At 63.8% G+C, this 56344-nt stretch carries 55 protein-coding genes and 1 pseudogene (1 of these 56 cut by a window edge); 23 read left to right on the top strand and 33 right to left on the bottom strand.

The genetic code is table 11. From position 1 onward, the window contains the following. The first annotated feature begins 5 nt into the window (after positions 1-5). The 7 genes and pseudogenes from rsmI to UP10_RS05875 all read left to right on the top strand — a co-directional run bounded on the left by rsmI (position 6) and on the right by UP10_RS05875 (position 8033). Positions 6-959 carry a 16S rRNA (cytidine(1402)-2'-O)-methyltransferase gene (gene rsmI / locus UP10_RS05845; RefSeq protein WP_044586405.1) on the top strand — a complete coding sequence of 318 codons (954 nt, stop codon included), beginning with the start codon at positions 6-8 and terminating at the stop codon, positions 957-959. After that, entirely contained in the window at positions 946-1329 is a 384-nt protein-coding gene (locus UP10_RS05850) for a YraN family protein (protein ID WP_044586406.1), read from the top strand. The genes rsmI and UP10_RS05850 overlap by 14 nt, the downstream gene beginning before the upstream one ends. A gap of 33 nt (positions 1330-1362) precedes the next feature. Further along, positions 1363-2310, top strand: a complete 948-nt coding sequence (gene gshB / locus UP10_RS05855; RefSeq protein WP_044586407.1) for a glutathione synthase — start codon at positions 1363-1365, stop codon at positions 2308-2310. 181 nt (positions 2311-2491) lie between these two features. Beyond that, a complete protein-coding gene (locus UP10_RS05860; protein WP_044586408.1) occupies positions 2492-3463 on the top strand; it encodes an MBL fold metallo-hydrolase in 972 nt (323 codons plus the stop codon). A 106-nt stretch (positions 3464-3569) separates the two neighbouring features. Next, positions 3570-5084: pseudogene (locus UP10_RS05865) on the top strand (YifB family Mg chelatase-like AAA ATPase). 117 nt (positions 5085-5201) lie between these two features. Beyond that, positions 5202-5669 carry a hypothetical protein gene (locus UP10_RS05870; RefSeq protein WP_044586409.1) on the top strand — a complete coding sequence of 156 codons (468 nt, stop codon included), beginning with the start codon at positions 5202-5204 and terminating at the stop codon, positions 5667-5669. Between the two features lie 114 nt (positions 5670-5783). Next, positions 5784-8033, top strand: a complete 2250-nt coding sequence (locus UP10_RS05875) for a response regulator (RefSeq protein ID WP_044586410.1) — start codon at positions 5784-5786, stop codon at positions 8031-8033. 119 nt (positions 8034-8152) lie between these two features. On the opposite strand, the gene coaA is transcribed toward UP10_RS05875, so the two are convergent. From coaA to hisB, 7 genes are all read right to left on the bottom strand, one after another. Continuing rightward, positions 8153-9109 carry a type I pantothenate kinase gene (gene coaA / locus UP10_RS05880; RefSeq protein WP_044586411.1) on the bottom strand — a complete coding sequence of 319 codons (957 nt, stop codon included), beginning with the start codon at positions 9107-9109 and terminating at the stop codon, positions 8153-8155. A gap of 41 nt (positions 9110-9150) precedes the next feature. Continuing rightward, positions 9151-9474, bottom strand: coding sequence for a phosphoribosyl-ATP diphosphatase (locus UP10_RS05885; protein ID WP_044586412.1), 324 nt, complete (start codon positions 9472-9474; stop codon positions 9151-9153). A 145-nt stretch (positions 9475-9619) separates the two neighbouring features. Next, positions 9620-10396 carry an imidazole glycerol phosphate synthase subunit HisF gene (gene hisF / locus UP10_RS05890; RefSeq protein ID WP_044586413.1) on the bottom strand — a complete coding sequence of 259 codons (777 nt, stop codon included), beginning with the start codon at positions 10394-10396 and terminating at the stop codon, positions 9620-9622. A gap of 9 nt (positions 10397-10405) precedes the next feature. After that, a complete protein-coding gene (gene hisA / locus UP10_RS05895; protein WP_044586513.1) occupies positions 10406-11137 on the bottom strand; it encodes a 1-(5-phosphoribosyl)-5-[(5-phosphoribosylamino)methylideneamino]imidazole-4-carboxamide isomerase in 732 nt (243 codons plus the stop codon). Next, positions 11134-11784 carry an imidazole glycerol phosphate synthase subunit HisH gene (hisH, locus tag UP10_RS05900; RefSeq protein ID WP_044586414.1) on the bottom strand — a complete coding sequence of 217 codons (651 nt, stop codon included), beginning with the start codon at positions 11782-11784 and terminating at the stop codon, positions 11134-11136. The genes hisA and hisH overlap by 4 nt, the downstream gene beginning before the upstream one ends. After that, a complete protein-coding gene (locus tag UP10_RS05905) occupies positions 11781-12311 on the bottom strand; it encodes a DUF2628 domain-containing protein (RefSeq protein WP_044586415.1) in 531 nt (176 codons plus the stop codon). Before UP10_RS05905 ends, hisH begins: the two co-directional genes overlap by 4 nt. Before the next feature lie 27 nt (positions 12312-12338). Continuing rightward, positions 12339-12932 carry an imidazoleglycerol-phosphate dehydratase HisB gene (gene hisB, locus UP10_RS05910; protein WP_044586416.1) on the bottom strand — a complete coding sequence of 198 codons (594 nt, stop codon included), beginning with the start codon at positions 12930-12932 and terminating at the stop codon, positions 12339-12341. 242 nt (positions 12933-13174) lie between these two features. On the opposite strand from hisB, the gene hslV reads away from it, so the two are divergent. The 4 genes from hslV to UP10_RS05930 all read left to right on the top strand — a co-directional run bounded on the left by hslV (position 13175) and on the right by UP10_RS05930 (position 16881). Further along, on the top strand, positions 13175-13732 hold the full coding sequence (gene hslV, locus UP10_RS05915) for an ATP-dependent protease subunit HslV (RefSeq protein ID WP_044586417.1): 558 nt from the start codon (positions 13175-13177) through the stop codon (positions 13730-13732). A 2-nt stretch (positions 13733-13734) separates the two neighbouring features. Beyond that, positions 13735-14220, top strand: a complete 486-nt coding sequence (locus tag UP10_RS05920) for a GNAT family N-acetyltransferase (RefSeq protein ID WP_044586418.1) — start codon at positions 13735-13737, stop codon at positions 14218-14220. Positions 14221-14297: 77 nt separating this feature from the next. Then, positions 14298-15602: an ATP-dependent protease ATPase subunit HslU gene (gene hslU / locus UP10_RS05925; RefSeq protein WP_044586419.1), complete on the top strand. Its 1305-nt coding sequence runs from the start codon at positions 14298-14300 to the stop codon at positions 15600-15602. Positions 15603-15756: 154 nt separating this feature from the next. Beyond that, the gene (locus tag UP10_RS05930; protein WP_044586514.1) at positions 15757-16881 is read left to right on the top strand and encodes a hypothetical protein; all 1125 of its coding nucleotides are present in this window, start codon (positions 15757-15759) and stop codon (positions 16879-16881) included. A 65-nt stretch (positions 16882-16946) separates the two neighbouring features. Here the strand turns inward: UP10_RS05930 and UP10_RS05935 are convergent, their stop codons facing one another. From UP10_RS05935 to UP10_RS05945, 3 genes are read right to left on the bottom strand one after another with little or no spacing between them, the layout of a single operon-like run. Beyond that, positions 16947-17555 (bottom strand): Smr/MutS family protein, encoded by a 609-nt coding sequence (locus tag UP10_RS05935; protein WP_044586420.1) that lies wholly within the window; start codon positions 17553-17555, stop codon positions 16947-16949. Next, positions 17552-19144, bottom strand: coding sequence for a murein transglycosylase A (mltA, locus tag UP10_RS05940; RefSeq protein WP_502692167.1), 1593 nt, complete (start codon positions 19142-19144; stop codon positions 17552-17554). Before mltA ends, UP10_RS05935 begins: the two co-directional genes overlap by 4 nt. Further along, positions 19122-19826, bottom strand: coding sequence for a Tim44/TimA family putative adaptor protein (locus UP10_RS05945; RefSeq protein WP_044586421.1), 705 nt, complete (start codon positions 19824-19826; stop codon positions 19122-19124). Before UP10_RS05945 ends, mltA begins: the two co-directional genes overlap by 23 nt. Before the next feature lie 397 nt (positions 19827-20223). On the opposite strand from UP10_RS05945, the gene secB reads away from it, so the two are divergent. Continuing rightward, the gene (gene secB / locus UP10_RS05950) at positions 20224-20712 is read left to right on the top strand and encodes a protein-export chaperone SecB (protein WP_044538003.1); all 489 of its coding nucleotides are present in this window, start codon (positions 20224-20226) and stop codon (positions 20710-20712) included. A 208-nt stretch (positions 20713-20920) separates the two neighbouring features. Here the strand turns inward: secB and dnaQ are convergent, their stop codons facing one another. The 4 genes from dnaQ to UP10_RS05970 form a co-directional block, all read right to left on the bottom strand. Continuing rightward, on the bottom strand, positions 20921-21640 hold the full coding sequence (gene dnaQ / locus UP10_RS05955; RefSeq protein ID WP_044586422.1) for a DNA polymerase III subunit epsilon: 720 nt from the start codon (positions 21638-21640) through the stop codon (positions 20921-20923). Positions 21641-21667: 27 nt separating this feature from the next. Continuing rightward, positions 21668-22267 (bottom strand): dephospho-CoA kinase, encoded by a 600-nt coding sequence (coaE, locus tag UP10_RS05960; RefSeq protein WP_044586423.1) that lies wholly within the window; start codon positions 22265-22267, stop codon positions 21668-21670. A gap of 71 nt (positions 22268-22338) precedes the next feature. Next, positions 22339-22947, bottom strand: coding sequence for a Maf family protein (locus tag UP10_RS05965; protein WP_044586516.1), 609 nt, complete (start codon positions 22945-22947; stop codon positions 22339-22341). A gap of 7 nt (positions 22948-22954) precedes the next feature. Next, entirely contained in the window at positions 22955-23791 is an 837-nt protein-coding gene (locus UP10_RS05970; protein ID WP_044586424.1) for a pyruvate, water dikinase regulatory protein, read from the bottom strand. A 446-nt stretch (positions 23792-24237) separates the two neighbouring features. On the opposite strand from UP10_RS05970, the gene hemJ reads away from it, so the two are divergent. From hemJ to UP10_RS06010, 7 genes are all read left to right on the top strand, one after another. Next, positions 24238-24660 (top strand): protoporphyrinogen oxidase HemJ, encoded by a 423-nt coding sequence (gene hemJ, locus UP10_RS05975; protein ID WP_044586425.1) that lies wholly within the window; start codon positions 24238-24240, stop codon positions 24658-24660. Positions 24661-24915: 255 nt separating this feature from the next. Next, complete coding sequence (gene rho, locus UP10_RS05980) at positions 24916-26181, top strand: transcription termination factor Rho (RefSeq protein ID WP_044538007.1); 1266 nt, start codon at positions 24916-24918, stop codon at positions 26179-26181. 307 nt (positions 26182-26488) lie between these two features. Next, positions 26489-27823 carry a tRNA uridine-5-carboxymethylaminomethyl(34) synthesis GTPase MnmE gene (gene mnmE / locus UP10_RS05990; protein WP_044586426.1) on the top strand — a complete coding sequence of 445 codons (1335 nt, stop codon included), beginning with the start codon at positions 26489-26491 and terminating at the stop codon, positions 27821-27823. A gap of 241 nt (positions 27824-28064) precedes the next feature. Next, positions 28065-29948, top strand: coding sequence for a tRNA uridine-5-carboxymethylaminomethyl(34) synthesis enzyme MnmG (gene mnmG / locus UP10_RS05995; RefSeq protein ID WP_044586427.1), 1884 nt, complete (start codon positions 28065-28067; stop codon positions 29946-29948). A gap of 65 nt (positions 29949-30013) precedes the next feature. After that, on the top strand, positions 30014-30670 hold the full coding sequence (gene rsmG / locus UP10_RS06000) for a 16S rRNA (guanine(527)-N(7))-methyltransferase RsmG (protein WP_044586428.1): 657 nt from the start codon (positions 30014-30016) through the stop codon (positions 30668-30670). A gap of 31 nt (positions 30671-30701) precedes the next feature. After that, positions 30702-31553, top strand: a complete 852-nt coding sequence (locus UP10_RS06005) for a ParA family protein (protein WP_044586429.1) — start codon at positions 30702-30704, stop codon at positions 31551-31553. Between the two features lie 165 nt (positions 31554-31718). After that, positions 31719-32603 carry a ParB/RepB/Spo0J family partition protein gene (locus tag UP10_RS06010; protein WP_044539286.1) on the top strand — a complete coding sequence of 295 codons (885 nt, stop codon included), beginning with the start codon at positions 31719-31721 and terminating at the stop codon, positions 32601-32603. Between the two features lie 107 nt (positions 32604-32710). Here UP10_RS06010 and holA read toward each other — a convergent pair whose 3' ends face one another. The 4 genes from holA to UP10_RS06030 form a co-directional block, all read right to left on the bottom strand. Continuing rightward, positions 32711-33739 carry a DNA polymerase III subunit delta gene (gene holA, locus UP10_RS06015; RefSeq protein WP_044586430.1) on the bottom strand — a complete coding sequence of 343 codons (1029 nt, stop codon included), beginning with the start codon at positions 33737-33739 and terminating at the stop codon, positions 32711-32713. A gap of 113 nt (positions 33740-33852) precedes the next feature. Then, on the bottom strand, positions 33853-34404 hold the full coding sequence (lptE, locus tag UP10_RS06020; RefSeq protein ID WP_044586431.1) for an LPS assembly lipoprotein LptE: 552 nt from the start codon (positions 34402-34404) through the stop codon (positions 33853-33855). Beyond that, entirely contained in the window at positions 34391-37027 is a 2637-nt protein-coding gene (gene leuS / locus UP10_RS06025) for a leucine--tRNA ligase (protein ID WP_044586432.1), read from the bottom strand. Before leuS ends, lptE begins: the two co-directional genes overlap by 14 nt. Positions 37028-37324: 297 nt before the next feature. Continuing rightward, a complete protein-coding gene (locus tag UP10_RS06030) occupies positions 37325-39016 on the bottom strand; it encodes a diguanylate cyclase domain-containing protein (RefSeq protein ID WP_044586433.1) in 1692 nt (563 codons plus the stop codon). A 110-nt stretch (positions 39017-39126) separates the two neighbouring features. Between UP10_RS06030 and UP10_RS06035 the strand changes: the two genes are divergently transcribed. Further along, positions 39127-39816: a YggS family pyridoxal phosphate-dependent enzyme gene (locus UP10_RS06035; protein WP_044586434.1), complete on the top strand. Its 690-nt coding sequence runs from the start codon at positions 39127-39129 to the stop codon at positions 39814-39816. Positions 39817-39987: 171 nt separating this feature from the next. Here the strand turns inward: UP10_RS06035 and UP10_RS06040 are convergent, their stop codons facing one another. Further along, positions 39988-40773, bottom strand: coding sequence for a 2-keto-4-pentenoate hydratase (locus tag UP10_RS06040; RefSeq protein ID WP_044586435.1), 786 nt, complete (start codon positions 40771-40773; stop codon positions 39988-39990). A 17-nt stretch (positions 40774-40790) separates the two neighbouring features. Continuing rightward, positions 40791-41330, bottom strand: coding sequence for a L,D-transpeptidase family protein (locus UP10_RS06045; RefSeq protein WP_044586436.1), 540 nt, complete (start codon positions 41328-41330; stop codon positions 40791-40793). A gap of 243 nt (positions 41331-41573) precedes the next feature. Between UP10_RS06045 and UP10_RS06050 the strand changes: the two genes are divergently transcribed. Next, positions 41574-42260: a response regulator transcription factor gene (locus UP10_RS06050; protein ID WP_044539278.1), complete on the top strand. Its 687-nt coding sequence runs from the start codon at positions 41574-41576 to the stop codon at positions 42258-42260. 56 nt (positions 42261-42316) lie between these two features. Beyond that, positions 42317-42757, top strand: a complete 441-nt coding sequence (locus tag UP10_RS06055) for a cyclic nucleotide-binding domain-containing protein (protein ID WP_044586437.1) — start codon at positions 42317-42319, stop codon at positions 42755-42757. A gap of 122 nt (positions 42758-42879) precedes the next feature. Here the strand turns inward: UP10_RS06055 and UP10_RS06060 are convergent, their stop codons facing one another. The 12 genes from UP10_RS06060 to UP10_RS06115 all read right to left on the bottom strand — a co-directional run bounded on the left by UP10_RS06060 (position 42880) and on the right by UP10_RS06115 (position 54581). Next, a complete protein-coding gene (locus tag UP10_RS06060; RefSeq protein WP_044586438.1) occupies positions 42880-43695 on the bottom strand; it encodes an exodeoxyribonuclease III in 816 nt (271 codons plus the stop codon). Between the two features lie 66 nt (positions 43696-43761). Continuing rightward, positions 43762-44586: an outer membrane lipoprotein carrier protein LolA gene (locus UP10_RS06065; RefSeq protein WP_044586517.1), complete on the bottom strand. Its 825-nt coding sequence runs from the start codon at positions 44584-44586 to the stop codon at positions 43762-43764. Positions 44587-44682: 96 nt separating this feature from the next. Next, on the bottom strand, positions 44683-47157 hold the full coding sequence (locus UP10_RS06070) for a DNA translocase FtsK (RefSeq protein WP_044539273.1): 2475 nt from the start codon (positions 47155-47157) through the stop codon (positions 44683-44685). Between the two features lie 16 nt (positions 47158-47173). Continuing rightward, positions 47174-48400, bottom strand: a complete 1227-nt coding sequence (locus UP10_RS06075; protein ID WP_044586439.1) for an aminotransferase class I/II-fold pyridoxal phosphate-dependent enzyme — start codon at positions 48398-48400, stop codon at positions 47174-47176. Between the two features lie 284 nt (positions 48401-48684). Continuing rightward, positions 48685-49089 (bottom strand): GFA family protein, encoded by a 405-nt coding sequence (locus UP10_RS06080; RefSeq protein ID WP_044539271.1) that lies wholly within the window; start codon positions 49087-49089, stop codon positions 48685-48687. A gap of 210 nt (positions 49090-49299) precedes the next feature. Next, positions 49300-50748, bottom strand: coding sequence for an ammonium transporter (locus UP10_RS06085; protein ID WP_044586440.1), 1449 nt, complete (start codon positions 50746-50748; stop codon positions 49300-49302). 39 nt (positions 50749-50787) lie between these two features. Continuing rightward, positions 50788-51126 (bottom strand): P-II family nitrogen regulator, encoded by a 339-nt coding sequence (locus UP10_RS06090; protein ID WP_044539269.1) that lies wholly within the window; start codon positions 51124-51126, stop codon positions 50788-50790. Positions 51127-51473: 347 nt separating this feature from the next. Further along, entirely contained in the window at positions 51474-52076 is a 603-nt protein-coding gene (locus tag UP10_RS06095) for an ATP-dependent Clp protease proteolytic subunit (protein WP_044586441.1), read from the bottom strand. A 37-nt stretch (positions 52077-52113) separates the two neighbouring features. After that, a complete protein-coding gene (locus UP10_RS06100; RefSeq protein WP_044586442.1) occupies positions 52114-52470 on the bottom strand; it encodes an SRPBCC family protein in 357 nt (118 codons plus the stop codon). Continuing rightward, on the bottom strand, positions 52467-52781 hold the full coding sequence (locus UP10_RS06105; RefSeq protein WP_044586443.1) for an ArsR/SmtB family transcription factor: 315 nt from the start codon (positions 52779-52781) through the stop codon (positions 52467-52469). Before UP10_RS06105 ends, UP10_RS06100 begins: the two co-directional genes overlap by 4 nt. A gap of 53 nt (positions 52782-52834) precedes the next feature. Beyond that, positions 52835-54169, bottom strand: a complete 1335-nt coding sequence (locus UP10_RS06110; protein WP_502692169.1) for an ammonium transporter — start codon at positions 54167-54169, stop codon at positions 52835-52837. A gap of 73 nt (positions 54170-54242) precedes the next feature. Then, positions 54243-54581, bottom strand: a complete 339-nt coding sequence (locus UP10_RS06115) for a P-II family nitrogen regulator (RefSeq protein ID WP_044586444.1) — start codon at positions 54579-54581, stop codon at positions 54243-54245. Positions 54582-54851: 270 nt separating this feature from the next. On the opposite strand from UP10_RS06115, the gene UP10_RS06120 reads away from it, so the two are divergent. Beyond that, complete coding sequence (locus tag UP10_RS06120; protein ID WP_044586445.1) at positions 54852-55733, top strand: DUF4339 domain-containing protein; 882 nt, start codon at positions 54852-54854, stop codon at positions 55731-55733. Between the two features lie 15 nt (positions 55734-55748). On the opposite strand, the gene tesB is transcribed toward UP10_RS06120, so the two are convergent. Beyond that, positions 55749-56344: the 3' portion of an acyl-CoA thioesterase II gene (gene tesB / locus UP10_RS06125; RefSeq protein ID WP_044586446.1), read on the bottom strand. Its footprint extends 265 nt past the window's final position; only the last 596 of its 861 coding nucleotides appear in the window; the start codon falls outside the window, past its right edge — the gene reads right to left on this strand; the stop codon is at positions 55749-55751.

Here is a 56344-nt window from a genome sequence, read left to right on the forward strand (position 1 = left end):
GTATTATGCGCGCAAAAACCAGCACCCTCCACAGCTCCGATGCCACGACCCCGCCTGCGGACCGAACCTTTTCCGTGGCCGGCCAGGTGCTGACGGCCCCAAAGGCGACACCTGGACTGCATCTGGTGGCAACACCGATCGGCAATCTCGGCGATATCACCCTGCGCGCCCTGGAGACGCTGGCCGGCGTCGACGTCATCGCCTGCGAGGATACAAGGATCACCCGCCGCCTGACCGAGCGCTATGCAATCACGGCCGAGCTGAAGCCCTATCACGAACACAACGCTGCGCAGGCGCGGCCAAAAATCCTGGAACGGCTGGCGCAGGGCGCCTCGGTCGCGCTCGTCTCGGATGCCGGCACGCCGCTGATATCGGACCCCGGCTTCAAGCTGGTGCGCGAGGTCTGCGCCGCCGGGCATCAGGTGATCGCGCTGCCCGGACCGTCATCGGTCCTGACCGCGCTGTCGGTTGCGGCGCTGCCGACCGACCGGTTCTTCTTCGAAGGGTTCTTGCCGTCAAGGGAGCATGCGCGGCGCGCGCGGCTCACCGAGCTCGCCAGGATCGATGCGACGCTCGTGATGTTCGAATCCGGCAATCGCGTGCAGGACAGCTTACGCGATCTCGCCGCGATCATGGGCACGCGCGATGCCGCGATCTGCCGCGAGCTGACCAAGCTGCACGAGGAGGTCCAGCGCGCGCCGGTCGCCGAACTTGCGGCAAACGCAGATGCGCTGGAGACACGCGGCGAGTTCGTGCTCGTCGTCGGGCCGCCTGCGGACGATGCCGGAATGATGGGTGAGGCAGCGCTGGACGATCTGTTGCGCGCATCGCTGGTGCACGGCAGCGTCAAGGATGCGGTGGCGCATGCCGTCGAACTGTCGGGCCGGCCGCGCCGCGAGGTCTATGCCCGCGCGCTCGAGATCGCCAAGGACGTCCGGGGCGACGATGGCGAAGACTGACAACGCCTCCCCCGAACGCGTCGCGGCATTTCGCACCGGCCTCTCCGCCGAGATCCGCGCCGCCGCCTATTTGATGGCCAAGGGCTATCGCATCCTGGCCAAGCGCTTCCGCACGCCGTATGGCGAGATCGACCTGGTGGCGCGCCGGCGCAATCTGATCGCGTTCATCGAGGTCAAGGCCCGCGCCAGCCTCGATGACGCCGCCTATGCGGTGACGCCGCGCCAGCAGCAGCGCATCATCAATGCCGCCCAGGTCTGGCTGATGACGCATCCCGAGCATGCGGAATTTGATCTCAGATTCGACGCCGTTCTGATTGCGCCGCGCAGCCTGCCGCGCCATCTGTTAGCGGCATTCGACGCAAGCACTTAAAGATACCCCTCCAGACCTCGCGGGACACGCCCCATGAAATTGAACGTCGCCGTCCAGATGGACCCCATCGCGCGCATCAACATCCGCGGCGATTCGACTTTTGCGTTGCTGCTCGAGGCGCAGAAGCGCGGCCACGGCATTTCCTATTACACGCCGGACAAGCTATCACTGCGCGGCGAGGAGCTGGTGGCGCCACTGCAGCATCTCACCGTGCGCGACGAGGTCGGCAATCATTTCACGCTGGGTGAGCCGAAGCGCGAACCGCTCAATGCCTTCGACGTCGTGCTGCTGCGGCAGGACCCGCCCTTCGATCTCGCCTACATCACCTCGACGCATCTCCTCGAACGTATCCATCCGAAGACCCTGGTCGTCAACGACCCGGCCAGCGTGCGCAACGCGCCCGAAAAGCTGTTCGTGATGAATTTCCCGCAGCTGATGCCGCCGACGCTGATCTCGCGCGACCTCGACGAGATCAACGCGTTCCGCGATCAGCATGGCGCCGTTGTCATGAAACCATTGCACGGCCATGGCGGCGCCGCGGTGTTCCGCGTCATGCCGCAGGACATGAATTTCGGCTCGCTGTTCGACATGTTCTCGGTCACCTTCAAGGAGCAGTGGGTGATCCAGCGCTTCCTTCCCGAGGTCAAGCATGGCGACAAGCGCATCATCCTGGTCGACGGCGAATTCGCCGGTGCCGTCAATCGCGTGCCGGCTCCGGATGATTTGCGCTCCAACATGGTGCGCGGCGGCGCCGCGAAGGCGACCGAACTGTCCGACCGCGAGCGCGAGATTTGCGCAACGCTCGGCCCGGCGCTGCGCGAGCGCGGGCTGCTGTTCGTCGGCATCGACGTGATCGACGGCAATCTTACCGAGATCAACGTCACCTCGCCCACCGGCATCCGCGCGATTCAGCGGCTCAATGGCCCGGATGTCGCAGCGATGATCTGGGATACCATCGAGGCCAAGCGCACTGCAAAATAAGCGTTCCTTATGCGGTACGCATCGCGGTTGCAGTCAATCTAGAATTCTACCGCGCGCTCTTTAGACCGGATTCTCCTTGCCAGCTTTCGCGGGCGAGCGCAGCATTCTACTGCCCGCGTCCGGTCATAGCGGCCGATTGTCGCAGGCGGCAAAAATCATAAAGATCAGTGGAGGAAGACGTATGACGCTCAATGTCTCACGACGATCCTTGCTTGCGCTCGGTGCCGGTCTCGGCGCCAGCACCATGCTCGGCGGCACCGCCGTCGCACGCGCCCCGAAACTCGGCACGCAAACACCCTATTGGCACCGCTTCATTCTCGGCGATGCTGAGGTGACCGTGGTGTCCGACGGTCCGCTGCCGCTAGGTCCGCCCAAGGGCACCTTCGTCGGCATACCCGATGAAGATGTGCGGAAGATGCTCTCCGATAACTTCCTCAATCCCGACAATGTCGTACTCGAGCAGAACTCCCCGATCGTGAACACCGGCGACAAGCTAATCCTGTTCGATACCGGCATGGGAACCTCGAAGGCGTTTGGACCAACTACGGGCCGGCAGCAGAAGAGCATGACGGAAGCCGGCATCAAGCCGGATGACATCGACGCCGTGGTGCTGTCGCATGCGCATATCGACCACATCGGCGGCATTGTCGACGCCGGCGACAAGCCGCTGTTCCCGAACGCGCAATACTACATTGCCCAAAGCGATTTCGATTTCTGGACCGACGAAGGCAAGCTTGGTAGCCCGCTGAAGGATTTCGTGGTTCACGCCCGCAAAAACCTGCTGCCGGTGCGCGACCGCCTGGTGTTCTTCAAGGACGGCCAGGAATTCCTGCCCGGCGTGCAGGCGATGGCGGCCCCCGGCCACACCGTAGGCCACCACATGTTCATGGTGACGTCGGCCGGCAAGTCCTTCGCCTTCCTCGGCGACCTCACCCATCACGCGGTGCTGCTGCTCGAAAAGCCGCTGATGGAATTCTCCTACGACACCGATCCGAAGCAGGCGGCGCAGTCGCGGGTGAAGATGCTGACCATGCTGGCGGCCAACAAGACGCCGATCATGTCCTACCACTTCGCCTGGCCCGGCTACGGCCACGTCGCCAAGACCGGCGAGGGATTCCACTACTATCCCGAACCGATGCAGATGCTGCTGTAGAAGAGGCGAGTTCGGGGGCGGCGTTCGTCGTCCCCGACTGTTCCCGTAATGTTCTTGCGTTCCGGACCCGGTTCCGCTACCTTCTGACGCGGAAGATAGGGGCAGCATGGTCCAGCGCGTTTCCACCGTCGCTTTCGAGGGGATTGAGGCCCGCGCGGTCGATGTGCAGGTGCAGGTCGCGCCCGGATTGCCGGCCTTTGCCATCGTCGGACTGCCCGACAAGGCGGTGTCGGCGGCCCGAGAGCGGGTTCGTTCGGCGCTGATCGCCTCGGGGCTGGCGCTGCCCGCCAGCCGGATCATCGTCAATCTGGCCCGGCCGACCTGCCCAAGGAGGGCAGTCATTACGACCTGCCGATCGCGCTCGGGCTGATGGCCGCGATCGGAGCAATCCCGCCGGATGCCCTCAGCGGCTTCACTGTGCTTGGCGAGCTCGGGCGCGACGGCTCGATCGCGCCGGTCGCGGGCGTGCTGCCGGCGGCGATCGGTGCCAATTCGCGTGACGAGGGGCTGATCTGCCCGGCGGCCTGCGGCTCGGAGGCCGCGTGGGCCAGCCCCGACATCCAGATCATCGCGGCGCAGTCGCTGATCCAGATCGCCAATCACTTCAAGGGCACGCAGGTTCTGTCGCGCCCCTCACCTAAGGTGCATGAGCGCGAAGAGACGCTCTTGGACCTCCGCGACATCAAGGGCCAGGAGAGTGCAAAACGCGCGCTCGAGATCGCGGCCGCCGGCGGACATCGGCGCTGGCAAGTCGATGCTGGCGGCACGGCTGCCCTCGATCCTGCCGCCGCTGTCGCCGTCGGAATTGCTCGAGGTCTCGATGATCGCCTCCGTCGCCGGCGAAATCCGCGACGGCGCGTTGACCGCGCGGCGCCCGTTCCGCAGCCCGCATCATTCCGCCAGCATGGCCGCGCTGACCGGCGGCGGCATGCGCGCCAAGCCCGGCGAGATCTCGCTGGCCCATCAGGGCGTGCTGTTCCTCGACGAGTTGCCGGAGTTCGATCCGCGGGTGCTGGACTCGCTGCGCCAGCCGCTGGAGAACGGCGAGGTCGCGGTGAGCAGAGCCAACCATCGCGTCACCTATCCGGCGCGCTTCACGCTGATCGCGGCGATGAACCCGTGCCGCTGCGGCCGTGCCTATGAGCCCGGCTATTCCTGCAAGCGCGGACCGATCGACCGCTGCACCGGCGACTATCAGATGCGGATCTCGGGCCCGCTGATGGACCGGATCGATCTGCGGATCGAGGTACCCGCGGTGACCGCGGCGGATCTGATCCTGCCGCCGCCGTCGGAAGGATCGGCCGAGGTTGCAGCCCGCGTCGCGGCCACGCGCGACATCCAGCTCGCGCGCTATGCAGCCGCCGGCATGCCGCATATCCGCACCAATGCGGAAGCGCCGAGCGCGCTGCTCGAAACCATCGCGCAGCCGGATGCTCAGGGGCAAAAGCTGTTGCGTGAAGCTGCCGAGAGCATGCATCTCACCGCGCGCGGCTATCATCGCGTCCTGCGGGTCGCGCGCACGCTGGCCGATCTGGACGGCACGGAGAAAATCGGGCGATTGCACCTGGCCGAGGCGCTGTCCTATCGCGCGCTGGCGGATGATCTGCGGCGAGCGGCGTGACCTGTCTCGTTTCGCTTCAGCAACGCCCCGTGTCAACGCGACGGTAACGAGTTTTGTTTACGCTCCGCAAACCATAAACCCGGCGATGCGCGGGGCTTGGGTTGAGCGAGTAGCGTCATGTTGCGTTTCAAGATTCTGGCCTCGGTGGTCCCTCTCGCCGTGGCCGCGGTATTTGCCCGCGCCGAGTTCCTGCCCGGCCCCCGGCCGTGCATTGAGGTCGGCGGCGCAGCGATGCAGATCGCATCGATCCCGTGGCTGGCTCAGCTTCACGTCGGTTTCACCGACGATCCCCGCCTTGCCACCGTCCGGGTGCAGGTGACCGACAGCGCCGAGGCCGCCGACTTCACCGTGATCGACGATGTCGACGACAACGAGGCTGGCGCCTGCGAGAGCAACGCTGTGCCACAATTGATCGCAATTTCCAGCGCTCCGTCGGCAACCGATCCCGTGATCTATCTTTCGCATGACGGTCCGTTCGACTACCGCGTCTTCGTGCAGTCGAAGACGTTCTCGGCGCGCGACGCCGCGGCCCTGATCGTCAGCGCCCGTGGCGGACATCGCCGCCTCGAAGCGGCGATGCTTTAACCGTTCGCTAACCCTGTTCTCAGCGCCGCGCCAAACGGTCATCAACCTCAAGCACTTTGCAAGGTGGACGACGCATCGTCGTCGGCAGATCAAGCTATCTCAGGGCCACCATTGATGGGGCGTTTCTTCCGGATCAAGTTGCGCTTTCGTCGTTTGCTGCGGCGCCATCCCTGGATCACGTTGATCATCCGATCTTTCATGATTTTCTCCGCCGCGTTCGGCGGCGCCTTTGGATTCATTACAGGCGCTCTTTCGCAGAGAAATCAGTACGACCCCAATCTCTTTGCGATCGGGGTCAGTTTCCTGTTCGCGCTCGCCTGTCTCTGGATCGTGACATTGGGCATCCGCTTGCGGCTGATGCGCACGAAGCTGCGCACGATCGCCACGCACAATGAAGCGATGGCGGACCGCAACTGGGAACTGCAGGAGGCGGAGCAGCGTGTCCGTAACCTGTTCGAAGCGCAGGGCGACCTGATCGTGCTGCGCGACGCCGAGGGCCGCATCACCTATGCCAACGACGCCTATTGCGAGCTGGCGCAGGTTCCATGCGACGATCTGATCGGTAGCAACGCCGTGCTGAAGGTCCTCGAACAAGGCGACACCGCGCTCGACGCCAACGGCATGCGCATCCACGACCAGAAGATCGAGGGGCCGCAAGGGCCGCGCTGGATCGCCTGGCGCGAGGGGCTCGTCCGCAACGACGCTGGCGGCCCGGCCGAGATGCAGAGCGTCGGCCACGACGTCACCGACCGCACCGAGAGCGAGCGCGCGGTGGCCGAAGCGCGCGATCAGGCCGACGCCGCCAACCGCGCCAAGTCGCGCTTCCTGGCGATGGCCAGCCACGAAATCCGCACGCCGCTGAACGGCATCATCGGCATGAGCGGACTGTTGACGGATACATCGCTGACGCCCGAGCAGGCGACTTACGTCAAGGCGGTCAAGACATCCGGCGACGCACTGCTGTCGCTGATCGAGGAACTGCTCGACTATTCCAAGATCGAGGCCGGCAAGATCGACCTCGAGCACCGCGCCTTCGCGCTGTCCGGCCTGATCGAGGACATCACCGAACTGCTGGCGCCCCGCGCGCAGGCCAAGGGCATCGAGATCGCCGCCTATGTCGACGAACGGTTGCCGATGCAACTGGCCGGCGACGCTGCGCGGCTGCGGCAGGTGCTGCTCAATCTCGCCGGCAATGCCATCAAGTTCACCGCGACCGGCGGCGTTGCGCTGATCGTCGAGCCCAGCATCTGGCCGAACGAAATCAGCTTCCTGGTCCGAGACACCGGGATCGGCATCGCGCCGGAAGCCCAGCAGCGGATTTTCCGCGAGTTCGAGCAGGCCGACGAGCGCATCGCACGCAGCTATGGCGGCACCGGCCTCGGTCTCTCGATCAGCGATCGCATCGTCAAACGGATGGGCGGGCGGATCGCGCTCGCGAGCACGCCGGGCTCAGGTTCGACCTTCGAGGTCTCGATCCCGCTCACCGCCGCCGAGACCGGCAACGCCAACAGCTTCACCGCGCCCGACCTCTCCGGCCAGTCGATCATGCTGGTCGCGCCGCAGAGCATCGAGACCTCGCTGATCTCGCGTCGGCTGCAGCGCTGGGGCGCGCAGACCTGCATAGTGGCGGACGCCGAGGTGGCCAAGGCGTTGCTGCCGGAGCGGACGTGGCACGCGGTCCTGATCGACCATGCGCTCGGCACGTCGGCGATGGAGGCGCTGGCCAACGCCGCCCGCACCCACGCGACCCACCGGATCGTGATGTTCACGCCGGCGACGCGGCAAGACCTCCTGGCGTCCGAAACGCCGACCTTCACCGGATATCTGGTCAAGCCGCTACGGGCGTCCTCGCTTGCCGCGCGTCTGACCGCGGCGCCCGAAATCGCGGCACCAAGTCTCGCGATCGAGGCGCTCGCCGAGCCTGCGCCCGCAGCACCTGAAGCCACGCCGAAGAACAAGGCGCTCTCGATCCTGGTCGCCGAAGACAATGAGATCAATGCGCTCCTGATGCGCTCACTGCTCGCGCGGCTGGGTCATCATGCAGTCATCACGACCAACGGTGAACAGGCCATGGAGTCCTGGCAGTCGGCGAAGTCCGCCGGTGCTCCCTATGATCTCGTGCTGATGGACATCCAGATGCCCCGGCTCAACGGCATCGAAACCACCAAGCAGATCCGCGCGCTCGAGGCCGGCCAGTCCGGCCGTCAGACGCCGATCCTCGCGCTGACCGCCAACACCCTGGTGGAGGACCGATATGCCTGCTTCGAAGCCGGTATGGACGGCTTCCTGATCAAGCCGCTCGATCGCGAAAAGCTGGAAGAAGCGCTCGCGGGCCTGGCCGCATCGCGGCACATCGCGGCGTAGGCGCGAGTCAGAAATTGTAGGGTGGGCAAAGCGCAAGCGTGCCCACCATCCCGAGTCCGCCGAAAATGGTGGGCGCGGCGCAAGTGCGCCTTTGCCCACCCTACGAAGTCGCACGCGAACTACAGCCGCCGCAGCGCGACCGATTGCACCACGTGATCGGCGCCCTTTTTTAGGATCAACGTCGCGCGCGGCCGGGTCGGCAGGATGTTGTCCTCGAGATTGGCGAGGTTGGTGCGTTCCCAGATCGCGATCGCGGTCGCAGTCGCTTCCTCGTCCGACAGCAGCGCATAGCGATGGAAATAGGACCTGGGATCGGTGAACGCGGTGTCGCGCAACGCCAGGAAGCGCTTGATGTACCACTGCCGCAACGCGGATTCGTCGGCGTCGATGTAGACCGAGCAGTCGAAGAAGTCGGAGACGAACGGGACCGCCTTGCCGTCGCGCGGCAGCCGTCCGGTCTGCAGCACATTGACGCCTTCGACGATCAGGATGTCGGGCTGGTCGATCTCGACCCATTTGTTCGGCACGATGTCGTAGGTCAGATGCGAATAGACCGGCGCGCGCACACGACGCCGTCCGGCCTTGATGTCGCTGAGGAACGACAGCAGCGTCGGCAGATCGTAGCTTTCCGGAAAGCCCTTCTTCTGCATGATGCCCTGCCGCTCGAGCACGGCATTCGGAAATAGGAAGCCGTCCGTCGTGATCAGGTCGACCTTCGGCCGCGGCGACCAGCGGGCCAGCAGAGCCTGCAGCACGCGCGCGGTGGTGGATTTGCCGACGGCGACCGAACCGGCGACGCCGATGATGTAGGGCATCTTGCGGTCGCGGATCGCGAGGAACTGGCGTTGCGCGTAGTAGAGCCGCTGGGTCGAATCGACATAGATCGACAACAGCCGCGACAGCGGCAGATAGATGTCCTCGACCTCCTGCAAGTCGAGGCGGTCGTGCATCGAACGCAGGCGGTCGAACTCGCCCGGCTCCAGCGTCATCGGCGTGTCGTCGCGCAGATGCGACCATTGCTGGCGCGTGAAGACGCGGTAGGGGTTGTATTGCTGATCTGGTGCCCGGATGTCCATGAGGCGGCCCTCTCAATGCGCTCGATCATGTGCGCTAGTTGCTAGTTACCCTTGCGCGATGCCTTCTCTTCCAGTCCGGACATCGACGTGCGCTTCTCCAGCGCCGCCTCGACGTCTTCCAGCTTCACGTCACGTGACTTCAACAGAACCAGCAGGTGAAACACCAGATCGGCGCTCTCGGCGATGAGGTGATCGCGGTCGTTCTCGACCGCGGCGATCACGGTTTCGACCGCTTCCTCGCCCAGCTTCTTGGCGCAGTGCTCCGCGCCTTTGTCGAGCAGCTTCCGGGTATAGGACGCCTCCCCGCCCGCGGCAGCGCGGGCATCGATGGTGGCGGCCAGATCGTGAATCGTGAAACGCGACATCAACTCAACTCAAGCACATGCGCCGGCACCGCCCGGGTGCCATCCCCAAGATGGGGCTTAGCATTTTTGTGACAAGGAGTCCCAGATCTCCTTGTTTGAGCGTGATCTTCTCGGAAAACCGGCTTCCACTTTTCCGGATCACGCTTTAGGGATCGAGGCGCATCGGCAGCCCGGCGCGCACCATGTGATCCTTGGCTTGGCGGATGGTAAATTCCCCGAAGTGGAAGATCGAGGCGGCCAGCACACCCGTGGCGTGGCCCTCGCGGACGCCGTCGACCAGGTGATCCAGATTGCCGACGCCGCCGGACGCAATGACCGGTACGGGAACACTATCAGCGATGGCCCGGGTCAGCGGCAGGTCAAAGCCTTGCCGGGTGCCGTCCCGGTCCATCGAAGTCAGCAAGATTTCGCCGGCGCCGAGCGCGACCACTTCCTGGGCATATTCGATAGCATCGATCCCGGTCGAATTGCGGCCGCCATGGGTGAATATCTCCCAGCGCTCCCCGCCGCCGGCACGCTTGACCCGCTTGGCATCGATCGCGACCACGATGCACTGCTCACCGAACTTCTCGGCCGCTTCCTTGACGAATTCGCGCCGGCTGACGGCCGCCGAATTGATCGAGACCTTGTCGGCGCCGGAGCGCAGCAGGGTCTTGATGTCGTCGACGGTGCGAACGCCGCCGCCGACGGTCAGCGGCATGAAGCAGGCCTCCGCCGTCCGCCGCACCACGTCGAGCATGATGCCGCGGTTTTCATGTGTGGCGGTGATGTCGAGGAAGGTGAGTTCGTCGGCGCCGGCAGCGTCATAGGCAATCGCCGCCTCGACCGGATCGCCGGCATCGCGCAGGTCGACGAAATTGACGCCCTTGACCACGCGCCCGTCTTTGACGTCGAGACAGGGGATCACGCGAACCTTGAACATACTCGTCTCCTAGGCTGCGTTGCGGATCAGTTGAAGGGCGGCGGCGGGATCAAGCCTACCGTCATAGAGCGCGCGGCCGACGATAGCGCCCGCGAGCTTCTTGGCGCGCGGCTCGAGCAGCGCCTTGACGTCATCGATCGAGGCAAAGCCGCCGGAGGCAATCACCGGGATGGAGATCCGATCGGCGAGCGCAATCGTCGCATCGAGGTTGAGGCCCTTGAGCAGGCCGTCGCGGGCGATGTCGGTAAAGATGATCGCTGCGACGCCGGCATCCTCGAAGCGCTGCGCGATGTCGAGCGCGGTGACTTGCGACGTCTCGGCCCAGCCTTCGACCGCGACCTTGCCGTCGCGCGCATCGAGGCCCACAGCCACACGACCGGGGAACTGCTTCGCCGCGCCCTTCACGAGCTCGGGATCGCGCACCGCCGCGGTGCCGATGATCACGCGCGTGATGCCCTTGCCGAGCCAGGCTTCGATCATCTTGAGATCGCGGATGCCGCCGCCGAGCTGCACCGGTATGGTGACGGCCTTCAGCATCGCCTCCACCGCCTGCGCGTTCATCGGCTTGCCGGCGAACGCACCGTCGAGGTCGACGACGTGGAGATATTCGAATCCCTGCGCGGCGAAGGCACGGGCCTGCGCCGCCGGATCGAGATTGAACACGGTGGCGCGCGCCATGTCGCCCTGCTCCAGGCGCACGCACTGGCCGTTCTTCAGGTCTACCGCGGGAAAGAGAATCACGGCTTCCACTTCAAGAAGTTCGAGATCAGGGCCAATCCAAAACGCTGGCTCTTCTCGGGGTGAAACTGGGTGCCGATCGCGGTGTCCTTGCCGACGATCGCGGTCACCGATCCGCCATAGTCGGCGGTTGCCAGCACGTCGGCCTCGTTGGCGGCATTGAGGTGATAGGAGTGCACGAAATAGGCGTGGCGGCCCTTCGGCCCAAGCGGCAGCCGCTCCAGCACCGGGTGCTCGCGAACCATATCGAGCGTGTTCCAGCCCATATGGGGCACCTTCAGGTTTTCTTCACGCGGCTCGATCTTCTCGACGTCGCCGGCGATCCAGTTGAACCCTTCGGTCGTGACGTGCTCCTTGCCGCGCGTCGCCATCAGCTGCATGCCGACGCAGATGCCCAGGAACGGCCGGGCCTTGACCCGCACCGCCTCGGTGAGCGCCTCCAGCAGGCCATCGACCGCGTCGACACCACGGCGGCAATCGGCGAAAGCGCCGACGCCGGGCAGCACGATGCGATCGGCGCGATACACCGTGTCGGGATCGCGCGTCACGATGATCTTCTGCGGATCGTCCATGCCGCGCGTGGCGCGCTCGAAGGCCTTTGCCGCCGAATGCAGATTGCCGGAGCCGTAGTCGATGATGGCAACGCTCATCGCGATCCTCCTGGCTCTGGAAACAATCCGATAATGCCGCCTTGCGGCAGCGGCGGGGCTTTTGAGAACGGCTGGCCCGGAACATTTCGCGTCGGGGGCGGCGCGCCGCGATCGATCGATCGCTGGTCATTGACGATGCCGCGATGACGCGCCGTCCAGCGTTCGAAAAAGCGGCGCTCGGCAGCCTCCTCATCGGCGGCCACGACGACGTCGAGCTGGCGCCATTTGCGTCGCGACAGCGTCCAGCGTTGCAAGCTGGCGGCCTCGAACCCCATCAGCAGCGCCAGCACCAGGTCGACGAAAAAGATCGCGCCCGCCCCGACGCCGAGCTTGGCCAGTCCGAAGTCGACGACAAAGGTCAGGACGATCCAGCCGATCAGCGCAAGCCAGAGCCGATGCCAGGCAAGCCAGATCACGCTCGCGACCGCGGCCCAGAAATGGAAGCCGTCGCGCACGAAGGTGAACTTGTCCGTCGCCGCAAGATCGGCGCTATCGGCCACGGGGGCATGCACTGTGTAGACCGGCATTGGAAGCTCCGCCGAAAAGAAGAAAGGTCAGCCGCCGAGCTGGCCTTTGGTCGAGGGCACCTCGCCCGCGTTGCGCGGATCGATCGCGATCGCCGTGCGGAGCGCCCTCGCCAAACCCTTGAAACAGGATTCGGCGATATGATGGCTGTTATCGCCATATAGGGTCTCTACGTGGAGAGTCACGCCTGCGTTCATCGCGAACGCGTTGAACCATTCGCGCACCAGTTCGGTGTCGAATTCGCCGATCTTGTCGCGCGGGAATTCGACCTTGAACACCAGCACCGACCGGCCCGAGATGTCGATCACGACGCGCGACAGCGTCTCGTCCATCGGCATGTGGATCGAGGCGTAGCGGGTGATGCCGGCCATATTGCCGAGCGCCTGTTTCACGGCTTGTCCGAGCGCGATCCCGACGTCTTCGGTGGTGTGGTGGTAATCGACATGGAGATCGCCATCCGCTTTCACCGTGATGTCGATGCGCGAATGCCGGGCCAGGAGGTCGAGCATATGGTCGAAGAAGCCGATCCCGGTCGAAACCGTGGATACGCCTGCTCCGTCGAGGTTGACCGTCACCTCGATGTCGGTCTCCTTGGTCTTGCGCTTGATGGTTGCGGTGCGCATGAAGATTAAGCTTTCCCGTGCCGAAAACGTGGGCCTTTTAACAGGCTGATGTCACCTTCGCTACTGCGGGATGACGCCGAAATGCCCCAACTTCGGGCCATGGTGACCGGAATTCGTGCCCATTTCCTCAAGAGGCGCTTTCTTCCCCATCCCGGATCAAGTGCTGGACCGAAAACGCTTCGAATGGCCCGATTGTAACCCCCTGCCTGACCGCCTAAATCAGCCCGGAAGAGAGGTCATCTATGCAAGCATCCCAAAATGAGCTCCCGGTCTGGCATGGCACCACGATTTGCACGGTCCGCAAGGGCGGCAGGGTGGTGATCGGCGGCGACGGACAGGTCTCGATCGGCCAGACCGTGATCAAATCCAACGCCAAGAAGGTCCGCCGGATCGGCAAGGGCGACGTGATCGGCGGCTTTGCCGGCGCCACCGCCGACGCCTTCACCCTGTTCGAGCGTCTCGAAAGCAAGCTGGAGCAATATCCGGGGCAGTTGACCCGGGCGGCCGTCGAGCTCGCCAAGGATTGGCGCACCGACCGCTATCTGCGGCGGCTGGAGGCGATGATGATCGTCGCCGACAAGGACGTCTCCCTGGTGCTGACCGGCACCGGCGACGTGCTGGAGCCTGAGTCCGGCGTGATCGCGATCGGCTCGGGCGGCAATTATGCGCTCGCGGCTGCCCGCGCGCTGATCGATACCGACAAGGACGCCGAAACCATCGTACGCCGGGCGCTCGATATCGCGGCCGACATCTGTGTCTACACCAACCGGAACGTCACGATCGAATCGCTGGGCGGCTGAATATGGCCGGCCCCTACCGCTTCCGCCCGATGACGGCCGCCGACCTGCCGCAGATCAGGCGGTGGCTGGCGCTGCCGCATGTCCGGGAGTGGTGGGGCGATCCGGCCGAGCAATACGCGCTCGTCAGCGGCGACCTCGATGCGCCGGCGATAGACCAGTTCATCGTCGCGACCCCGGGTGGCGATTTCGGCTACATACAGTGCTATGACGTGACCGCGTGGGATTCAGGCTTCGGCGGCCAACCAGAGGGTACGCGCGGCATCGATCTGTTCATCGGCGAACCCGGCATGATCGCGCATGGCCACGGCGCAGCGCTGATCCGCACCTTCGTCGACGAGCGGCTGGCCCAGGCCACGCCGCGCGTCATCACCGACCCCGATCCCGCCAATGCACGGGCGGTGCGCGCCTATGAGAAAGCGGGCTTCCGGAAGGCGCACATGGTCGACACGCCTGACGGAGCGGCACTGCTGATGATCCGCGAGACCTGACCCCCGAGACCTGACCGCAACGTCGCAGGCGCGGAACAGCGCTTGTCGATCGAGTTCCTTCAACCTAGCTAGAGCCAATGACCGACTTCTCCCCCCGTGAAATTGTTTCCGAACTCGACCGCTTCATCGTCGGCCAGGCCGATGCGAAGCGCGCCGTATCGATCGCGCTTCGCAACCGCTGGCGACGGCTGCAGCTCGCCGGTTCCCTGCGCGAGGAGGTTCTGCCCAAGAACATCCTGATGATCGGGCCGACCGGCGTCGGCAAGACCGAGATCGCACGGCGGCTGGCCAAGCTTGCGGCCGCCCCCTTCCTCAAGGTCGAAGCCACCAAATTCACCGAGGTCGGCTATGTCGGCCGCGACGTCGAGCAGATCATCCGCGATCTCGTCGAGGTCGCGATCGCACAAGTGCGCGAGCGCAAGCGCAAGGACGTGCAGGCCCGCGCCCAGCTCGCCGCCGAGGAGCGCGTGCTGGATGCGCTGGTCGGCGCGAGCTCCAGCGCCGCGACGCGCGACTCGTTCCGCAAGAAGCTGCGCGCCGGCGAGCTCAACGACAAGGAAATCGAAATCGAGACCCAATCGTCCGGCGGCGGCTTCCCGATGTTCGAAATTCCCGGGATGCCCGGCGCCCAGATGGGTGCAGTCTCGCTCGGCGATATCTTCGGCAAGATGGGTGGGCGCAGCAAGACCCGCCGCCTGACCGTCGAAAGCTCGCACGAGATCCTCATCAACGAGGAATCTGACAAGATGCTCGACACCGAGCAGCTGGTGCAGGAGGCGATCAGCGCGGTCGAGAACAACGGCATCGTGTTCCTCGACGAGATCGACAAGATCTGCGTCCGCGAGAACCGCCAGGGCGGCGACGTCTCGCGCGAAGGCGTGCAGCGCGATTTGCTGCCACTGATCGAGGGCACCACCGTCTCCACCAAGCACGGCGCCGTCAAAACCGACCACATCCTGTTCATCGCCTCGGGCGCGTTCCATATCGCAAAGCCGTCGGACCTGCTGCCCGAGCTGCAGGGCCGGCTGCCGATCCGCGTCGAGCTGCAGGCGCTCACCCGCGACGACATGCGCCGGATCCTGACCGAGCCCGAGGCGTCGCTGATCAAGCAGTATGTCGCGCTGCTGCAGACCGAGGGCGTGACCCTCGACATCACCGACGGCGCGATCGACGCACTGGCCGACGTCGCGGTCGCCGTCAATTCAACGGTCGAGAACATCGGCGCGCGGCGGCTGCAGACCGTGATGGAGCGCGTGCTGGACGAGATCTCCTTCACGGCTCCCGACCGCAATGGCGAAACCATCCAGGTCGATGCCGACTATGTGACCAAGCATGTCGGCGATCTCGCCAAGAACGCGGATTTGAGCCGGTTTATTTTGTAGGCGTTATAGCTAAGATTGTCGTCCCTGCGAAAGCAGGGACCCATAACCACCGGCGACCATTGTTGAAGCAAGTAGCAGCCCCAGCCTTCGCCAAACGGAAGCCGGTGGTTATGGGTCACGGCTCGCGCTTCGCTTGGCCGGGACGACGATGAACTTGAATTCGCGATTCTGGCGAAACCCCTGGCGCTTGATGCTTGTCATCAATGCCGCCGTGCTCGTCGGGGTGTTCCTCGTCAAGATCAGGCTGCCGCCCTACGTTCCCTACATCCACCTGCTGGTCGATTATCACTACGGCTTCACCAAGCGCGCGCTGATCGGCGCGATCGTCTCGCTGTTCACCGACACAGTGCCGGTGTGGCTGGTGTTTGCGCTCGCCGGCACGGTCTGGCTGATCACGCTCGGTCTGTTCATCAGACTCTTCCGCCGCACATTCGGATTCGACGACGCGCATTGGCCGCTGTTCGTCTTCGTTGCGGGATCGCCGTTCTTCCTGAAGAATTTTATGCACACGCTCGGCCATTTCGACATCTATGGCTGCGCGCTGGCGATCGTGCTGCTGCTGATCCCGGCACGCTCGATCGCCTATGTGCTGATGGCGGCACTGTTCTCGATCGCGCTGATCCTCATCCACCACATCTTTGTCCTGATGTACGTGCCGACCATTGCGGCCATCGTCGTGCTGCGGTTCTACCTGGTGCAAGGCTTAACGCCGCGGAATGCGGTGGCCGGAATCGCGGCGCTTGCCGCGGTCGGCCTCCTCTTCCTGGTCGCGCAATTCGCGGGCACGGTGGATGTGCCCTATGACGAATTCCTTCGTCACCTGCAGAGCCGGATGGCCGATCCGTCGCGAACCGATCTGCTTCAGTTCGGCTACATCTGGTACCAGCCGCTGTCGAAGGAGATCACCGACACCTGGGCCCGCATGCCCTCCAACATCCTGGGCATCCCGGTGTTCGCGCTGCTGATCTGGCTGCACACGCCGCTCTGGCGCTATTTCGCACGGCTGATCGGCGCGCTCGCGATCGAGCCGCACCGCCGGATCATGATCGCTGCGATCGTCATGATCAGCGCCGGCTATCTCGTCATGTTCGCGATCGTGTTCGACTATTCGCGCTGGATTTCGAACTGGGCAGTCTGCATGTTCCTGATGCTGCACGCGGTGAAGATGCTGCCGGCGTCGAAGGATGTCGCGCTGATACCGTCGGATGATGGTAAGACGATAATATCAGGCTGGATCATCACATTGATCCCGCGCGTCGGGATCGTGCGGCCGTTTTAGACTCTTGTTTTGACGCGTTTTCTTCACGCGAACCGGTACCCACTTCGCTCGAAAACGCTCTGATCTCATGCTCGAACGCGCCGGACCCGCACATAGAGCGCGCCCTCGCCGCCATGGCCGATATGGGCCTGCTCGAAGCCTACGACCAGCGAGCGGAATTCCGGCAGGCTGAGCCATTCCGGCACCTGGCGGCGCAACACGCCGCGCTCGGACTCCGGACCGGCAACTTTGCCCTTACCGGTGATGACAAGCACAAAGGTCAGTCCGTCGCTATGGGCGCGTTGCAGGAAGGTGAACAGCACCCGATGCGCGCGTATTTGCGTCATGCCGTGCAGATCGAGCCGCGCATCGATCTCCTGCTTTCCGCGCGACAGTTTGGCGCGGTCGCGGCGGCCGATCGGCGCCAACGGTGGCATTTGCGGCCGCGGTGCCGGCGCTGCCTTCATAGGCGCTGCCGGCTTGATTGGAACAGACTTGATTGGAACAGACTTGGCCGCAATGTGAGGCGTGCCCGGATCGTGAGCGGTCGCGTGGGCTTTCGCCGGCGCCGGCTTCTTGCGCAGCGGCTTGACCTGTTTCGCGACGCTTTCCCACAGCGCCCGCTCCTCCTCGCTCAGCGCGCGCTTGCGCCGCGACGGTGCGGTGAGATCTGGAAGCGGCGCGGGGCGTTTCATTTGTAGCGGTGATGCCGATAGCGCCGGGTGCGCCGCTGCTCCGGTGGTTGCGGGATGTTGGGCCGGGCCTCCGGCAACGGCACCGCTTGTGCCACAGGCGCGGCTTGCGCGACAGGGGCCGTCGCAGCAGGCGCTGAGGACGTGGCCGGCGCGGTGTCCTGTGCGGCACTCTTGGCAGCACTCTTGGCCGACGGCGTGACAGGCACATCAGCCGGCTTCGCCGTCGGCTGCGGATCAGTCTGTGGAAATAGCTTTGCGATTTTGGCCGACGGCCGCTCGTCCGGCACCGGCAGCTTGCGGCCGCGGGCAACCGGATCGAGGCCCTTCGGCACCAGCATGACGAACTGCATATTGTGCCGCAGCCGGCCCGACACCTTTCCGGCGTCCGCGCCGGCGCCGAAATAGAGATCGGCGCGTGCCGGGCCAACGATCGCAGAGCCGGTGTCCTGTGCGATCATCAGCCGGTGGAACGGCGTCTTCGACTGCTCGGATTCGATCGGCAGCTCACCCTCGATGAAGAACGGCGTGCCATAGACATGCAGCGCCTTGTCGACGGCGATCGAGCGCCCCGGCGTCAGCGGCACGCCCTGCGCGCCGACGGCTTCGTCCTTGTCGGATAGCGGGACTTCGCGGAAGAAAACGTAGGAGCGGTTCTGCCGCCGCAGCTCCTTCGCGCCATCAGGGTTCTGGTCCATCCACTCCCTGATCTTCTGCATCGACATCTGGTCCTTCGGGATGATGCCGCGATCGATCAGGACACGTCCGACCGCCGTATAGGGATAGCCGTTGTGGGCGTCGTAGTTGATGCGCAGCGTGGTGCCGTCCGGAAGCTTGATCCGCGCCGAACCCTGGATCTGCGCGAACAGCAGATCGGTCGGGCTCCTCAGCCATGCGATCTCCAGCCCGCGGCCGGCGATCGCGCCATCCTCGATCGCGGCACGGTCGTAATAGGGCACGAGCTTGCGCCGTCCGATCTTGCGGAACACCTGGCCGCCGTTGGGCAGGCCGGTCGAATTCTGCGTCTTGCCGCGCACGAACAGGTTGGACGGGCGGCGATAGACCGGGACGTTGTAGACGTCTGTCTGGGTCCGCGAGCCATCGAGCACCGGCTCGTAATAGCCGGTGACGAAGCCTGCGTCCTCGCCGAGCCGCGAGATGCGCAAGGGAACGAAGTTCTGCTCGAAGAAATCCTTCGCCTTGGCGGTGTCGGCGAGCTCGAGGCCCTTGGCGATCCGGCAGGGGTCACGCAGCGAGCTGCCGAGCGCCTTGGCGTCCGGCGGCACGCCCTGCTGGGCCGCTATCGGCTTGCAGCTCGTTCGAAACGCCTTGTAGGCAGCAAGATGGTCGTCGTCGGTCCAGCCGGGGATACTGGCCCAGGTCAGCGGCTCATACTGGCTGCCGTTGACCTGCAACGGCAATTCCAGATTGGGATAGGGAATCTGTCGCGCATGGTCCTGCGGCGGTGGCGCGTGCCGGTGGGATCTGTAGCGCGCGGCTATGGCCGCCGTCGAACATAGAATCGCCAATGCGCAACACGCAATGGCGAGGCGCCCATAACTGAGATGTTTAGTGAGCGCTTCCAGTACCAACCAGCTTCCAGTTCGGATCGCGGGACGTCGCGTCGCGGGCGAATGACCAGACGTCGGTGATATCGGCCACCTTGTCCGAACTGCCGTCGACGATCGTGCCCGCCTTGTCGCGCGTGACCGAGATCATCTGCGACACGAAGCGGACGGTCAGCTGGGCCGAACGGTCGCGCGTCTCCGCATTGACGATCTCAGCCTTGTCGATCGAGACGAACCGCGTCTCGGTCTTCTGCTCATGCTTTTCGCGATCCTTGATCGCAGTATCGAAGCTTTCATAGACCTCGGGCGACAACAAATCCTTCAACGCGCGGCGATCGCCATTGGCAAAGGCCAGCACGATCATTTCGTAGGCTGAGCGCGCGCCGGACAAGAAATGCCGCGGATCGAAAGACGTGTCCTGGGCGACCAACGCATCGAGGCCCTGCGCCAGCGGCGTGCCCGGCTCGGCAAGACCCTTCCAGCGATCCGATGGTTCGGTCGGCCCGGCGGGCGGCGCCACGGTCGGCTGATCGATCACCGAGCCCGGAATCGGGACAACATTATTATCCTGACTGCGCTGCAAGACATTGGGTGCAGCGCGATCATAGGGCGGCCGCTCGCTTCCGGTGCGCTGTCCGAGGACGCTGCGCAGACGCAGGAAGATGAACACAGCCAGCGCCAGGAAGATGATGGTGTAGATATCCACGTGGAATTCGCTTTCTGGTCTCTGCCGGCAACGGGCCGGCCGTACAAAGCGTTCCCGGTCGGGAACGGCAGAGATTACATCACGGATTAGGTCCGCTGCATCTAGGCACGAAACTATGCCCGGCCAATGGCGCTTTTTGGCACGGGCAATTGTAGCGCGTTTTGCCGGCGGGGGGAAACCCGTTCCTGCCCGGAAATCGCGCATATTCAATAATTTAGGAACCCGTTAAGGGATTAGGCAGATGCGCTCGCCAGCTGCCATGTGGCAATAATCTGCGGCGCGCCGTCCTTGTGGACCGAGCCGAGCCTATGATAGCCACTCGGCCGGCATTTCAACACCCTAACGCGTGGCTTCGGACATTAGCCCGTCCATCGAGCGCCGCTTGTGGAGATATTTCATGACCAATGGCAACGGCGTACCCGTCGAACCAGCCCCGCCCCAGCTCAACGTGCTGGCGCAATACACCAAGGATCTCTCGTTCGAGAACCCGAACGCGCCCGCCTCGCTCGGCCAGCAGCAGCAGCAGCCGGCGATCAACATCCAGATCAACGTCTCGGCCAACAACCTCTCGGAAAACGAGTTCGAGGTGATCTTGTCGATCGAGGGCAAGGCTGAAAGCGCTGGTAAGGTGATCTTCAGCTTCGACCTCGCCTATGCCGGCGTGTTCCGGATCGCCAATGTTCCGAAGGAACACCTGCACCAGCTGGTCATGATCGAGTGCCCCCGGCTGCTGTTCCCGTTCGCGCGCGAGATCGTGGCGACCGCGGTCCGCGACGGCGGCTTCCCGCCCCTGATGCTCGATCCGGTCGATTTCGTCGGTCTCTACCGGCAAAACATGGAACGGCAGGCTGCCGCCCAGGCTGCGTCCGGCATCAAGCCGAGCTGATCCGAGCAATTCCAGGAAAAGCGACCAGAGCACTTTCGGTTCTGATTGAATCAGAACCGAAGCTCTGGATTCTGGTTTTGACGCGTTTTCTTGACGCGAACCGGTGTCCACGGAGCCTGTCATCGGGCGCGCATTCGCGTGACCCGTTGGCTCGAAAACGCTCTAGGTCAACGAATTCGGCTCTGATCCGATCAGGGCCGAAACGTTTCTAGGCGGCCGGTGCTGCCGCCGGCGCCGGCGGCAAATAGTCGCTCCAGATCGGTTTGTCGCCCAGGGTCGCGACAAAGGCCCGGTGCTCCCCGCGATCCACGTCGCTGACACGCGCAACCAGCGGAGTCTCGCGCTGCCGCCGCGGCGTGTCGCCAAAGCTGCCCGCACGTGTATCCGATGTCTCCGAAGCCAGGATGAGCTGCGACTGCCGCGCCCCGATCAGGTCGATATAGACCTCGGCGAGCAGCTCGGCGTCGAGCAGCGCGCCGTGCTTGGTCCGGCGCGAATTATCGATCGAATAGCGCGAGCAGAGATCGTCGAGCCGGTTCGACACGCCGGGATGCTTGCGGCGCGCCAGCAGCAGCGTATCGACCAGACGGTCCTTTGGAACGACCGGCCGCTTGATGCGATCGAGCTCGGCATTGATGAAGCCGATGTCGAACGACGCGTTGTGGATCACCAGCGGCGTGTCGCCGATGAAGGCCAGGAACTCGTCGACCACCTCCTTGAACAGCGGCTTGCTGGCCAGGAATTCGGTCGACAGGCCATGCACGGCAAACGCCTCGGCCGGCATGTCGCGCTCGGGATTGATGTAGACGTGATAGGTCTGCCCGGTCGCCATGCGGTTGAACATCTCGACGCAGCCGATCTCGACCAGCCGGTCGCCGCGCAGCGGATCAAGGCCGGTGGTTTCGGTATCGAGAACGATTTCGCGCATGAGGCAAGGGACCGGAAAAGCGGCGAATCAGGTGCGCCGCTTCAGCATCTTAACGACCTCGCCCAGAATGTCGTGGATACGCGTGCGCACCGGATCAAGTCCGTACGAGGTATCCACTATGAAATCCGCCCGCTTGCGCTTTTCGGCGTCCGGCATCTGCCGCGCGATAATGGCATCGAGTTTTTCGGCATCCATGGTACCTCGCGCCAGCACGCGCTCGCGCTGCAGTTCCGGCGATGTGGTGACGACGACTACCGCATCGACACGTTTTTCCCCGCCGGTCTCGAACAATAACGGCACGTCGACAACGACGACCGGCGCACCTGCGGCCTCCGCATCGGCGAAGAATGTCTGGCGTGACGCTCCGAGCATCGGATGCACGATCTGCTCGAGCTGCTTCATCGCAGCCGCATCGCGCACCACCCGCGCGGAAAGCTTGGCGCGGTCGACCTTGCCGTTTTCAGTGGTGCCAGGGAAGGCGGCTTCGATCGCTGGAGCCGCTTCGCCCTCATACAATTGATGCACGGCTGCATCGGCGTCATAGACCGGCACGCCGGCCTCCGCGAACAGTTTCGCGGTGGTGGATTTCCCCATCCCGATCGAGCCGGTCAGTCCAAGAATCAGCATCGGAGAATCAACATCGGATCAGCATCTTTCCGTCGCCAAATCTTTCTTAAGACTTGTCTTTCATCGGTGTCTCACACTGCGAGCAATTTCTCGCTTCGTAGGTACGCGAGCAGTGACAATAGCGGCAGGCCGAGAATGGTGAAATGGTCGCCCTCGATCCGCTCGAACAAATGCACCCCCAAGCCCTCGAGCTGATAAGCTCCAACGCTGGTCGTAACAGCATCGCCGGCCTGGTCGAGATAGGCCTTGATCTGGTTTTCGGTCAACGGCCGCATCGTCATGCGCGCGACGCCGACATCCGAGAACAGGATCTTGCCATCCCGCGCCACAGCTACGGCCGAATGCAGCTCATGGACCTGGCCTGCAAGCAGGCCCAGTTGCTCGGCGGCCTGAACGCGTCCCGCCGGCTTGCTGAACATCCGTTGCCCCAACGCCAGCGTTTGGTCGGCGCCGACAACATATTGGCCTGGTTTCTGCCTGGATATGAACAGCGCCTTTTCGCACGACAACAGCGATGCGATCTCGCCCGGCGCCGTGCGACCGGAGTGCTGTTGCACCGCGCGCTCGTCGATGTCGGCCGGCAGCGCCTCAAAATCGAAGCCGGCATTCTCCAGCAGAATATTCCGCGCCCGGCTTTGCGACGCCAGGATCAGCTTCTGTTGTCCACGCCAGATACTCATGAAGCGATCATTCCAGCGGCCGCGCGCGCTGGCGATCGGCATAGAGCTTCATGATCGCCGCCGCCGTCTCTTCGATCGAGCGTCGTGTCACGTCGAGCAGCGCCCAATTGAATTTCGCGCTCAATCGCCGCGCAAAAGCGACTTCGTCGGCCACCGCCTTCTTGTCGATATAGGTGTCGTTGTCGCGGTCACCCATGCTCAGCAGACGGTTCTGCCGGACCTGGATCAATCGCTCCGGTGTCGCATGCAGGCTGACGACCAGCGGCTTCTTCAACGTCTCGAGCTGATGCGGCAGCGGAATGCCTGGCACCAGCGGTACGTTCGCCGTGCGGATGCCGCGGTTGGCGAGATAGATCGAGGTCGGCGTCTTCGACGTGCGGGACACACCCACGAGGACGACATCCGCTTCCTCGAGGCCTTCGACCTGCTGGCCGTCGTCATGCATCATCGTGAAGTTCAGTGCGTCGATGCGGCGGAAATATTCCGCGTTGAGCACGTGCTGCGCCCCGACGCGCCCCGTAGTCCCGGAACCCAGATACGCCTCGAACAATTGCATCACCGGTCCGATGATCGACAGGCTCGGAACATTAATGTCCTTACACTTACCTTCGAGGCGGCCGACGAGATCCTTCTCGAGCAACGTGAACAGCACGATGCCGGGCGATTCCTCGATCTCGTCGAGCACGCGATCGAGCTGCTTCTGGCTGCGCACCAGGGGATAGACGTGCTCGACTGCAGTGACATTGGCGTACTGCGCAGCGACCGCGCGCGCCACGGTGATCAGCGTCTCGCCGGTCGAATCCGACACCAGATGCAGATGGAAATAGTTGGAGTTCGTGGGCACCAAAACCCCTGTGTATCCTGTGAGTCGCTGTGGAGGCCGGGGAGGAAATTCCGGGGCCGGGAGCCGGCTCCTGTATATCTCATCCTTTTCTGCACAGCGCCTCCTAAGAGGATAAGTCAAAATCGTCTAGGACGATGATAGTGAACATGTGTGGATTTGTCTCTTGATAAGCTGGCCACAGCGCAGCGCAAGCAATTGAGTCAAACCGCTGAATCCGGATCACTGGACGTCCCGGCCCGGATGTTGAGAGATGTGAAGAAGTCGCCGCGAACGGCTGAACAGTTTCTTATGAGTCCAATCCACCGTTACTTAGACTCAAACCTAAGATTCTAAAATTAATAGGTTTAGATAAGCCGAGCTTGCGGATAAGTATCCGTTCCTCGCTTGGAGAGCTCCGTTTGCAACGCTGAGACCGCCCGAGCTGTTCCCTGAAAGTCACCCCTGCGATGTACGAGTGGATCAAGGCGCTGCACATCATCGCCGTCATCTCGTGGATGGCGGGCATGCTCTATTTGCCGCGGCTGTTCGTCTATCATTGCGAGGTGGAAGCCGGCTCGAAGCAGTCCGAGACCTTCAAGGTCATGGAACGTCGGCTTTTGAAGGCGATCATCAATCCTGCGATGATCGTAACCTGGCTTGCAGGGCTCTATTTGGTTTGGGCCGGACACTGGTACCTTTCGGGCTGGTTTCACGCCAAACTGGCGCTGGTGCTCGTCCTGTCCGGTGTCCACGGCTTTTTTTCAAGCTGCGTGAAGGACTTCGCCGCTGACCGGAATCAGCGTAGCCAGAAATTCTATCGTATTATCAACGAGGTGCCGACGATTCTGATGATCCTGATCGTGATTCTCGTGGTCGTGAAGCCGTTCTAGCAGCCCACCATGCTCAAGAAGCGGGCTTCAGTCCTTCTTGCGAAGTATCGATCGATTTTCTATATAGGCCCTACCCCACCCCACGCAGGCGGATGTGGCTGCGTCTTGGTCTTTTTCTTGGACCGGCCGCCGCATCAGGTTTGAAGCCTCATCGGCACTTTCCTGGCTGAGACCTGCGGACCTTCCCTCTGCGTCCGCTTTTTCCAAAGCCACCTCGCATCCCTTCCCAACCTACTTCCTCACAGGACGACCCCAATGCGGGAAATCAAACTCCAGGACCTCAAATCTAAAACGCCGGCTGAGCTCGTCTCGTTTGCGGAAGAGAATGGGGTCGAAAACGCCAGCACCATGCGCAAGCAGGAGCTGATGTTCGCTATCCTCAAGCAACTCGCGATCGCCGAGACCGATATTATCGGCGAAGGCGTCGTCGAGGTTTTGTCCGACGGCTTCGGCTTCCTTCGCTCACCTGACGCGAACTATTTGCCCGGCCCCGACGACATCTACGTTTCGCCATCGCAGATCCGCCGATTCGGCCTGCGCACCGGCGATACGATCGAAGGCCACATTCGCAGCCCGAAGGAAGGCGAACGCTATTTCGCGCTGCTGAAGGTCAACACGCTCAATTTCGAAGACCCGGAAAAGTCGAAGCACAAGGTCAATTTCGACAACCTCACGCCGCTGTTTCCCAATCAGCGCTTCCGCATGGAGCTTGAGGATTCGACCAAGAAAGACCTTTCGGCAAGGGTGATCGACATCGTTGCGCCGATCGGCAAGGGCCAGCGCGCGCTGATCGTGGCCCCGCCGCGCACCGGCAAGACGGTGCTGATGCAGAACATCGCGCACTCGATCACCGCCAATCATCCCGAATGCTATCTGATCGTGCTCTTGATCGACGAACGTCCGGAAGAAGTCACGGACATGCAGCGCTCGGTGAAGGGCGAGGTGGTGTCGTCCACCTTCGACGAACCCGCTGTGCGGCACGTCCAGGTCGCCGAGATGGTGATCGAGAAGGCCAAGCGGCTCGTCGAACACGGCCGCGACGTCGTGATCTTGCTCGATTCGATTACGCGCCTTGGCCGCGCCTACAACACGGTGGTGCCGTCGTCGGGCAAGGTCTTGACCGGCGGTGTCGATGCCAACGCCCTGCAGCGCCCGAAGCGGTTCTTCGGCGCCGCGCGCAACATCGAGGAGGGCGGCTCGCTGACCATCATCGCGACCGCGCTGGTCGATACCGGCAGCCGCATGGACGAAGTCATTTTCGAAGAGTTCAAGGGCACCGGTAACTCCGAACTGATCCTCGACCGCAAGGTCTCGGACAAGCGCACCTTCCCGGCGATCGATATCTCGCGCTCCGGAACCCGCAAGGAAGAGCTGATCACCGATCCTCAGGTGCTGAAGAAGATGTACGTCCTGCGCCGCATCCTCAACCCGATGGGCACCATGGACGCGATCGACTTCCTGCTCGACAAGCTCCGGAACACGAAGAGCAACTCGGAATTCTTCGATTCGATGAACACCTGAGGGGACGGCCTGAGGTGGACGGGGCGCTTCGTGGGAACGGAGCGCCCTTTTTCATGCTGCGGCTTTGCTGCAGCAGAGTGCAGCATGGGCTGGTCGCCTCTATTCGACTATTTCAGATGTAATATATTGATATCATTATATTATTATAGGACTATCGATCACGCGCGGCCGCAACGGAGGTTTTCTGCAGCATTGTTGCTGCGGCGATGCTGCAGCGAAATCCGGTTATGTTGCATCGCAACATAGTCACTGCTAAGTGCGAAGCGAAACGGCGTTGCGTTTGCCAAGGCGCTGGAACAAATAAGCGATGCATCCGCGCGACCAGACCATCTTTGCGCTTTCGTCCGGCCGGCCGCCGAGCGCCATTGCCATCATCAGGGTGTCTGGCCCAATGGCCGAGTCGGTGGTGCTGGCGCTGGCTGGCAAGATCCCGGTTCCGCGGATGGCAATCCGCGCGCTGCTTCGCGATTCGGATCGTCAGCCAATCGATGATGCCGTCGTCCTGTGGTTTCCCGGCCCGGCCAGCGCGACCGGCGAGGACGTCGCTGAATTTCATGTCCATGGCGGACGCGCGGTTCTGGCGGCAATGTTGAGCGCGCTCGATGCGTTTGAAAACGTGCGCGCGGCCGAACCCGGTGAATTCACCCGCCGCGCCTTCGAGAACGGCAAGCTCGACCTGACCGAAGCCGAAGCCCTCGACGATCTCATCCACGCCGATACCGACCGCCAGCGGCGCCAGGCGCTGCGTCAGTTGAAGGGGCTGCTCGGCGATCGCGCGCGCGACTGGCGTGAGCGGATCATTGCGGCGTCGGCGCTGATCGAGGCCGGCATCGATTTTTCCGATGAGGGCGACGTGCCTGCCGAGTTGATTGCGCCAGCGTTGGCAAGGATCAAATCGCTTCACGATGAGATTCAAAAAGCCCTTGCGGCACAGGGCCAAAGTGAGCGGCTGCGTGATGGCCTGGTGGTTGCGATCGCCGGGCCGCCGAATGTCGGCAAGTCGACCTTGATCAATCAGCTCGCGCGGCGCGAGGTCGCGATCGTCTCGCCGCATGCCGGCACGACGCGTGACGTGATCGAGGTGCAGCTCGACCTCGACGGCTATCCTGTCACCGTGATCGACACCGCCGGCATTCGCGAGACCGACGATCCGGTCGAGCAGGAAGGCGTCCGCCGCGCGCGCGCGCGCGCCGCCGAGGCGGATCTCGTGCTGTGGCTTGCGGATCGTGAGGATGGCAGCGCCGTGCATCAGGGGGCCGCGCCGGTCTGGCTGGTGCACAACAAGATCGATCTGGACGCTGGAGGACCGACTGAACAAGGCGAGGGCGGGGTACGGCCGGAGTTCAGGATCTCGGCCGCTCGCGGCGATGGACTCTCGGAGCTGATCAGGGCCTTGGTCGACTTCGCCCAGGAGTATTTTGGAACCAGCGATGGTGCCTTGATCGGCCGGGCCCGGCAGCGCAAATTGCTGCAGGAGACGGTCGAGTCGCTGAGCCGCTGCATGCAAGTGGTCGGGCAGGGCGAGGAACTCGCAGCGGAAGAGCTTCGCAGAGCCGCCCATTCCCTCGGACGGCTGCTCGGCCGGGTCGATGTCGAAGACATTCTCGACGTCATCTTTCGGGAATTCTGTGTAGGAAAGTAATATTACTTCGTTCAGAGACGGTGCCTGTGTTTCACGTGAAACATGGAGTTGGTTCCGGACACCCAGAAGCCCGTGAAGCCCGTTTCACGTGAAACAGCTCGCCATCGTCATTGCGAGCGAAGCGAAGCAATCCCTCGCGCCACAAGCGGAACCATGGATTGCTTCGTCGCTTCGCTTCTCGCAAGGACGAACACCAACTTCCTTCTTCCGGCTTTCATCACTCCGATATAGAAGTCCCGCCATGACTTCACCGGCGGACTCATTCGACGTCATCGTCATCGGCGGCGGCCATGCGGGCTGCGAGGCCGCGGCTGCTTCTGCCCGGATGGGTGCCAGGACAGCGCTGGTGACCCACCGCTTCTCGACCATCGGCGCGATGTCCTGCAATCCTGCGATCGGAGGGCTCGGCAAGGGTCATCTGGTGCGTGAGGTCGATGCTCTTGATGGTCTGATGGGCCGGGTTGCCGATGCCGGGGGCATCCAGTTCCGGATGCTCAACCGCCGCAAGGGTCCCGCCGTCCGCGGGCCACGCGCCCAGGCCGACCGGAAGCTTTATGCGGCTGCGATGCAGGCCGCGATATCTGAGACCGCGAACCTCAGCGTCATCGAAGGCGAGGCTGACGAGTTAATTGTATCCGATGGACGCGTGACCGGCGTTCGCTTGGGCAATGGCCGGATCGTCTCCGCCGGTGCCGTCGTGATCACGACCGGGACCTTTCTGCGCGGTCTGATCCATCTCGGCAAGAAGAATTGGCCAGCGGGCCGGGTCGGTGAGGCGCCGGCCATGGGGCTTTCGGGGTCGTTTGAGCGGGCAGGCTTTACCTTGGGTCGGCTCAAGACCGGGACCCCGCCACGCCTCGACGGCACCACCATTGACTGGTCGGCGGTCGAAATGCAGCCGGGCGACGATCCGCCGGAGCCGTTTTCGGTGATGACGGATCGCATTACGACGCCCCAGATCCAGTGTGGCATTACCCGGACCACGCCGGCGACACATGAGGTGATCCGGGCCAATGTGCATCGCTCGCCGATGTATTCCGGCCAGATCAAGAGCAGCGGACCGCGCTATTGCCCCTCGATCGAGGACAAGATCGTCCGTTTCGGCGATCGCGACGGTCACCAGATCTTCCTGGAGCCGGAAGGGCTCGACGATACCACCGTCTATCCGAACGGCATCTCGACCTCGCTGCCGGAAGAGGTTCAGCTCGCGATCCTGGCTAGCATTCCCGGCCTGGAGCGGGTGAAGATGGTCCGACCGGGCTACGCCATCGAATACGACCACGTCGATCCCCGGGAGCTCGATCCGACCCTGCAGACCAAGCGCCTGCGGGGGCTTTTCCTGGCGGGCCAGATCAACGGTACCACGGGCTACGAAGAGGCCGCCGGGCAGGGCATTGTTGCGGGACTGAACGCAGCATTGACCGCGAGTGGCGCTGATCCGATCGTATTCGACCGCGCCGACGGCTATCTCGGCGTGATGATCGACGATCTCGTCACGCGCGGGATCACTGAGCCGTATCGTATGTTCACCTCGCGCGCCGAATACCGGCTGACGCTGCGGGCCGACAATGCCGACCAGCGGCTCACCGACAAGGGAATTGCGCTCGGATGCGTCGGAGTAGCCCGCACGGAGCGCCACCGGACCAAGATGACTGCACTTGAGGCGGCGAAGACCTTGGCGAAGTCGCTCTCGATCACGCCGAACGAGGCCGCCAAGCACGGGCTGTCGCTCAACCGCGACGGTCATCGCCGCTCGGCCTTCGAGCTCCTGGCTTATCCCGAGGTTGAGTGGCCCACCGTCCAGGCGATCTGGCCTGAGTTGTCGGCCATTGACCCGGCGATTGCGGTCCATCTCGAGATCGACGCCAAGTACGATGTCTACCTGAAGCGCCAGACCGCTGATGTCGATGCCTTCCGGCGCGACGAGGGTCTGGTCCTGACCGATGTCGACTATGCCGATGTGCCCGGGCTTTCGAACGAAGCGCGCACCAAGCTGCAGAAGGCGCTGCCGCGAACTGTTGGCCAAGCGGGCCGCATCGACGGCATGACGCCGGCTGCGCTTGGCATTCTTGCGGCTTATCTGCGGCGCGAGGCGCGGCGAAAGACCGCCAAGGCGACTGCGTAACGTTTCACGTGAAACGAGGCTACGTCCGCCCGATGCCGTCGAACCACCAATGAAGCCCGAGAAACATGGCCAAAGCAGCTGAGTCTACCCTATCGTCAGCCGACAAGGCCGCTGCGTTGGCTCTCACCCCTGTTTCACGTGAAACGGAAGCGCGGCTCGACCGTTACGTCGCGCTGCTGCTGGAATGGCAGGCCAAGACCAATCTCGTCGCGCCATCGACGCTTCCGAATCTCTGGACGCGCCACATCTCCGATTCGCTGCAGCTCCTGAGCCTCGCGCCAACGGCGAAGGCTTGGGTCGACCTCGGCAGCGGTGGTGGATTTCCGGGTGTGGTCCTGGCGTGCGCACTGGCCGAAACGCCTGATGCTTCGATCCATCTGGTCGAACGAACCGCCAAGAAGGCGGCATTCCTGCGCGAGGCGATTCGCGTGACGGCTGCGCCGGGGACGGTGCATCTGGCTGACATCGGGGATAGTGTGGATAGAATCGCTGGCTCGATCGATTGCGTCACTGCGCGGGCGCTGGCTCCGTTACATCAACTGATCGGCTTTGCGGAGCCGTGGGTGCGAAAAGGTGCGAAAGCGCTGTTTCTCAAGGGTCAAGATGTAGATGCTGAATTGACCGAGGCCACTAAATATTGGAATATTGAGCCAAAGCTTCATTCCAGCCGTACCGGCGGACACGGTTGGATCGTCGAACTCGGGTCAATCGAGCGGCGCTAGGGGACTCCGCGGCAGCAAGTGGTATTTGGGTATGACTGTGATGGACGAGATTTATCAAGCGGATAAGGCGCCGCAGCTGGCCGGCCATCCGCGCATTCTGTCGCTCGCCAACCAGAAGGGCGGCGTCGGCAAGACCACCACAGCGATCAATCTCGGCACGGCACTCGCGGCGATTGGCGAGCGGGTTCTGATCGTCGACCTCGACCCGCAGGGCAACGCCTCGACCGGCCTCGGTATCGATCGCCGCAATCGCAACTGCTCGACCTATGACGTGCTGATCGGCGAAGCCCCACTGCGCGACGCCGTCGTCGTGACCGCGGTGCCGCGGCTGCACATCGCGGCCTCCACCATGGATCTCTCCGGCCTCGAGCTCGAGCTCGGCACCACGCCCGGCCGCGCGTTCCGGCTCCGCGATGCGATCGCCGGACTGAACGCCAATGTCTCGCCCGACTCCGATTACACCTATGTGCTGATCGACTGCCCGCCCTCGCTCAACCTGCTCACCGTCAACGCGATGGCCGCATCGGATGCGATCCTGGTGCCGCTGCAGTGCGAGTTCTTCGCGCTCGAAGGTCTGTCGCAGCTGCTGCAGACCGTGGAGCAGGTCCGCTCGACGCTCAATCCGAACCTGTCGATCCACGGCATCGTGCTGACCATGTTCGACTCGCGCAACAACCTCTCCAACCAGGTCGTCGCCGACGTGCGCCAGTTCATGGGCGCCAAGGTCTACAACACCATGATCCCGCGCAACGTCCGCATCTCGGAAGCGCCGTCCTACGGCAAGCCGGTCCTGGTCTACGACCTCAAATGCGTCGGCAGCGATGCGTACCTCAAGCTCGCCACCGAAGTGATCCAGCGCGAGCGCGAGCTGCGCGCGCATTGATGATGCGTGGTCATTCGTAGGGTGGGCAAAGCGAAGCGTGCCCACCACCACGAGCACGGCCAGTAATGGTGGGCACGGCGCTTGTGCGCCTTTGCCCTCCCTACGAACCGACTGACTTAAACTTCTGTTTCCGGAGTAGTGCGCGTGAATCCAAGGGAGCTGGCAATGGCCGACGAAGCGCGTTCGCGACTGGGGCGCGGGCTTGCAAGTTTGATCGGGGATGTCGGCGGCGAGGCCGCGCATGTCGAGCGCCCGCGCGGACAGCGCAAGGTGCCGATCGAATTCCTCAAGGCCAATCCGCGTAACCCGCGGCGCAGCTTCGCCGATGCCGAGCTCGGCGAACTCGCCGAGTCGATCAAGCAGCGCGGCGTGATCCAGCCGATCGTGGTGCGCGCGATCAAGGGCGCGCAGGATCGCTTCGAGATCATCGCCGGCGAGCGCCGCTGGCGCGCCTCGCAGCTCGCGGGCCTGCACGAGGTGCCGATCGTGCCGGTCGAGGTCAACGATTCCGATGCGCTCGAGATCATGATCATCGAGAACGTCCAGCGCGAAGACCTCAACGCGATGGAAGAGGCGCAGGGCTATCACGCGCTCGCTGACGAGTTCAAACGCAGCCAGGAAGAGATCGCCAAGATCGTCGGCAAGAGCCGCAGCCACGTCGCCAACATGATGCGGCTGACCAAGCTGCCGGGCGAGGTGCAGGCGCTGATCTCCAAGGGCGATATCTCTGCCGGCCATGCCCGCGCGCTGATCGGCGTGCCCGACCCGCTTGCTGCGGCGAAGCGTATCGTCGCCGAAGGCCTCAACGTCCGCCAGACCGAGGCGCTGGCACATGAGGAGGGCGTGCCGGAGCGCAAGCCGCAGAAGGCGCGTAGCGGCGGTGCGGCGAAGGACAAGGATCCCGACACCATCGCGCTGGAAAAGCGCGTCAGCGATGCGCTAGGCCTTGCCGTCACCGTCAACCATCGCGACCCTGGCGGTTCCGTCCAGATCAGCTATCGCAACCTCGAGCAGCTCGACGAGGTGATGCGGCGGCTGGAGGGCGGTTAGCGAGTTCGTCATTCCGGGGCGCGCGGCAGCGCGAACCCGGAATCTCGCGGCGTAAGTTCTGGATTCCGGGTTCATGCTTCGCATGCCCCGGCATGACGTCGTTAAATTCACCCCCGCCGTTTCGCATTCGCCGCGATCGACAGCAGCGCGCGTTGTGCGATGGCGGCGGCGAGCGAGGCCTGCTTGCGCATGTCGAGCGCTGCGGTTGCGAGCTGATCGATGATCCCGACCAGCCGCGGTGCGCTGAAATTGCGCAGCGCGATCTCGACCGCGGCCTTGCGCGAAAAATGCAGCCGCGGAAATCCGCCCTCGAGCACGGCCGAAGCCGGTGTTCCTTCCGCGATCGCGAGCGCCGATTTGTGCAGCCACGCTGCCTGGCGCTGCGCGGCCGAAATGATCACACCGGGATAGGTGCCGGCGACCATTGCTTTTCCGAACTCGCTTTCGACCAAAGCCGGGTTGCCGGCAAAGGCGCCGTCGACGATCGGATCGAGCTTCAGCTCGGAAGCGTCAGACACGACAGTCATCACGTCATCCAGCGTGATCTCGTCCTTGCCGTGGGCGAACAGCGAGAGCTTGCGCAGCTCATTGCGCGAGGCCTGGCGGTCGCCGCCGAGCAGCGACATCAGCACCGCGCGGGCATCCGGCGCGAGCCGCAAATTAGAGACGCGCTGCTCGTCCTCGATCAGCTTTGCCAGATCGCGCTCGGTGTCGGGATAGCAGCCGATCGCGACCGCAGTCTTGGCGCGCTCGCAGGCCTTGCGCAGCGGCGATTCCGGCCGCAGCTCGCCGGCCTCGATCACGATGCGGCAATCCTTCAACGGTGAGTCGGCGAGCGTGTCGACTCCGCTGGCAAAATTGCGCGAGCCGGCGCGGACGCGGATAGCGCGGCGGCCGCCGAACAGCGGCACCGTCATGGCTTCGTCGACCAGCCGCGACGGCTCGGCGGCGAGGTCGTCGCCGTCAAGCCGCACCAGCGAGAAGGGATCGTTCGGATCGTCGACGGCGGAGGCCATCAGCGCGTCAGCGCGCTCGCGCACCAGGCCCGCGTCCGGACCGTAGAGCAGGATGATCGGGCGGCCCGCGTCAGGCCGGGCGAGGAAGCTGTCGATCTCTTTTCCGCGGAGCGCGACCATCTAGCCCAAACTGTCATTCCGGGGCGCCTCGTCAGAGGCGAACCCGGAATCTCGGTTCATGAACTCTGGATTCCGGGTTCGTGCTTCGCACGCCCCGGAATGACGGTGATGTTTCAGGTCCCGGCGGAGAAAAACGATGCCAGCCGGGTCTGGATGTTGTCGGCGACCTCCTGCGCGGCGCGGTCCTCGGCGTCGCGGAAGGCGCGCGCACGGGCGAAGCGCTGGTAGGAGCCCGGCATGTCATACGACACGCGCGAGAAGGTCGTGCCGCTCATGACGGACTTGTTGGACGCGATCTCGATCAGGTTGAACTGCGCGTCGAGGTTGTAGTTCTCACTGGTCGGCAGGCCAGTGGCGGTACTGACCATCAGCGAGGAGCGGCCGCTGCTGAATCTCAGCACAAGCCGGTGGGTCGGCGGCATGCCGGTGGCCGTACCGTAGAGCTTGAAGGCGAGCGCGTTGCGGATCTCGACGCCAACGCGGGCCTCGCGGGAGGCATTCGCCTTGTCGACCGGCGGGATTTCCACGCCCATCAGCTTTTCGCGCAGATCGGGCGTGCCGTCGGTGTGTTCGGCATACATCGGATGGAAGCAGCCGGCCGTCAGCGCGGCCATGGCGACCACGGCAACGAGCCTGGCGGCGATCCTGATCCTAGCCGACAACATTGACGATCCTCATGGGCACCACGATCACCTTGCGGACGGGTTTGCCGTCCAAAGCGAGTTTTACCGCATCGAGCGCCAAAACGGCAGCCTCTATATCCGCATTTTGGGCGACCCGTGGCACGGTAACATCACCCCGCTTTTTACCGTTGACCTGGACCACTAGGGTCACGCTGTCTTCGACCAGCAAATCGCGTTCGATTTGGGGCCAATTCGCCTCCGAAACCAGCCCGTTCTGGCCCAAAACCACCCAGCACTCCTCGGCCAGATGCGGCATCATCGGCGCAAACAGTTGAACAAGGATGACAGCGGCCTCTTTTACCGCCCAGGAAACATCCTGAGCGAGGTCTGGCGCGGGCTTATCGCCTTTCGCCAGCACCTCGGCCAGCGCATTGGCGAACTCGCGGATATGGGCGAGACACACGTTGAAATGCAGCCGCTCGATGCCTGACGACACCTTGTCCAGCGCGCCATGGGCGGCCTTGCGCAGCGCCAGCGCCTCGGGCCCGAACGCCACCGGCCGGTCGGTCGGCGCGGCCTTGGCGATTTCGGCCGATTCGTTGACCAGCCGCCACAGCCGCTGCAGGAAGCGCGCGGCACCCTGCACCCGCTCGTCGCTCCAGATCACGTCGCGGTCCGGCGGCGAGTCCGACAGCATGAACCAGCGCGCGACGTCGGCGCCGTAGCTCGCAATGATGTCGTCGGGGTCGACAGTGTTCTTCTTCGACTTCGACATCTTCTCGATCGGGCCGATCAGGACATCCTCGCCCGTCGTCAGCAGCGTGGCGCGCCGGCCGTTGCCGCCGACCTCGACCTTGACGTCGGCCGGCATGACCCAGGTGCCGTCGGCCAGCTGGTAGGTCTCGTGCACCACCATGCCCTGGGTGAACATGCCGGCGAACGGCTCCTTCATGTCGAGATGGCCGGTCGCCTTCATCGCGCGGGTGAAGAAGCGGCTGTACAGCAGATGCAGGATCGCGTGCTCGACGCCGCCGATATACTGGTCGACCGGCATCATCCGGTTGGCGACCGCGGGGGTGGTCGGCGCCGTCACGTTCCAGGGATCGGTGAAGCGCGCGAAATACCAGGACGAGTCCACGAACGTGTCCATCGTGTCGGTTTCGCGCAGCGCCTTGCCGCCGCATTGCGGGCAGGTGACGTGCTTCCAGGTCGGATGATGGTCGAGCGCGTTGCCCGGCTTGTCGAAGGACACGTCCTCCGGAAGCACCACCGGCAAGTCGCTATCCGGCACCGGCACCACGTCGCATTTCGGACAGTGGATGACGGGAATCGGGCAGCCCCAATAGCGCTGGCGCGAAATGCCCCAGTCGCGCAGGCGGAAATTGACCTGCCGTTCGGCGACCGGTGTATTGCCGCGCAGCTCGCCTTCAAGGCGCTTTGCAACGTCTTCCTTGGCCTCTTCGATCGTCATGCCGTCGAGGAAGCGCGAATTGATCATGCGGCCGTCGCCGTCATAGGCGACGTCAGTGATGACAAAGGTTGTCGGGTCCTGGCCTTCGGGGCAGACCACCGGCGTCACGCCGAGCGCATATTTGTTGACGAAGTCGAGATCGCGCTGGTCGTGCCCCGGGCATCCGAAGATCGCGCCGGTGCCGTATTCCATCAGCACGAAGTTCGCCACGTAAACCGGCAGCTTCCAGCTCGGATCGAACGGATGGATCGCGCGGATGCCGGTGTCAAAGCCCTGCTTCTCGGCGGTGTCGATGATTTCTTGCGCGGTGCCGATCTTCTTGATGTCGGCGATGAACGCGGCAAGCTCCGGATTCTTCGCGGCGGCTGCCTGCGCCAGCGGGTGATCGGCCGAGATCGCCATGAATTTCGCGCCGAACAGCGTGTCCGGCCGCGTGGTGAAGATTTTTAGCTCGTTCTCGCCGGCCGGGGTCGTCGCCGCATCCAGCGCGAATCGAACCAGCAGGCCCTCGGAGCGGCCGATCCAGTTGCGCTGCATCAGCCGCACCTTGTCGGGCCAGCGGTCCAGCCCGTCGAGCGCGTCCAGCAGCTCCTGCGCGTACCGCGTGATCTTGAAGACCCACTGGCTCATCTCGCGCTGCTCGACCACCGCGCCCGAGCGCCAGCCGCGGCCGTCGATCACCTGCTCGTTGGCGAGCACGGTCATGTCAACCGGATCCCAGTTGAGCTTGCGCTTCTCGCGCTCGGCGAGGCCGGCGCGCAGCATGTCGAGAAACATCTTCTGCTGATGCTTGTAATAACTGGGGTCGCAGGTCGCGAATTCGCGTGACCAGTCGAGCGACAGCCCGATCGACCGCAGCTGCTTCTTCATCGCGGCGATGTTGTCGTAAGTCCAGGCCTTCGGCGCCACCTTGCGCTCGATCGCGGCGTTCTCCGCCGGCAGGCCGAAGGCATCCCAGCCCATCGGATGCAGCACGTTGAAGCCCTTGGCGCGCATGAATCGCGCCAGCACGTCGCCCAGCGTGTAGTTGCGGACATGCCCGATATGGATGCGTCCGGACGGATAGGGGAACATCTCGAGCACGTAGTATTTCGGCCGCGGATCGTCGTTCCTGGAGGCGAAGATCGCCTTGTCGTCCCAGGCGGCTTGCCAGCGGGGCTCGGATTCACGGGCGTTGTAGCGTTCGGAGGTCATGAAATCGCAAGGCTTTTGGTGGATTTGGGGGTCCCCGTGGGGACGGCGGACTAGGCCACAGAAACGCCCATGGGGTCAACGGTTTGGGGCGGGGTGAAGGCGGGCCGGCCCTGTGGCTGGTCGCGGAGGAACTCATCCGGCGTCGCCCTGGCGGAAGCCAGGATGACACTGAGTGTGTTGCCAGCAGCCGCCGGCTACTTTGCATGGGGGTTGTTTTCGATATTTTGGCAGTGCGCCGCTGCCCGAAGGGGGAAGGAGTCTGAAGAGCGTGCTCGCCTGACGCGGCTTGGTGACGACTCAGCTCGCCAGCGCCATCCCGGCCTCGTCCAGCCGCTGCAAGAACCCATGCTCGACCACCGCATTCCGGCCGCGGTGCTTGGCGGCGTAGAGCGCGGCATCCGCCGCTTCGATCAGATCGCCGGGGCGCTGGGTGTCGTTCGGTGTCGTCGTCGCAACGCCGACGCTGACGGTGACGACGCTGTGGCTCGAGGTCGTATGCGGCACGCCGAGGCCGAGCACGGCGGTGCGCACGGTCTCGCCGATCGCAAGCGCATGGGCGGCGTCGGTGTTCGGCAGCAGCAGGCAGAATTCCTCGCCGCCGTAGCGGCCGGCAAAGCCCAGCGTGTCGGCGGCGATGCCGGACAGCGTCTCGCCGATCCGGGTGAGGCAGGTGTCGCCTTCGGGATGGCCGTAGGTGTCGTTGTAGAGCTTGAAGTGATCGACATCGATCATCAACAGCGACAGCGTGCAGTCATATTGCTGCGCCTTCAGCCACTCGAAATCGAGCCGGCTCTGGAAGCCGCGGCGGTTGGCAAGGCCGGACAGCGCGTCGATCGAGGCCATCACGGTCAGGCGGTCATTGGAGGCGAGGAGCTCGCGCTCGCGCTGGCTGAGCTGGGCGGCCATCGCGTTGAAGGCGCGGGCGAGCGGAATGAACTCCGACGGCAGCTTGTGCTTGGCGACGCGCGCGGACGCGTCTCCCTCGCCGAAGCGTCGTGCCATGCCGGTCATCAGCTCGATCGGATGAATGATCAGCTTCTCGGCGCCGACCAGGGCACCTAACAAAACGAACAGACAGACGAAGCCGAGCTGCAGATAGGCGGTGCGGATCTCGCGGTTGATCGCCGCCGTTACCTTGGCTTCGTCCATGCTGACGATCAGCCGCGATTCGGTTCCGGCGATGCGGGCAAAGCTCAGCGTCCGCTGCGCGCCGTCGGACGCGGTGAATGACACCGAGCCCGCGGGCTCGTCGTAGCTCAGCGCCTTCTCCGCGATCGCCGACATCAAGGGAACGGTGTCGAGCGAGCGGCCGACCAGGCTCGCATGGTCCGCGGGTGCGGCGATCACGACGCCGGTGCTATCGACCAGGAGCGCCGACATGCCCGGCCGGCCGCCGAGATTGGCCATGATCTGCGACAGCCAGTCGATATTCATGCCGGCGACGACGACGGCATCCTGATCCGGATTGATTGCTGATACCGGATAGGCGGCCATCATCATCGGCCGGCCATTGGTCTTGCCGAACAGGTAGTCGCTGAACACGAAGCCGCCGCTCTCCTGCGCCTTCTTGAAATAGTCGCGGTCGCCGAGCTTGAGCCCGACCTGGAAGTTGAGGTTCGAGCACTGCACCAGTCCGTCCTTGCTGACGAACATGATGCTGCGAATCCACGGCAGGTTGGTCGGCAGGCTGGCGCGCAGCACCTCGCAGCTGCGTGCGATGCCGCCGGAGGCGCGGATATAGGCGGCCGACTTCAACATGGTCTCGACCGACGAGATCACCTCGCGCTGGGTCTCGGCCGCGTGGTGGGTCAGATTGGCGTATTCCTCGGCGGCCTGGGCGACCTGCTTGGCGCGGAAATCCTCCAGCGTGCGGACGCGGTCCAGCATCAAGGGGGCGACGAGCATCACCGCAAGCAGGGCCAGCCGGGCACGAACGCCCAGAAGCTTCTTGAGTTTGACCCGGTTGCGGTTGAAAGTTACGCCCGACATTTTCGTCCCTTGCCCCGTGCGCCAAGGTAGAATGAAGGGCTTCAAAAAGCCTTTCCCGAATTTGGTAAAATTCGACCCAACCCCCGAGCCTGTCAGAAAACGGCACAAGCATGACGCAAAGCCCAACCACGTCGTTATCAGCCCATTCACCAAACGGCCTCGCCGCCGTCGAGCAGGAGATCGCGCGCGCCTGCAAGGAAGCGCGGCGCGACCGCGCATCCGTGACGCTGATTGCGGTCTCCAAGACCTTCGCAGCCGACGCCATTTTGCCCGTTATTAGTGTCGGACAGCGTACATTTGGCGAGAATCGCGTGCAGGAGGCCAAGGGCAAGTGGCCGGCGCTGATGCAATCCCATCCGGGACTCGCACTGCATCTGATCGGGCCGCTGCAGTCGAACAAGGCCAAGGAAGCGGTCGCGCTGTTCGATGCGATCCATTCGGTCGACCGTGTCAGCATTTGTGAAGCGTTAGCCAAGGAAATCAAATCTCAAGGCAAGCAGCCGCAACTGTTCGTCCAGATCAACACCGGCGAAGAGCCGCAGAAGGCCGGCGTCGCGCCGCAGGACGCCGATGCCTTCCTCGCCGCGTGCCGCGAGACCTATGGGCTGACGATCTCAGGGCTGATGTGCATCCCACCGGTCGACGATGCACCGGCACCGCATTTCGCACTGACGGCCAAGATCGCCGCGCGCAACGGCCTGACGAATCTCTCGATGGGCATGAGCGCGGATTTTGCAGTGGCGATCGAGATGGGCGCGACGCATGTCCGGGTGGGATCGGCGATCTTTGGGGCGCGGTGAGTGCTGAGCATGCGGCAATAGCCGCGTATCAAGCTGTCGTCCCGGCGAAGGCCGGGACCCATAGCCACCGAAGTTGGTAGTTGGAAGAATGTCTGGCCGCGTGCCTTCTCCTGTGGCCGCGGAGTATGGGTCCCGGCCTGCGCCGGGACGACATTGAATGTGTGGCGCGGCCTACGCGAACCTCACCGACACCTTCCCCAGCACGCCGAAATCCGCAGCGAAAACATCGCCGGCCTGGATCGGCAGCGGCGGGTGGCAGGTGCCTGTCGTCACCACTTCGCCTGCGCGCAATGTCAGCCCGAGCGCGCGCAATTCGTTGGCCAGCCAGGCGAGCGCCACACGGGGATCGCCGAGCACGTTCTTGCCGTGGCCGACATAATGCTCGCCGCGCAGCGCGATCGTTGGCCGCTGCTCGATGAGATCCATCGCGCGCCAGTCGGCTGATGTTGCGGCTCCGAGCACGAAGCGATGCGCGCAGGCATTGTCGGCGATCAGCTGCGCTTCGCCTGCGGACGTGAAATCGGCAAAGCGCGAATCCGGAATCTCGATCGCCGGATGCAGCGTGCCGACGGCATCGAGCACCTCCTGCACGGTGTAGGGTTGCGATCGCGGCGGCAGGTCGCGCGCCATGCGGAAGGCGAATTCCGGCTCGCCGACGCGCATCTCATTGCCTGTCATCGACGCCGTGCCGCCATCGACAATCACGGTCTCTGACAGGATGCGTCCGGCCAACGGCCCCGCGACATTGATGTGCTTCTGGCCGGCCTCGCTGGTGGCCGCGATCTTCCAGCCGAACAGTTTTTCGCGCGACGTCTTTTGCAGTTCGGCCTGTACCGCATAGCCGTCGGCGCGATCGCGCGGCCGCATTGCGTCGGCGAGGTCGCCGAGCTTGGTGCCGGCGTGCCAGTGCTGATGCAGCGTCTTTGATGCAGCGGCGATCTGATCGTTGTTCAGCATTCGTTGAATTCCAATTGCTAGCCGATGATGATCTTCGTCTGCGGGCTCATCCGCCGCAACAGGCGCAGCATCGACGTCTTCGTCATCGAGACGCAGCCGGCCGTCGGCGAAAAATTTGGCCGGGCCAGATGCAGGAACACCGCGCTGCCGCGGCCGGCGATGCGGGGTGCGGCGTTGTGGTCGATCTCGACGATGAAGTCGTAGAGATGGTCTTCGCGCGTCAGGCGGTCGCCGGTCTGCTCCCGGTCGAGCTGGATCGGCTGGTTGTAACGGCGGTCGCTGGGATCCTCGCACCAGGCATCCTGGGGGCGGATCGGGCGGGTCGGCAGCAAGGATTTTGGTCTGGAATAGCGGTCGGCGCGCCACCACAGTTGCAGCGGACGGAAGATGCCGCGCGGCGTGCCGCCGTCGCCCTCGCGCTTGTTGGCGAGAATGCCGCCGCGCCCGAGCGCCACCGGCACGGTCCAGCCGTCTGCGGTCAGCCAGCCCCGGCACGGGTCGCCGGCGGCGGCGCGGACGCGGATGGCGGTGAGCGGATGATCACGTGATTCTGTCATATAAGTGATTGAAATAGCTCGGTTTCCTCTGAGAATCGTTCCAATCCAAACTTGCCTTCGGACATCAGCTTGTTCTATCTGGCGGGATTACAGGACATTCACCTCACCCCCGCCGAATTTGGGATAGACTGCCGTCGCCTTGTGAATCGGCAACAACAGCCTACCTGAAGGCCTATCTACCCGAAGTGTGGCCATAAGCGCTGTCCGCTTCTGACCGTTCGCTGCCCCCCAAAGGATGTACCTATGGCCAATGCCCGCAAGATCTTGATCGTGGATGACGATACCGATCTGCGCGATACGCTGGTCGAACAATTGTCGCTGCATGAGGAATTCGAAGCCTCCGCAGTCGATACCGGTGCCAAGGGCGCCAGCGCCGCCAAAGCCAATTCCCCCGATCTGGTGCTGATGGATGTCGGCCTGCCCGACACCGACGGCCGCGAAGTGGTCCGCTCCCTGCGCAAGGGCGGATTCAAGGCCCCGATCATCATGCTGACCGGCCACGACACCGATTCCGACACCATTCTCGGGCTGGAATCCGGCGCCAATGACTATGTGGCCAAGCCTTTTCGTTTTGCGGTGCTGCTGGCCCGGATCCGGGCCCAGCTGCGCCAGCACGAGGCCAGCGAGGACGCGGTGTTCTCGGTCGGTCCCTACTCTTTCCGGCCCGGCTCGAAGATGCTCACCGGCGCTAATGCCCGCAAGGTGCGGCTGACCGAGAAAGAGACCGCGATCCTGCGCTTCCTCTACCGCGCCGGCCAGATGCCGGTGTCGCGCGAGACCCTGCTGCAGGAGGTCTGGGGCTACAATTCCGGCGTCACCACCCATACGCTGGAGACCCACATCTACCGTCTCAGGCAGAAGATCGAGAAAGACGCCGCCAATCCGGAGATCCTTGTCACGGAAGCCGGTGGCTACAAGCTGGTGCCGTGATACGATTCGCGCTCAACGATTCGTGAAATCGAGGCGCACCGCGGTCACCGGCCTGAATGTCGATCGATGATGATGTAGCCCTGCTCGAGCGGGTCCCGACAATGCGTCTGTTGGGCGATACCTCGTTGCGCATGCTGGCGATCGGCTCCGAGCAACGCGATTTCAACCAGGGCGACCTGCTGTTCAAGGTCGGCGACGACGCCGATGCCGGCTACATCGTGCAGCGCGGCACGTTCCGCGTCGAGGAGGGCGGCGCCGAGATCGTGGCCGGCCCCGGTGCGCTGATCGGCGAACTCGCTCTGATCGTGGCGATGAAGCGGCCGTCGACCGCAATTGCGCTGGAACGCACGACCGTCATCCGCATCGCGCGCAGCCTGTTCCAGCGCGTGCTGGAAAGCGACCCCGCCGCCGCGCGCCGCCTGCGCGACGAGCTCGCGATGCGCACGAGTCAGTTAGCCAGCGATATATTGATGGCGGGCGCCAAGCTGAGTACGTAGCTCGCCCCTCTCCACCGTCATTCCGGGATGGCCCGAAGGGCCAGACCCGGAATCCATTTAGCCGCAGCGCCCGCGTCACGATGGATTCCGGGCTCGCGCTGCGCGCGCCCCGGAATGACAAACTAAACCTCCAGCACCGCCGTCACCGGCACATGATCCGATGGGCGCTCCCAGCCGCGGGCGTCGCGGGTGATTTTGAAATCGCTGACGCGATCCTTCAGCGCGCGCGAGACCCAGATATGGTCCAGCCGGCGGCCGCGGTCGGCGGCGGTCCAGTCGGCGGCGCGATAGCTCCACCAGGTGTAGACCTTTTCCGACATCGGAATCCGTTCGCGCGCGATGTCGAACCATTCGCCATGCGTTTGCGCGGCGAGCAGCTTCTCGGTTTCAACCGGCGTGTGCGAAACCACCTTGAGCAGTTGCTTGTGCGACCACACGTCGTTCTCGTGCGGCGCGACGTTGAGATCGCCGACCAGGATGTGGCGATCGTCGCCGCGCGGATGCAGCGGCTCGCAGGCTTTCATCTCATCGAGGAATTGCAGCTTGTGCTTGAATTTCGGATTGAGCGCGGGATCGGGAATGTCGCCGCCGGCCGGCACGTAGAAATTATGCAACACCAGCGGCTTTGACAGCTGCGCCTTTTCACCGAAGGACACGGATATGTGCCGCGAATCGACCTTGTTGCAGAAGGTCCTGATGTCGCTGCTCTCGAACGGCAATCGCGAGACGATGGCGACGCCGTGATAGCCCTTCTGCCCGTTCAGTGCGACGTGCTCATAGCCAAGCCGCTTGAAACGCTTCAGCGGAAATGCATCGTCGATGCATTTGGTTTCCTGCAGGCACAGCACATCCGGCCGCGCGCTCTTCAGGAATTTGGCGACGATGTCGATGCGAAGCCGCACCGAATTGATGTTCCAGGTCGTGACGGAGAAACGCATGAGGGCTGCGTCTTAGCACGGTTCGGGACGCGGTATTCCGATTGTCCACAGCGTCGCAAGGAATCGCTAGCCCGGCGACGCGCCCGGGTATTTCGTGAAGTCGATCTTGAACATCGACGGGTCGGGCTTCTGCGTCACATCCAGATTGTAAACGGCGACCGTGGTGTCGTAGCCCTGCGGGTCGGTGACGGTCCACTGCTTGAGCTTGCCGTCCTTGGTGCCGATCATCAGCATCAGTCTGCTGGTGCCGACCAGCGCCTGCTTCTCCTCGATGGTGACGCTGACGAACACGTCATCGGCGGTGACGCTGACGACATTGGTGTCCTTCAGCAGGTCGATGCGATCGGACAGCAGATAGCGCAGCGGCGTCTGCGACAGCGGATAGATGTCCTGCGTGGCGAGCCTGCGGTCGCGTACCGCAACCGACGAGCCGTCGGCGATGATCTCGATCGGAGACGGATCATCATATTCGAAGCGCACCTTGCCGGGCTTCTGGATGAAGAAATCGCCCTTGGTCTTGCTGCCGTCGGGTCCGACCTGGACGAAGTTTCCGACCAGCGTCTGCAACGATGACAGATAGGTGCTGACCTTGGCGGCCTGCGCTTTCTGGTTGGCGTCGAAGCTCGCGAAGATGTTGGCGGGCACGTTGCGGCGCGGATCGGGAATGACCGGATCCGGCGGCGTCTGGGTGGCGCCAGTGGTCGCCGGACCCTTGTCCTGCGCGGCAGTCTGCGCGCCGCTGTCTTTGGGCTTCGGTGCAGATTTGGGTGCGGGTTTCGGTGTCGGCACGTTCTGCGCCGTGGCGGCGGAAGATGCGCCGCCGGCGATCGCGGCGGAGACGAGGAGAGCCAGCGCGTAGCGCGTGCAGCGGTGAGTGAAGTGCTTTTCCATCAGATATTTAGGTCTCTGTTCGACGCTCGTCCCGCTTCGCTCGATCTTATCGCGCCTCATCCGAAGCGGATATGGCTTTTCCGTGAAGATTCCCGATCAGAACTGGCCTTCTTCCTCCTCGACCAGGATTTCGCGTTTGCCGGCGTGATTCGCCGGGCCGACGATGCCTTCGAGTTCCATCCGCTCCATCAGCGAGGCGGCGCGGTTATAGCCGATTTGCAGCCGGCGCTGAATGTAGGAGGTTGACGCTTTGCGGTCGCGCTTGACGATCGCAACCGCCTGCGTGAACAGATCGCCGCCGCCGCCGTCCGCACCCATGCCGGTGGAATCGAACACGGCGCCGCCCTCCTCGTCGGTCGGCTCTTCCGCGGTGACGGCCTCCAGATACTCCGGCTGTCCCTGCGTCTTCAAATGACGCACCACCTTCTCGACTTCTTCATCGGACGCGAACGGGCCGTGCACGCGGCTGATGCGGCCGCCGCCCGCCATGTAGAGCATGTCGCCCTGGCCGAGCAGCTGCTCGGCGCCCATCTCGCCGAGGATGGTGCGGCTGTCGATCTTCGACGTCACCTGGAAGGCGATGCGGGTCGGGAAGTTTGCCTTGATCGTGCCTGTGATGACGTCGACCGACGGACGCTGGGTGGCGAGGATGACGTGCAGGCCGGCGGCGCGCGCCATCTGCGCGAGGCGCTGCACCGCGCCTTCGATGTCCTTGCCCGCGACCATCATCAGGTCGGCCATCTCGTCGACGATGATGACAATGTAGGGCAGCGGTTCGAGGTCGAGCTTCTCTTCCTCGTAGATCGCCTTGCCGGTTTCCTTGTCGAAGCCGGTGTGCACCGTGCGCGTCAGCTCTTCGCCCTTGCCCTTGGCTTCGAGGAGACGCTGGTTGTAGCCGTCGATGTTGCGGACGCCGAGCTTGGACATTCGCTTGTAGCGTTCTTCCATCTCGCGCACCGCCCATTTCAGCGCGACTACCGCCTTCTTCGGATCGGTGACGACGGGCGTCAGCAGATGTGGGATGCCGTCATAGACGGAAAGCTCGAGCATCTTCGGATCGACCATGATCAGGCGGCACTGGTCCGGGCGAAGCCGGTAGACCAAGCTGAGGATCATGGTGTTGATCGCGACCGATTTGCCGGAACCGGTGGTGCCGGCGATCAGCATATGCGGCGTGCGCGCGAGGTCGATGATGACGGGGTCGCCGCCGATCGTCTTGCCGAGACAGAGCGGCAGTTTTGCAACCGACTCGGTGGTCTCTTTCGCGACCAGCAGCTCGCGCAGATAGACCTTCTCACGATGCGCGTTCGGCAGCTCGATGCCGATCGCGTTGCGCCCGGAAACGACAGCGACGCGGGCCGACAGCGCGCTCATCGAGCGCGCGATGTCGTCGGACAGGCCGATGACGCGCGACGATTTGATGCCCGGCGCGGGCTCGAGCTCGTACAGCGTGACGACCGGGCCGGGATTGGCCTTGACGATCTCGCCGCGCACGCCGAAATCCTGCAGCACGCCTTCGAGCGCGCGCGAATTGGCTTCCAGCTCGGCCTTGCTGAGCGGCTGGCGGTCGCTCGCCTTCGGCGCGCTGAGCACCGAGACCGACGGCAGCTCGAACTTGTCGGAGGATTTTTTCTTGACGCGCGGCTCGGGCTTCTTGCGCGGGGCGCGGGCGACGGGAGCTTCCTCTTCGTCGTCCTCGTCGGCGCTGAAATGCTCAGGTTCGTCGTCGTCCTCGGCGGTGGGCGCGATCGGCGGCGCGGCGCGGCCATTGCCGCCGATATTGGGCTCCTGGCGTTCGAAGGCAGCCGTTCGGCTCTGTGGCGCGCTCGAGACCAGCGATTTATAGGCCGTTCCAAACAGCCAGCCGAGCCGCGCCTTGGTGCTCATCAGCGCGTGGAACAGCCAGCCCAACGAGACCGAGCTGCGATCGTTCTCTTCCTCCTCGACGAACGGCTCGTCATCGTCGGATATCGGCGTCAGCTCCGGATCGCTCTCCTTGGCGCCCCAGCCGCAGGCAAACAGGAAGCAGGCCGCCATCGCGGTAAACAGGATGAGGCCGAGCACGAGGCGATAGATGAAGCCGGGCGGGCCAAGGACGACCGCCGGCGCGCGCACCAGCGCGTCGCCGACCACGCCGCCGAGCCCGGTCGGCAGCGGCCATGTGGTGTTGTGCGGCCAGCAGCTGGCCAAGCCCGCCGCGATCACCGTGCAGAGAATCCAGCAGCCGAGCCGCAGCGCCTCGCGGTCGAAGGCGCGGTGCGTCAGCATCCGCCAGCCCCATACCGCAACGGGCAGGATCAGCATGATCGCGCCGAGCCCGAGGATCTGCATCAACAGGTCGGCGCCGATCGCGCCGGGATAGCCGAGCACATTGCGGATCGCGCGCGAGGTGGCGTGGCTGAGCGACGGATCCTGCACCGACCAGGTCATCAGCGCCGCCGCGAGGACGCCTGACAGCGCGATCAGGCCGAGCCCGGTGAGTTCGCGCAGCCGCCGTCCGAGCGCCTCGCGAATCGAGAGCGGCAGATGGCCGACCAGGGGAATGACACGTTCGATCGCAGGCATGCTCAATCTTCGCGCTTGGCGATTAACCCAGGGTTTCGACCAGCCGATGCAAAGCTTCGGCTGTAGATTCGCTGTCGGAGACGAGCGCAAGGCGGATATAGCCCGCGCCCGGATTGGAACCGTCGTTCTGCTGGCGCGCCAGATAGCTGCCCGGAATCACCCGGACGCCAGCGTCGCGATACAGACGTACCGCCGCCGCCTCGTCGCCGCCGCGGTCGGAGACGTCGAGCCAGACGCAGAAGCCGCCGGCGGGCCGCTTGTAGCCGTAGCGGTTGCCGAGGATCTGGTCGGCGAAATCGAACTTGATGCGGTAGAGCCTGCGGTTCTCCTCGACATGCGCCTCGTCGCTGTAGGCTGCGACGGCGACATGCTGCAGCGGCACCGGCACCTGTGGTGCGGCGACATTGCGCAATTCGTGGAACGCGGCCAGAAACTTCTTGTCGCCGGCGGTGAAGCCGACGCGCATGCCCGGCAGGTTCGAGCGCTTCGACAGCGACTGGAACGCGACCACATTGCTGAAGTCGGGGCCGGCGCATTCCAGAATGCTGCCGGGCGCTTCCTTGGTGTAGATCTCCGAATAGCACTCGTCGGAGAGGATGATGAAGCCGTAGCGATCGGCGAGCCCCTTCAGGCGGATGAGATAGTCGCGCGAGGCGACCGAGCCTTGCGGATTCGCGGGCGAGGCGATGAAGAACGCGACGGTGCGCGCCAGCGTGGCTTCGTCGATCGAATCGAGGTCGGGCAGGAAGCCGTTGGCGAGTGTGGTCGGCAAATAAATTTGCTCGCAGCCGGCGGCGCGAGCGCCGGCGCCGTAGGCCGGGTAAAACGGATTCGGCATCAGGATCGCGGGTGCGCCCTTGCGCGGCGAGACGTAGCGCGCGGCCGTGATCGCGGCGAAGAACAGCCCCTCGCGGCTGCCGTTCAGCACCATGATTTCGCTCTCGGGATCGACCGGGCGGGGAAGATCGAACCGGCGCGACAGCCAGGCCGCCACCGTGCGGCGGAACGGCTCGATGCCCTTGGCGATCGGGTAGCGGCCGAATTCGGCGGTATATCTTGCCAGCACTGGCCCGACGAAATCGGGTACGGGGTGCTGCGGCTCGCCCAATGACAGCGTAATCAACGGCTTAGCCGGCTGATAGGGTGCCAGAAGCTCGGTCGTGCGCAGGAACGGCGAACGCTCCGCCTGGCCGGCGGATGCGACATTGCCGGCGCCTTGCGCCACGCCGGATGAGGCAGTCATAGCCATGTTTGAAGCGCCAACACTTTCACTGCGATCGCGGATGGGAAGGCCCGACCGTAAACCGATCAAATCACCATAGATAGGGCGAGGTTAAGACGCGATTAACCATCGGCGGCGCGGGGCGATATGGGTGATTTCGATGGGCCTGGATGTGGCTGCCCGCCGCAGTGTCCGACGATGGCGATCCCGGAAGTTGGTGGGATAACGAGCTCTCCTTGCTTCATGGCAAGGCGGCGCGCGCCGGCCGATGAAGTGCGCGCGACGCCGCCTGATGCCAAGTTCTCGCGCGGTTAGTGCGCCGGCATCTTCTCGAAAGCCGGCATATCCGCGGGGATCTGATGGAACGCCTGCTTGTCGCAGGTGAAGATCGCGGCCTGCGGGCTGTAGAGCGCCGGGTTGTCGAAGGTGCCGACCTTCAGGATCGCTGCGGGCAGGCCGGGCACCTTGGTCGCCAGATGGGTGCCGCATTCGGGGCAGAATTCGCGCGTCACGGGACGCGCGAGGTCCTTGCGGGTGAACTGCTTGGGTTCGCTTGCGGTGTATTTGAAGCCGGTGACCGGCATAGCCATGAACATGTTCGGCCCGCCGCCGGTGATGTACTGGCATTCGCGGCAGTGGCACTGCGCCGCCATCATCGGCTCGCCCTCGGCCTCATAGCGCACCTTGCCGCAATAGCATCCGCCTTCGACCTTCATGACGTCCTCCCGGTTTTGTTGCCGTTCTTGTTCGCGCAGCCCCGTTGTTCCACAGAGGCGGGCAATCGTAGCAATTCTTTCTCAAGACACGACAAAAAGAAAGGGGCTCCAACTTGCGCTGGAGCCCCTCAACGGTTCTGGCATTGCCGGGTATGTGCCCGAACCGTAGTTCTGGACCTGGCGCCCGAGGGCGCCAAGTCCCGGGAGAACTCACATGTTGTAAGCGCGCTCCGTGTGTTCGGTGATGTCGAGGCCTTCACGCTCGGTCTCGACGTTGGCGCGCAGGCCGACGATCACGTCGACGACCTTGTAGAGGATCGCCGAGCCGATGCCCGACACCACCAGCGTGGTGCAGACGCCCCAGCACTGCGAGATCATTTGCGCCGCGAAGTCGTAGTCGGCGACCTTCGGCGGGATCGCGGTGTAGTCGATGATGCCAGCGCCACCGAGCGCCGGGTTGACCAGGATGCCGGTGCCGAGCGCGCCGACGATGCCGCCGACGCAGTGGACGCCGAACACATCGAGCGAGTCGTCATAGCCGAGCGCGTTCTTCACGACGGTGCAGAAGAACAGGCAGACCACGCCGACCACGAGGCCGAGCACGATGGCGCCCATCGGACCGGCGTAACCGGCCGCCGGCGTCACCGCGACGAGACCCGCGACCGCGCCGGACAGAGCGCCGAGCAGCGAGGGATGGCCCTTGATGATCCATTCCGCGAACATCCAGGACAACGCCGCCGCGGCCGTGGCCACGAAGGAGTTGGTCATAGCGAGCGCAGCGCCGCCATTGGCTTCGAGGTTGGACCCGGCGTTGAAGCCGAACCAGCCGACCCAGAGCAGCGAGGCGCCGATCATGGTCATGGTCAGCGAGTGCGGAGCCATCAGGTCCTTGCCGTAGCCGGTGCGCTTGCCGATCAGGAGCGCGCCGACGAGACCGGCGATGCCGGCGTTGATGTGCACCACCGTGCCGCCCGCGAAGTCGATCGCGCCCTTCTTGAAGACCCAGCCGGCGTCGGCGTTGACTTCATCGAGCTTGGCCTGCGCCGCGGTCTTTGCGGCACCGTCAGCCGCGGCAGCGAGCGCCTTGGCGGCATCCTGGATCGCGTCCGGACCGGCCCAGTACCAGACCATGTGCGCGATCGGGAAGTAAATCAGGGTGACCCAGAGCGGGATGAACAGCGCGACCGCCGAGAACTTCATGCGCTCGGCAAAGGCGCCGACGATGAGGGCGGGCGTGATCGCCGCGAAGGTCATCTGGAAGCAGACATAGACCAGCTCCGAGATGTTGGCGTCGACGCTAAAGGTCGCTGCCTTCGAATCGGGGGTGACGCCCATCAGGAAGGCCTTGGAGAAGCCGCCGATGAAGTCGGAACCGCCGGTGAAGGCGAGGCTGTAGCCGTAGAGAGCCCAGAGAACGGTGACGATGCAGACGGTGTAGAACACCTGCGCCAGCACCGAGAGCATGTTCTTGGAACGGACGAGACCGCCATAGAACAGCGCAAGGCCCGGGATGGTCATCAACAGCACCAGCACTGTCGAGGTCAGCATCCAGGCGTTGTCGCCCTTGTTGACGGTTGGCTCGGCGTAGGCGGCGGTGGTGGCGAAGAGGCCAACCGCGAGGGCCGCCAGTCCCGCGCTATAGGGACGCTTGAACGTCATGTTGTTTAACTCCTGAGGTCTTAAGGTTTGAGCGCGAAATCAGAGGGCCGCGGCATCCGCCTCGCCAGTGCGGATACGGACCGCATGCTCGAGGCTGATGACGAAGATCTTGCCGTCACCGATCTGTCCGGTCTTGGCGGCTGCGGTGATGGCATCGATGGTCTTGTCGACCTGGTCGGAGGCGACTGCGACCTCGATCTTGATCTTCGGCAGGAAGCTCACGGCATATTCGGCGCCGCGATAGATTTCCGTGTGGCCCTTCTGACGGCCGTAACCTTTGACTTCCGTCACCGTGAGACCGTGAACGCCAATGGCGGTCAGGGCGTCACGGACCTCTTCGAGCTTGAATGGCTTAATGATCGCCATAACAATTTTCATGAGTCCTATCCCCGCTTGGGCCCGGTGCGAACGAACACCGGGAGATTTTGCGACTGAGGTTCACCACGCGGAGAGCTTCCATTACGCGGGCACAGCCAGAACCGTTAGAATCAAATGCCGTGCCAGATTGGCGGCGCTCCCTAACGGGTTATGAATCCGGACCTTTTCCCGCTTTGCGGGAGGCGCTCGGGAATGCGCTATTCCGTCGCGCCTAAAATCTGGTCACGTCTGATTAAAACGTAAGCGCGACAGACTCCGGACATAATCTTGCCCAGAGCAGTGGCAGGTTTACGGTAATTAGGTAAGGTGAAAACTATCGCGGCGCTGCGGCATGAAGATGATGACCATCAGGCAGCATCGCGTTGCGCGAGAACCTTGTCGATCAATCCCCACTCACGGGCCTGCTGCGCGGTCATGAAGTGATCGCGGTCCAGCGTCCGCTCCACCTCGTCTTGGGGGCGCCCGCAATGCTGCGCATAGAGCCGGGTGATACGCCGCTTGGTCTCCTGGATCTCGGTGGCGTGGATCAGGATGTCGGAAGCCTGGCCCTGGAAGCCGCCGAGCGGCTGATGCACGTGAAGGCTGGCGTTGGGCAAGGCGGCGCGGTGACCGGGCTCGCCGGCCATCAGCAGGAACGACCCCATCGAGCGCGCGGTGCCCATGCACAGCGTATGGACCGGTGCCTTGATGAACTGCATGGTGTCGTACATCGCAAGTCCGCTGGTGATCACGCCGCCATAGGAGTTGATGTAGAGATTGATCGGCTTGTTCGGATTGTCGGCCTCGAGGAACAGCAGCTGCGCGCAGACTAATCCGGACATGGCGTCATTGACCTCGCCGTTCAGGAAGATGATGCGCTCGCGCAAGAGCCTGGAATAGATGTCGAAGGAACGTTCGCCGCGGGCTGATTGTTCAACGACCATCGGGACGAGCTGCATCATGTCGCGCATCGGCGACCTCCATTTCAGCGTGTGATGAATTCGGTTGTTAGGCCGCGCGCATCAGGCAGCGGCCGTTGCTGTTGGCGGCCTGCGGCCGGTTTCGCCTGCTGTCACAGACTTCCTGAATGATCCGAAACCTTGTGCCGCCGTCCTCGTTCGGTTCGATCCGGAAGATGACGCGGCTTTCGCGAAACGGCGGTTCGGACTCGCGGAGCCGGTAGCGCACCTCTTCGCCCGTGACCGACGATTCAGGTTCGGCTCCTGCGAGATCGGAGTCGGGAAGCCAGCGTTGGCGAAGCGCGGGAATGGTGACGGCGCGCCAGACTTTTTCGGGCGGCGCATCGAGATCATATTCGAGCACCAGCGCGGCGTCGGCGTGATCAGGCTCAACTGTATCGCTCATTGATCCATGTCCTTCAGGAGGTCGTGGAGCGCATCCATCCGCTTCGGCCAGTAAGCGCGGTAGCGTGCAAGCCATGTCCCGATGCTGGCGATACCGTCCGGGTCGACCTCGTAGTTCACAAAGCGGCCCTGCCGCTGTTCGCGCACGAGGCCGGCCGCGCGCAGCACCGCGAGATGCTGCGACATCGCCGGTTGGCTGATCTCGATTCCGTCGCGCAAGGCGCTGGCGTTCAGGCTTCCACCAGCGAGCTTTTCAAAAACCTGTCGGCGGGTGGGGTCAGCCAGCGCCTTGAAGATATCGGTTTCGATCATCGGAACACATAAGCATATACTTATGTGACGCGCAAGTCCTTACTGCCAAGTCCTTACTGCAGCGCTTCGCCGTGCTGGGAAATGTCGAGGCCTTCCAGCTCCTGCTGCAGCGAGACGCGCAGCGGCACGAATACGCTGACCAGTTTGAGCAGCACATAGGTGACGCCGCCGCACCACACGAAGGTGACGGCCACGCCATAGAGCTGGATCAGGAGCTGCTGCGGACGGCCCTCCAGGAGACCGGCAGTGCCGCCGATCGCCGACGTGGCGAAGATGCCCACCAGCAACGTGCCGGTCATGCCGCCGATGCCGTGCACCCCGAACACGTCGAGCGAGTCGTCGTAATTGAAGCGATGCTTCAGCCAGGTGCAGGCCCAGTAGCAGACGAGCCCGGCAATGATCCCGATGACGATACCGTGCCAGGGCGCAACGAAGCCGGACGCCGGCGTGATGGTGCCGAGGCCTGCGACCGCGCCTGAGATCATGCCGAGCACCGACGGCTTGCGCCGCTTCGCCCATTCGAGCGCGCCCCAGGTCAGCGCACCTGCGCAGGCCGCAAGATGGGTGGCGATGATCGCCATCACCGCGTGCGAATTGGCCGCCAGCGCCGATCCGCCGTTGAAGCCGAACCAGCCGACCCAGAGCAGGCCGGTGCCGACCACCGCGAGCGACAGATCGAAGGGCGACAAATTATCGCTGCCATAGCCGTGGCGGCGGCCCATCACTTTCGCAGCGACCAGGCCGCTGACGCCGGCGGAGAGATGCACAACGAGGCCGCCGGCGAAATCCAGCACGCCCATCGCGGCGAGGAAGCCGCCGCCCCATACCCAATGCGCCAGCGGCACGTAGGCGAAGACGAACCAGCCGATCGAGAACAACAGATAGGCGGAAAACCGCATCCGGTCGGCCACCGAGCCTGCCACAAGCGCCACCGTGATGATCGCGAACGTCATCTGATACAGCATGAACAGCGCTTCGGGGATGGTCTTCGCCGCCGGATTGACGCTGTCCATCGTGAGCCCTGCGAGGAACCAGCGGTCGAGCGTGCCGAGCCACGGACCGTCGCCGACGAAGCTCAGCGAATAGCCGAAGGTGACCCAGAGGATCGAGACGATCGCAACCGCAGCGAGGCTCTGCGCCATCGTCGCCAGCACGTTCTTCTTGCGCACCATGCCGGAGTAGAACAGCGCGAGCCCCGGGATCGTCATCATCAACACCAATGCGGTGGCGATGATCATCCAGGCGGTGTCGGCAGGGTTGATGGTTGAATTGACGCTCGGATTGACGCTCGCGCCTTGGGCGAAAGCCGGCGTGCCCAGCGCAAGCAAAATTGCAGCATTGATCGGCGCAGCCGATAGCGCTGCGCGAAGAGCCCGTGCCCCCATCATCATTCCCCGGCGTGTCGTGGTTTTGTGGCGCGCACCAGCGTCGCTGCCGGCCGCGATGTCAGATTGGAAGGTTCTAGAGCGCGTCGCGGTCGGTCTCGCCGGTGCGGATGCGCAAGGCGTGATCGATCGGCGTCACGAAGATCTTGCCGTCGCCGATCTGGCCGGTGCGCGCGCTCTGGGTGATGACGCTGACCGCCTTCTCGGCGAGGTCGCTATCGACCGCGATCTCGATGCGGAGCTTGGGCAGGAAGTTCACGACATATTCGGCGCCGCGATAGATCTCGGTGTGGCCCTTCTGGCGGCCATAGCCCTTCACCTCGGTCACCGTCATGCCGTGGACGCCGATCGCGGTCAGCGCCTGGCGCACCTCATCCAACTTGAATGGTTTGATGATCGCGACGACGAGTTTCATGGTCAGGCCTTTATTGTCTCAAGGTTTCCGCACCGGCCCCCTCGGAGCGGCGACTTGCCATTCCCAGGGCGCTTTTTGCGCCTGCTAACTCTGGCATCTTTCTGGGCAATTGGCACAAAAAAGTTGCAGGTTGAAGGGGAAAACGTGGGCTGCAGGTGAGCTCCCTCACTGTACGGGATGAGAACCGTCGGCGAGAATGCGGTTTTCCCGCCCGGCCAGCGGTCCCGCTGGCTCGTTTCGCCTAGGCTGCGCACGCTCCGAGGAAACAAAATGTCCAACCGAAACTGGTTTTATGCATCCGAAGGCCAGCAGAAAGGCCCCTTGCCGGAAGCCCAGCTCCGCGACCTGATCGCCCGGGGGACGGTGCGGGCCGATACGCTGGTGTGGACCGAGGGCATGTCCGGCTGGCAGAAGGCCGCGGAAATTCCCGGTCTCGTCCCCGGCGCCGGAGCGCCGCCGGCGTTTCCGCAGGCCGGCGGTCCGCCGCAGGTGGTGGCATCAGGAAGCTATAGCGGCGGGCCTCTGTCAGTTGATTTCGGAATCTGGGATTTCACCTGGCGTAGCCTAGTGTGCTCAATCGCGAGCTGCTTCATCATCCCGGCTCCGTGGATGATCGTCTGGTACCTCAAATGGCTTATCCCGCATATCCACGTGCCGGGACGCCCGAACCTCAGCTTCGAGGGCACGGCGATGACGATCGTTCCCTGGTTTTTCGGCGGCGTCGTGGTTGTGATCGCCGCGTCCATGAGCGGGTATCAGTCACTCAACATTCTGGTGCTGCTGGTTGAGGTCGCGCTCTATTGGCTCTTCTTCAAATGGTTCGTCGGGAGCCTGGCATCAAACGGGCAGCCCCTGGGGCTGAGCTTCTCTGGTTCGTTCTGGGCCTATCTCGGGTGGTTCGTTCTGACGATCGTTTCCGCCATCACGATCATCGGGCCAGCCTGGGTTTACGCGGCCTGGACCCGGTGGTTCTGCCGGAATATCGAGGGTACGCGCCACGAAGTGATCTTCAACGGCACCGGACTGGAATTTCTTTGGCGCGGGATCGTGGCCATCATCGGCTTCTCCTTCATCATCCCGATTCCGTGGGTGTACCGCTGGCTGATGCAGTGGATCGCGTCGCAGACGGTTCTCGTCGAGCGCGGTTCGTAGCAAGACGTATAGGCGCTACCGCCGTTCGCGCACCGAGCCTTCCTGCGCCACCGATGCCACCAGCGTGCCGTCGGGCTTGAAAATGAGACCGCGGGTCAGGCCGCGGCCGCCTTGCGCGCTCGGCGAATCCTGCGCGTAGAGCAGCCAATCGTCGGCGCGGAACGGGCGGTGAAACCACATCGCATGGTCGAGGCTCGCCGGCATCATGCGCTTGTCGAACAGCGTGCGGCCGTAGCGCGCCATCACGGCATCGAGCAGCGAGAAGTCCGACGCATAGGCCAGCGCGCACATGTGCAGCGCCGGATCGTCGGGCAATTTTGCCGCGGTGCGGATCCAGACATGGATGCGGCCGTCGTCGATCTTCTGGCCGAAATAGCGGCCGAGCTCGACCGGACGCAGCTCGATCGGCCGGTCGGATTCGTAGTAGCGGCGGATGAAGTCGGGCATCTCCTTGAACATCGGCTGCTTGGCGACTTCCTCCGCGGTCAATTTCTCCGGCGGCGGCACGTCGGGCATCGTCTCCTGATGATTGAAGTTGCTCTCTTCCTCGGCATGGAACGAGACCATGATGGAGAAGATCGCGTTGCCGTGCTGGATCGCGGTGACCCGGC

This window comes from Bradyrhizobium sp. LTSPM299 (assembly GCF_000938235.1).
GTDB lineage: Bacteria > Pseudomonadota > Alphaproteobacteria > Rhizobiales > Xanthobacteraceae > Bradyrhizobium.

Coding starts and splice junctions, on each gene's coding strand:
- rsmI (WP_044586405.1), top strand. CDS start 6: ATGCGCGCAAAAACCAGCACCCTCCACAGCTCCGATGCCACGACCCCG.
- UP10_RS05850 (WP_044586406.1), top strand. CDS start 946: ATGGCGAAGACTGACAACGCCTCCCCCGAACGCGTCGCGGCATTTCGC.
- gshB (WP_044586407.1), top strand. CDS start 1,363: ATGAAATTGAACGTCGCCGTCCAGATGGACCCCATCGCGCGCATCAAC.
- UP10_RS05860 (WP_044586408.1), top strand. CDS start 2,492: ATGACGCTCAATGTCTCACGACGATCCTTGCTTGCGCTCGGTGCCGGT.
- UP10_RS05870 (WP_044586409.1), top strand. CDS start 5,202: ATGTTGCGTTTCAAGATTCTGGCCTCGGTGGTCCCTCTCGCCGTGGCC.
- UP10_RS05875 (WP_044586410.1), top strand. CDS start 5,784: ATGGGGCGTTTCTTCCGGATCAAGTTGCGCTTTCGTCGTTTGCTGCGG.
- coaA (WP_044586411.1), bottom strand. CDS start 9,109: ATGGACATCCGGGCACCAGATCAGCAATACAACCCCTACCGCGTCTTC.
- UP10_RS05885 (WP_044586412.1), bottom strand. CDS start 9,474: ATGTCGCGTTTCACGATTCACGATCTGGCCGCCACCATCGATGCCCGC.
- hisF (WP_044586413.1), bottom strand. CDS start 10,396: ATGTTCAAGGTTCGCGTGATCCCCTGTCTCGACGTCAAAGACGGGCGC.
- hisH (WP_044586414.1), bottom strand. CDS start 11,784: ATGAGCGTTGCCATCATCGACTACGGCTCCGGCAATCTGCATTCGGCG.
- UP10_RS05905 (WP_044586415.1), bottom strand. CDS start 12,311: ATGCCGGTCTACACAGTGCATGCCCCCGTGGCCGATAGCGCCGATCTT.
- hisB (WP_044586416.1), bottom strand. CDS start 12,932: ATGCGCACCGCAACCATCAAGCGCAAGACCAAGGAGACCGACATCGAG.
- hslV (WP_044586417.1), top strand. CDS start 13,175: ATGCAAGCATCCCAAAATGAGCTCCCGGTCTGGCATGGCACCACGATT.
- UP10_RS05920 (WP_044586418.1), top strand. CDS start 13,735: ATGGCCGGCCCCTACCGCTTCCGCCCGATGACGGCCGCCGACCTGCCG.
- hslU (WP_044586419.1), top strand. CDS start 14,298: ATGACCGACTTCTCCCCCCGTGAAATTGTTTCCGAACTCGACCGCTTC.
- UP10_RS05935 (WP_044586420.1), bottom strand. CDS start 17,555: ATGAAACGCCCCGCGCCGCTTCCAGATCTCACCGCACCGTCGCGGCGC.
- secB (WP_044538003.1), top strand. CDS start 20,224: ATGACCAATGGCAACGGCGTACCCGTCGAACCAGCCCCGCCCCAGCTC.
- dnaQ (WP_044586422.1), bottom strand. CDS start 21,640: ATGCGCGAAATCGTTCTCGATACCGAAACCACCGGCCTTGATCCGCTG.
- coaE (WP_044586423.1), bottom strand. CDS start 22,267: ATGCTGATTCTTGGACTGACCGGCTCGATCGGGATGGGGAAATCCACC.
- UP10_RS05965 (WP_044586516.1), bottom strand. CDS start 22,947: ATGAGTATCTGGCGTGGACAACAGAAGCTGATCCTGGCGTCGCAAAGC.
- hemJ (WP_044586425.1), top strand. CDS start 24,238: ATGTACGAGTGGATCAAGGCGCTGCACATCATCGCCGTCATCTCGTGG.
- rho (WP_044538007.1), top strand. CDS start 24,916: ATGCGGGAAATCAAACTCCAGGACCTCAAATCTAAAACGCCGGCTGAG.
- mnmE (WP_044586426.1), top strand. CDS start 26,489: ATGCATCCGCGCGACCAGACCATCTTTGCGCTTTCGTCCGGCCGGCCG.
- mnmG (WP_044586427.1), top strand. CDS start 28,065: ATGACTTCACCGGCGGACTCATTCGACGTCATCGTCATCGGCGGCGGC.
- rsmG (WP_044586428.1), top strand. CDS start 30,014: ATGGCCAAAGCAGCTGAGTCTACCCTATCGTCAGCCGACAAGGCCGCT.
- UP10_RS06005 (WP_044586429.1), top strand. CDS start 30,702: ATGACTGTGATGGACGAGATTTATCAAGCGGATAAGGCGCCGCAGCTG.
- UP10_RS06010 (WP_044539286.1), top strand. CDS start 31,719: ATGGCCGACGAAGCGCGTTCGCGACTGGGGCGCGGGCTTGCAAGTTTG.
- holA (WP_044586430.1), bottom strand. CDS start 33,739: ATGGTCGCGCTCCGCGGAAAAGAGATCGACAGCTTCCTCGCCCGGCCT.
- lptE (WP_044586431.1), bottom strand. CDS start 34,404: ATGTTGTCGGCTAGGATCAGGATCGCCGCCAGGCTCGTTGCCGTGGTC.
- leuS (WP_044586432.1), bottom strand. CDS start 37,027: ATGACCTCCGAACGCTACAACGCCCGTGAATCCGAGCCCCGCTGGCAA.
- UP10_RS06030 (WP_044586433.1), bottom strand. CDS start 39,016: ATGTCGGGCGTAACTTTCAACCGCAACCGGGTCAAACTCAAGAAGCTT.
- UP10_RS06035 (WP_044586434.1), top strand. CDS start 39,127: ATGACGCAAAGCCCAACCACGTCGTTATCAGCCCATTCACCAAACGGC.
- UP10_RS06040 (WP_044586435.1), bottom strand. CDS start 40,773: ATGCTGAACAACGATCAGATCGCCGCTGCATCAAAGACGCTGCATCAG.
- UP10_RS06045 (WP_044586436.1), bottom strand. CDS start 41,330: ATGACAGAATCACGTGATCATCCGCTCACCGCCATCCGCGTCCGCGCC.
- UP10_RS06050 (WP_044539278.1), top strand. CDS start 41,574: ATGGCCAATGCCCGCAAGATCTTGATCGTGGATGACGATACCGATCTG.
- UP10_RS06055 (WP_044586437.1), top strand. CDS start 42,317: ATGTCGATCGATGATGATGTAGCCCTGCTCGAGCGGGTCCCGACAATG.
- UP10_RS06060 (WP_044586438.1), bottom strand. CDS start 43,695: ATGCGTTTCTCCGTCACGACCTGGAACATCAATTCGGTGCGGCTTCGC.
- UP10_RS06065 (WP_044586517.1), bottom strand. CDS start 44,586: ATGGAAAAGCACTTCACTCACCGCTGCACGCGCTACGCGCTGGCTCTC.
- UP10_RS06075 (WP_044586439.1), bottom strand. CDS start 48,400: ATGGCTATGACTGCCTCATCCGGCGTGGCGCAAGGCGCCGGCAATGTC.
- UP10_RS06080 (WP_044539271.1), bottom strand. CDS start 49,089: ATGAAGGTCGAAGGCGGATGCTATTGCGGCAAGGTGCGCTATGAGGCC.
- UP10_RS06085 (WP_044586440.1), bottom strand. CDS start 50,748: ATGACGTTCAAGCGTCCCTATAGCGCGGGACTGGCGGCCCTCGCGGTT.
- UP10_RS06090 (WP_044539269.1), bottom strand. CDS start 51,126: ATGAAAATTGTTATGGCGATCATTAAGCCATTCAAGCTCGAAGAGGTC.
- UP10_RS06095 (WP_044586441.1), bottom strand. CDS start 52,076: ATGCGCGACATGATGCAGCTCGTCCCGATGGTCGTTGAACAATCAGCC.
- UP10_RS06100 (WP_044586442.1), bottom strand. CDS start 52,470: ATGAGCGATACAGTTGAGCCTGATCACGCCGACGCCGCGCTGGTGCTC.
- UP10_RS06105 (WP_044586443.1), bottom strand. CDS start 52,781: ATGATCGAAACCGATATCTTCAAGGCGCTGGCTGACCCCACCCGCCGA.
- UP10_RS06110 (WP_502692169.1), bottom strand. CDS start 54,169: ATGATGGGGGCACGGGCTCTTCGCGCAGCGCTATCGGCTGCGCCGATC.
- UP10_RS06115 (WP_044586444.1), bottom strand. CDS start 54,581: ATGAAACTCGTCGTCGCGATCATCAAACCATTCAAGTTGGATGAGGTG.
- UP10_RS06120 (WP_044586445.1), top strand. CDS start 54,852: ATGTCCAACCGAAACTGGTTTTATGCATCCGAAGGCCAGCAGAAAGGC.